A 55536-nucleotide genomic window follows, 5' to 3' on the forward strand; every position below is an offset into this window, starting at 1 on the left:
TCGGCGCTCAGCGTAACCGCCGCCAACCCCGCCGCGAAGCCCTCCAGGGCGTAGCGCAGCTGGAAGATATCCACCGGCGAGGCCTGGGCCGCGAACGGCCAGCCCGGCGCCGACTCGTTGCGCGGAGCCTCTACCGGAGCCTGCACGAATACTCCCTTGCCCGGCTGCACACTGATCATGCCCAGGGCACTCAGGGAGGACAGCGCTTCGCGCAACGACGCCCGGCTCACGCCCAGTTGCAGCGCCAGGTCCCGTTGCGACGGCAACGCATCGCCCGGGCCGAAGCCTTCATCGACGATCAGTTTGCGGATGGCTTGCAGGGCCACTTCAGGAACGGCACGAGCGATGGAATTCATGATTTTTCAGACGAACCGGGCCAGTGAGCGGCTAGTTGTAAAGCTATTCGTCGCGCCCGGCAAGTCGTGCCCCAGCAGGGTTCGGCGACAAATAGCGACGCCCGATAAAGGTGCGAAATGGGCCGTAACTGTTCAGACCAGTAAGACCGCTAAAAACCAGCAATTCCGCGGCTTTGGCTGAATAAAAGCTTGCTTGGCATGGCCTGTGCTCTGTCCGAACGCAGAAATCACATCACCGATTGCGGAGATTCGCCATGATTCAGCGTTGCAGCGCCCTGCTCACTGCCCTGTTTGCCAGCCTGATGCTCTGCCAGCTACCCGCCCATGCCGATGGCCTGGAAGACGTGGTCAAGCGTGGCACACTCAAGGTCGCCGTGCCCCAGGACTTTCCGCCATTCGGCTCGGTGGGCCCGGACATGAAACCCCGCGGCCTGGACATCGACACTGCGAAGCTGCTGGCCGACCAGCTCAAGGTCAAGCTCGAACTGACGCCGGTCAACAGCACCAACCGCATCCCGTTCCTGACCACCGGCAAGGTCGACCTGGTGATTTCCAGCCTGGGCAAGAACCCGGAGCGTGAGAAGGTCATCGACTTTTCCAGCGCCTATGCGCCGTTCTACCTGGCCGTGTTCGGTCCGCCCGACGCGGCGATCAATGGCCTGGATGACCTCAAGGGCAAGACCATCAGCGTCACCCGTGGCGCCATCGAAGACATCGAGCTGACCAAGGTCGCCCCCGAAGGCGTCACCATCAAGCGCTTCGAAGACAACAACTCGACCATCGCCGCCTACCTGGCCGGCCAGGTCGACCTGATCGCCAGCGGCAACGTGGTGATGGTCGCCATCAGCGAACGCAACCCCAAGCGTGTCCCGGCACTGAAGGTGAAACTCAAGGACTCGCCCGTGTATGTGGGCGTGAACAAGAACGAGCCGGCGCTGCTGGACAAGGTCAACCAGATCCTGGCCACCGCCAAGTCCGACGGCAGCCTGGAGAAAAACTCCCAGACCTGGCTCAAGCAGCCGCTGCCGGCCGATCTCTGACCGTCGCTTGAGAGGCTGAGCATGGCTTATCAGTTCGATTTTCTGCCGGTGGTGCAAAACACCGAGCTGCTGTTGCGCGGCGCGCTGTTCACCCTGGAACTGACGGCCATCGGCGCGTTGCTCGGGGTCGGCCTGGGCATCGTCGGGGCCGTGGTGCGGGCGTGGAATATTCGCCCGTTCGCGGCGATCTTCGGCGTCTACGTGGAATTGATCCGCAACACGCCGTTCCTGGTGCAGCTGTTTTTCATCTTCTTCGGCTTGCCGTCCCTGGGCCTGCAGATTTCCGAATGGCAGGCCGCAGTGCTGGCGATGGTGATCAACCTCGGCGCCTACTCCACCGAGATCATCCGCGCCGGTATCCAGGCCATTCCGCGCGGGCAACTGGAAGCCGCCGCGGCCCTGGCGATGAGCCGCTTCGAAGCCTTCCGCCACGTGGTGCTGCTGCCAGCGCTGGGCAAAGTCTGGCCAGCCCTGAGCAGCCAGATCATCATCGTGATGCTCGGCTCGGCGGTCTGTTCGCAGATCGCCACCGAAGAGTTGAGCTTCGCCGCCAACTTCATTCAGTCGCGCAACTTCCGCGCCTTTGAAACCTATGCGCTGACCACGTTGATCTATTTGTGCATGGCACTGTTGATCCGCCAGTTCCTGAACTGGGTGGGTCGCCGCTGCCTGTACAAGAGCAGCACCGGGAGCCGCCCATGAGCGATTTCACTTTCTGGGACGTGGTGCGCAACCTGCTCACCGGCCTGCAATGGACCCTGGCACTGTCGCTGGTGGCGTTTATCGGCGGCGGCGTGATCGGCCTGCTGATCATGGTGTTGCGCATTTCCAAGCGCGCCCTGCCCCGCAACATCGCCCGTACCTACATCGAGCTGTTCCAAGGCACGCCGTTGTTGATGCAACTGTTCCTGGTGTTCTTCGGCGTGGCCCTGGCCGGGGTGGAGATTTCCCCGTGGATGGCGGCGGCGATTGCCTTGACGCTGTTTACCAGCGCCTACCTGGCGGAGATCTGGCGCGGTTGTGTCGACTCGATTTCCAACGGCCAGTGGGAAGCTTCGGCGAGCCTGGCCCTCAATCCGCTGGAACAGTTGCGCTACGTGATCCTGCCCCAGGCCCTGCGCATCGCCGTGGCGCCGACCGTGGGCTTTTCGGTGCAAGTGGTCAAGGGCACCGCGGTGACCTCGATCATTGGCTTTACCGAACTGACCAAGACCGGCGGCATGCTCGCCAACGCCACGTTCGAGCCGTTCATGGTGTATGGCCTGGTCGCCCTGGGTTACTTCCTGCTCTGCTACCCCTTGTCCCTCAGTGCGCGCTACCTGGAAAGGAGACTGCATGCCTCTGCTTAGAATTACCGCCCTGCATAAATACTATGGCGATCACCACGTGCTCAAAGGCATCGACCTGAGTGTCGAGGAAGGCCAGGTGGTGGCGATCATCGGCCGCAGCGGCTCGGGCAAATCCACCTTGCTGCGCACCCTCAATGGCCTGGAATCGATCAACGACGGCGTGATCGAAGTCGACGGCGAATACCTCGATGCCGCCCGCGCCGACCTGCGCAGCCTGCGGCAGAAAGTCGGGATGGTGTTCCAGCAGTTCAACCTGTTCCCGCACCTGACCGTCGGCGAGAACGTGATGCTCGCGCCGCAGGTTGTACAAAAAGTGCCCAAGGCCAAGGCCGCCGAGCTGGCTCGGCAGATGCTGGAACGGGTCGGCCTCGGCGAAAAGTTCGATGCTTTCCCGGAGCGCTTGTCCGGCGGCCAGCAGCAACGGGTCGCGATTGCCCGCGCGCTGGCCATGTCGCCGAAAGTGCTGCTGTGCGACGAAATCACCTCGGCCCTGGACCCGGAACTGGTCAATGAGGTGCTCAGCGTGGTGCGGCAACTGGCCAAGGAAGGCATGACCCTGATCATGGTCACCCATGAAATGCGTTTCGCCCGGGAAGTGGGCGACAAACTGGTGTTCATGCACCAGGGCAAGGTGCATGAGGTGGGCGATCCCAAGGTGCTGTTCGCCAATCCGCAGACGGCGGAGCTGGCAAACTTTATCGGGACGGTTGAACACGCCTGATCTTCGCTGCCTAAAGAGGCTCCTGTGGCGAGGGAGCTTGCTCCCGCTCGATTGCGCAGCAATCGCAGGATCTGCCCGCCCATGTATTTCTGGTGTACCGGGTTGATTGGTTTTGGGCTGCTGCGCAGCCCAGCGGGAGCAAGCTCCCTCGCCACTAAGCCCCCCCTGCAAGCTGCTCTGGCTCAAGGGTTTGGATCAGGCGCGTTGGCGTAAGCGGTCGATCGTGGCAGGATGGCGAGGTTATCGACCGAGACTTTTTGCCCATGCCGCCATCCCAAGCCAAGAATCTGTCCCTGATCGCTGCCATAGACCTGGGCTCCAACAGCTTCCACATGGTCGTCGCCAAGGCCCAGAACGGGGAAATCCGCATTCTTGAGCGACTCGGCGAGAAGGTCCAACTGGCCGCCGGTATCGACGAAGAGCGCAAGCTGAGCGAAGAATCCATCCAGCGCGGGCTCGATTGTCTCAAGCGGTTCGCCCAACTGATCAACGGTATGCCCCTGGGCGCGGTGCGGATCGTGGGCACCAACGCTCTGCGCGAGGCGCGCAACCGTGGCGAGTTCATCCGTCGCGCCGAAGAAATCCTTGGCCATCCGGTGGAAGTCATCTCCGGTCGTGAAGAAGCCCGCCTGATCTACCTCGGCGTTTCCCACACCCTGGCCGACACCCCCGGCAAGCGCCTGGTGGCGGACATCGGCGGCGGCAGTACCGAATTCATCATCGGCCAGCGCTTCGAGCCGCTGCTGCGCGAAAGCTTGCAGATGGGCTGCGTCAGCTACACCCAGCGCTATTTCCGCGACGGCAAGATCACTCCGGCTCGCTATGCCCAGGCCTATACGGCGGCGCGCCTGGAAATCATGAGCATCGAACACGCCCTGCACCGCCTGACCTGGGATGAGGCCATCGGCTCCTCGGGGACCATTCGCGCCATTGGCCTGGCACTCAAGGCCGGCGGACATGGCAGCGGCGAAGTCAATGCCGAGGGCCTGGCCTGGCTCAAGCGCCGACTGTTCAAGCTCGGCGATGTGGACAAGATCGATTTCGAAGGCATCAAGCCCGACCGCCGGGCGATTTTCCCGGCGGGCCTGGCGATTCTGGAAGCGATTTTCGACGCCCTCGAACTGCAACGCATGGACCACTGTGAGGGTGCCCTGCGCGAAGGCGTGCTGTATGACCTACTGGGGCGTCATCACCACGAAGACGTCCGTGAGCGCACCCTGGGTTCGCTCATGGAACGCTATCACGTCGATCAGGAACAGGCGGTACGGGTCGAGCGCAAGGCGTTGCATGCCTTCGACCAGGTGGCCGATGACTGGGATCTGAACGACGGAGTCTGGCGCGAACTGCTGGGCTGGGCCGCCAAAGTGCATGAAGTGGGCCTGGACATCGCTCACTATCACTACCACAAGCACGGCGCCTACCTGATCGAGCACTCGGACCTGGCCGGTTTCTCCCGGGAAGACCAGCAAATGCTCGCGCTGCTGGTACGCGGCCATCGACGCAACATTCCCAAGGATAAATTTGCCGAGTTCGGCGATGACGGCATCAAGCTGATTCGCCTGTGCGTGCTGCTGCGCTTCGCGATCCTGTTCCACCACATTCGTGGCACCCAGGAAATGCCGCAGGTTGTCTTGCGGGCCGATGGCGATGAGTTGGATGTGCTGTTTCCTGAAGGCTGGCTGGAAGAAAACCAACTGACCCAGGCCGACTTCGCCCAGGAAGCCGACTGGCTGACCCGGGTTGGGATTGTGCTGAACATCCACTGAATCCAGCAACAACACAGATCTCTTGTGGCGAGGGGATTTATCCCCGCTGGGCTGCGAAGCAGCCCTAAAGCCTGCCTACCCGTTTTGTCAGGCTAATTACCTTCAACTCTTTGGGGCCGCTTCGCGACCCAGCGGGGATAAATCCCCTCGCCACAGCAAGCTCCCTCGCCACAAAAGCTGAGCCTGCCCCCCTTCCACCGTTTTTTAACGAACCGCCAACACCGGGCTGCTCAAGCGCTCCAGCAAGGTCGCCTGGGCACTGCGCGGGTTCTGGTTGCCGGTCGGCGTGTTGCGGATGTAACGACCATCCGACTGCAAACTCCAGCTGTGGGTGTTGTCAGTGAGGTAGCTTTCCAGCTCTTTCTTGACCCGCAGGATCAGCTTCTTGCCTTCCACCGGGAAGCAGGTCTCGACCCGCTTGTCGAGGTTGCGTTCCATCCAGTCGGCGCTGGACAGGAACATCTGTTCCTCGCCGCCATTGAGGAAGTAGAACACCCGGGTATGTTCCAGGAAGCGGCCGATGATCGAGCGCACATGGATGTTATGGGAAACCCCCGGGATGCCCGGCCGCAGGCAGCACATGCCACGCACCACCAGGTCGATGCGTACGCCCGACTGGCTGGCCTTGTACAACGCACGGATGATCTTCGGATCGGTCAGCGAGTTGAACTTGGCAATGATGTGGGCCGGCTTGCCGTCCAGGGCGAACTGCGTCTCCCGGGCGATCATGTCGAGCATGCCCTTTTTCAGGGTGAATGGCGCATGCAGGAGTTTCTTCATGCGCAGGGTCTTGCCCATGCCGATCAACTGGCTGAACAGCTTGCCGACGTCTTCGCACAAGGCATCGTCAGAAGTCAGCAGGCTGTAGTCGGTATACAGGCGGGCGTTGGCGGCGTGGTAGTTACCGGTGCCCAAGTGGGCGTAACGCACGATTTCACCGGCTTCACGGCGCAGGATGAGCATCATCTTGGCGTGGGTCTTGAAGCCGACCACACCGTAGATCACCACCGCGCCGGCCGCTTGCAGGCGGCTGGCCAGTTGCAGGTTGGACTCTTCATCGAAGCGCGCGCGCAATTCGATCACCGCGGTGACTTCCTTGCCGTTTCGTGCCGCGTCCACCAGGGCGTCGACGATTTCCGAGTTGGCACCGCTGCGGTACAGGGTCTGGCGCACCGCCAGGACGTGTGGATCCTTGGCGGCCTGGCGCAGCAGGTCGACCACCGGCGTGAACGACTCGAACGGGTGCAGCAGCAGGATGTCCTGCTTGCTGATCACGCTGAAAATGTTCTCGCTGTTTTGCAACAGTTTCGGGATCTGCGGCGTGAACGGCAGGTATTGCAGTTCAGGATGGCTGTCCAGGCCGGTGATGCTGAACAACCGGGTCAGGTTGACCGGGCCATTGACCTGATACAGCTCGGTCTCATGCAGGTTGAACTGCTTGAGCAGGTAGTCGGACAGGTGTTTCGGGCAGGTGTCGGCCACCTCCAGGCGCACCGCGTCACCGTAGCGACGGGAGAACAGCTCGCCACGCAGGGCACGGGCCAGGTCTTCGACGTCCTCGGTGTCCACCGACAGGTCGGCGTTACGGGTCAGGCGGAACTGGTAGCAACCCTTGACCTTCATGCCCTGGAACAGGTCATCGGCGTGGGCGTGGATCATCGACGACAGGAACACATAATTGTCGCCAGGACCGCCGACGTCTTCCGGCACGCGGATGATGCGCGGCAGCAGGCGTGGCGCCGGGATGATCGCCAAACCGGAATCGCGACCGAAGGCGTCGATACCTTCCAGCTCGACGATGAAGTTCAGGCTCTTGTTCACCAGCAGCGGGAACGGGTGCGTCGGGTCGAGGCCGATCGGCGTGATGATCGGCGCGATCTCGTCGCGGAAATAGCGGCGCACCCAGGTCTTGATCTTGGTGTTCCAGTTGCGGCGGCGGATGAAGCGCACCTGGTGCTTTTCCAGCTCCGGCAACAGAATGTCATTGAGGATCGCGTACTGACGGTCCACATGGCCGTGGACCAGTTCGCTGATGCGCGCCAGGGCCTGGTGCGGCTGCAAGCCGTCGGCGCCAGCCTGTTCACGAGCGAAGGTGATCTGCTTCTTCAGCCCGGCGACGCGGATCTCGAAAAACTCATCCAGGTTGCTGGAAAAGATCAGCAGGAATTTCAGCCGTTCCAGCAGCGGGTAGGACTCGTCCAGCGCCTGTTCCAGCACGCGGATGTTGAACTGCAGTTGCGACAGCTCGCGATGGATGTACAGGCTGCTGTCATCCAGGTTGGGAATGACAATCGCCGGGGCCGGGGCAGGCTCGATGACGGCCGGTGGAGCAGGCTCCATCTCCGGCGGCGTCTCGGCTATTTGCTCGACCACGGGTTGAGCGTCTTTTACGGCAACTTCGGAGAGTCCTTCGGTATTCATCGCAAGTTCCTGGGAGGCTATTTCTGCTCTCGTAACAATTGGGCGGCGCGCACGGCAAAGTAAGTCAGGATGCCATCAGCGCCTGCGCGTTTGAAAGCGGTCAAGGACTCCAGGATCACCCCTTCGCCCAACCAGCCGTTCTGGATCGCGGCCATGTGCATCGCGTACTCGCCGCTGACCTGATAAACAAAGGTCGGTACTTTGAATTCGTCTTTGACCCGGCAAAGAATGTCGAGGTAAGGCATGCCCGGCTTGACCATGACCATGTCTGCCCCTTCTGACAAGTCAGCCGCCACTTCGTGCAAGGCTTCCTGACTGTTGGCCGGGTCCATCTGATAAGAGGCCTTGTTGGCCTTGCCCAGGTTCAGGGCCGAGCCGACCGCGTCGCGGAACGGGCCGTAATAGGCGCTGGCGTACTTGGCCGAGTAGGCCATGATCCGCACGTTGACGTGACCGGCCACCTCGAGGGCTTCGCGGATCGCCTGGATGCGTCCGTCCATCATGTCCGACGGCGCTACCACCTGGGCACCGGCCTCGGCGTGGGACAGGGCCTGCCTGACCAATGCATCGACGGTAATGTCGTTCTGCACATAGCCTTCTTCATCGAGGATGCCGTCCTGCCCGTGGGTGGTGAACGGGTCCAGCGCCACATCGGTAATCACCCCCAGCTCGGGGAAGCGCGCGCGCAGGGCACGGGTCGCGCGTTGGGCGATGCCCTCGGGGTTCCAGGCCTCGGCGGCGTCCAGAGACTTGAGCGTCGGGGGCGTGACCGGGAACAGCGCCAGCGCCGGAATGCCCAGCTCGACCCAGTGGGCGGCTTCTTCGAGCAGCAGATCGATGGTCAGGCGCTCCACCCCCGGCATCGACGCCACCGCTTCGCGACGGTTCTCACCGTCCAGCACGAACACCGGCAGGATCAAGTCATTGGTCGTCAGCACGCTTTCACGTACCAGCCGACGAGAGAACTCATCACGGCGGTTGCGACGCAGGCGGGTGGCAGGGAACAGACGATTGGCGGGGGTAAAGCTCACGGCAGACTCCTGAGCCCGTGCTGACGGGCGAGCGTGACAGTTATAAGCGCCCATTATGACGAAGACATTACAGTTATGTGCACCTGCGTCCTGTCGTCGCAGTTATTGTCTTTGTAGGAATTGTTCACGTCGAGACACATTTCGATACTTTCCTGAATGTGCCTGAAGGGTTAGGCTGCGCGTTCATTTCGCCAGCACCCAGACAATGCTCCAACAATTTCTGCACGACTTCGGCTACTTGGCCCTGTTTATCGGCACGTTCTTCGAAGGCGAAACCATCCTCGTGCTCGCAGGTTTCCTGGCGTTCCGTGGCTATATGGACATCAACCTGGTGGTGGTCGTGGCGTTCTGCGGCAGCTACGCGGGCGATCAGCTGTGGTATTTCCTGGGCCGCAAGCACGGCCGCAAACTCTTGGCGCGCAAGCCGCGCTGGCAGTTGATGGGCGATCGTGCGCTGGAGCATATCCGCCGACATCCGGACATCTGGGTCCTGAGCTTTCGCTTCGTCTATGGCCTGCGCACGGTGATGCCGGTGGCGATCGGCCTGTCAGGCTATCCGCCGGGCCGCTACCTGTTGCTCAACGGCATCGGTGCGGCGATCTGGGCCACGGCGTTGGCCGCTGCCGCGTACCATTTCGGCGCGGTGCTCGAAGGTATGCTGGGCAGCATCAAGAAGTATGAGTTGTGGGTACTCGGCGCGCTGCTGGTGCTGGGCCTGGTCCTGTGGCTGCGCCGACGCATCAAGAATGCCCGGCTGGCCAGGAAAGTCCTCGAAGCCGAACGCCTGGAACAAGCCCGGTCCGGCGAACCTACGACGCCCACCGAGTAAACCGGGCGCGGCAGCAATACAGCCCGATACCGCTGAGCAGGCTGTAGCTGAGCAGCCCGACCCACGCCACGGGGCTGGCCGGCCACAACCCGGCCAGTGGCGCCAGGCACACCAGCGGCAGGTTCGAGGCCAGCCGCAATAGCTCCAGCCTCAGCGCCCACGGGCGATTCTCCAGGGCCACGCCCAACACGAACAGACCGAACGCCACCGCGCCCCAACCCAACACCAGAGCGGCAACCGGCAGGCTGGTTTCAAGATTCATCAAATAACTGCCCAGGGCAATGTAGGCGCAGAACTGCAGCGCCACGTACCACTGCTGGCGTGCGTCCAATGGCACTTCGAATTTGCGGAACTGGCTCAGGTCCGGCTTGTTCAGCGGGTACTTGGCCGCGACGTCCGCCGGACGCCAACCGGTGGGCATGAACCAGATCCGCAGCTTGTCCCACCAACGCCCGGCCCGCCGCGCATCGGCCCACAGTTGCGCATAGAACTGCAGGTTGGCCCACAACGGGTTCCAACTGGCCAGCGGCGTGGTCACGCCAAAAACCACCGGCTCGTTGTCGTCTTCTTCCTGGAAGGTGCCAAACAGACGGTCCCAAATAATGAACACCCCGCCGTAATTGCGATCCATGTAGAGAGGGTTCTGTGCATGGTGGGCGCGATGATTGGACGGCGTAACGAAGCACCACTCCAACCAGCCGAGCTTGGGAATGTGCTGGGTGTGGACCCAGAACTGGTACAGCAGATTCAACGCCGCGACGCTGACGAAGACCATCAGCGGCACGCCCAGTACGGCAAGCGGGACGTAGAAGATCCAGCTCAGCAGGAAGCCGGTGCTGGTCTGGCGCAGCGCGGTGGAAAGGTTGTAGTCCTCGCTCTGGTGGTGCACCGAATGGGCGGCCCAGAGGATGTTGCGTTCGTGACCCATGCGGTGCAGCCAGTAATAGCAGAAGTCGTAGGAGACGAAAGCCATCACCCAGACCCAGGCCTGGTCGGCGGGCAATTCAATCACCGCCAAGTGTTCGAGCGCGAAGGCGTAGGTCACCAACCCCACACCCTTGGTCAGCAAACCGGTGGTGGTCGACAGCACGCCGGTGCTCAAGCTGTTGATCGCGTCTGCCACGCGGTAGTGGCTCACGCCCCGCCAGCGATCTGCCAGCAACTCGACGGCGATCAGCACGAAGAAGAACGGCACGGCATACAGGATGAAGTTCATGACGCAACCCGGGCATGCAAGACAGGGAGACAATCGGCAGATTAGGTGTAGCTGGCCGATCCCCCTATGGCAACGAGTGACAAATTAGTAGACATTTAACGCCATGAATCTGGAGAAAAGCCCATGAGCAAAAAAATTGCAGTGATCCTTTCCGGCTGTGGCGTGTATGACGGCGCCGAGATCCACGAAAGCGTGATCACCTTGCTGCGCCTCGATCAGCGCGGGGCACAGGTCCAGTGCTTCGCTCCAAACATTGCCCAATTGCATGTGATCAATCACCTGACCGGCGAGGAAATGCCCGAGAGCCGCAACGTGCTGGTGGAATCGGCACGGATCGCCCGTGGCAACGTCAAGGATTTGCGTGAAGCCCGGGTCGAGGACTTCGACGCCCTGATCGTACCCGGTGGTTTTGGCTCGGCGAAAAACCTCTCCAACTTTGCCGTCGAAGGCCCGGGCTGCACCGTCCAACCAGAGGTCCTGGCCTTGACCGAGGCCTTTGCCGAGGCGGGCAAACCGGTCGGGCTGATCTGCATCTCCCCGGCCCTGGCGGCAAAGATCTACGGCCCGGGGGTGACCTGCACCATCGGCAACGACCCGGACACGGCGGCAGCCGTGGGCAAAATGGGCGGCACTCATGAAGACTGCGCGGTGACCGACATCGTCGAAGACCGCGCGCGCAAACTGGTCAGCACCCCGGCCTACATGCTGGCGCAGAACATCAGCGAAGCGGCCTCGGGCATCAACAAGCTGGTGGACCGGGTGCTGGAACTGACGCACGAGAACGACGCCTGACACCGCCGACTCTTTCCTGTGGGAGCGAGCCTGTTCGCGATAGCGCCGGCACAGGCAACATGTTGATTGGCTGATCCACCGCCATCGCGAGCAGGCTCGCTCCCACAGGGGGTTATGCGCAGGGTTTATGGCATTCGGGCCAAACGCGTCAGGATCCGATCCAGCGCATTGGCAAACCCCTGCTTGTCCCGCTCGCTGTACGCTGCCGGGCCGCCCCCCACGTGGCCCTGTTCACGTAAATCGGTGAACAGGTTGCGCACCGCCAGCCGCTCGCCCATGTTCTGGGCATCGAACTCCTTGCCTCGCGGATCCAGGGCCGCGACGCCCTTCTTCACCAACCGATCGGCCAAGGGCACATCACTGCAGATCACCAGTTCACCCGGCTCGGCATGCTCCACCAGGTAATCGTCCGCCGCGTCAGGGCCGCAGGGCACCACGATCAGTTTCACACAGGCCAGGGCCGGCTTGATCTGCGGTTGACCGGCCACCAGCACCACGTCGAACCGGCGCTTGAGGGCGAACTTGACCACCAATTCCTTCGCGGCCTTGGGGCAGGCGTCGGCGTCGATCCATACGCGCATTGAATGGTTTCCTCTAAATTGAAAAGAAAAGCATCGCGGGCAAGCCTTGCTCCCACACAAGCCTTGCTCCCACAAGCCTTGCTCCCACAAGCCTTGCTCCCATAGCCTGCGGGAGAAAAGCTTGTGTGGGAGCAAGGCTTGCCCGCGATTATGAGCGCAGCGAATGCTTTTCAGGAGACCTGGACCCGACGCTTCTCCGCCACCCAACTGCGCCCATACAGCACCACGATCGCCAGGATCGCCACCACTTGAGCGGTCAGCGAATAGGCATCGGCATGAATGCCCAGCCAGTCGAAGTCGAAGAACGCCACCGGATGGGTGCCGAAGATCCCGGCTTCCTGCAACGCCTTCACGCCATGCCCGGCGAATACCACCGACAGTGCACACAACAGTGCCGCGTTGATGCTGAAGAACAGCGCCAGTGGCAGTTTCGCCGAGCCGCGCAGGATCACCCAGGCCAGCCCCACCAGCAACACCAGCGCTGTCGCGCCACCGGCCAACACCGCGTTGTGCCCGGCGGGGCCTGCCTGCAACCACAGGGTTTCGTAGAACAGGATCACTTCGAACAGTTCACGATAGACCGAGAAGAACGCCAGGATCGCAAAGCCAAAGCGACCACCACCGCCTACCAGGCTGCTTTTGATGTAATCCTGCCAGGCCGCTGCGTGGCGCCGGTCGTGCATCCACACCCCTAGCCACAGCACCATCACACTGGCGAACAACGCCGTCGCGCCTTCGAGCAATTCACGCTGGGCACCGCTGACGTCGATCACATACGCCGCCAGCCCCCAGGTCGCCAGGCCGGCCAACAGCGCCAAGCCCCAACCGATGTTGACGCTGCGCACGGCCGACTGCTGGCCGGTGTTGCGCAGGAACGCCAGGATCGCCGCCAATACCAGGATCGCTTCCAGCCCTTCGCGCAACAGAATCAGCAACCCGGAGATGTAGCTCAGCGACCAGCTCAAGCCATCGCCGCCCAGCAGGTCGGCGGACGCCTTCAACTTGGCCTTGGCCGCGTCCAGACGCTGTACGGCCTCTTCCACCGGCAAACCGTCCTGCAAGGATTGTCGGTAGGCCATCAGGGACTTTTCGGTGTCCTTGCGCACGTTGGCATCGACGTTATCCAGCGAACTTTCCACCAGCTCGAAACCTTCCAGGTAAGCCGCTACCGACAGGTCATAGGCCTGGTCGTGATCGCCGGCACGATACGCCGCGATGCTTTTGTCCAGGGTGGCGGCGGTGTAGTCGAGCAACTGCGCCGGGCCGCGCTGCACCTGTGGCGGCTGGGCACGCTGGGCACGGAAGGTGGCCGCTGCCGCCGGACCTTGCGCAGCCAGGACTTCCAGCGGGGTCTGACGTGCAAGGTCAGCAAGATTGTAGGTCTGTTCACTCTTCGCGGCCGCCGGGTCGGCGCTGAAGCTGGCGATGTAGGTCGCCAGGTCCCAGCGCTGACGGTCGTCGAGCTGATCGGCGAAGGCCGGCATGTCGGTGCCTTCGATGCCCATGCCGAGGGTGTTGTAGATCGCATAGAGACTCAGGCGATCCAGACGCTGGACGTCGCGCAAGTTGGCGGGCGGCGGCTCCAGGCCGACACCGGCGGGACCGTCGCCGGCACCGTTGGCTCCGTGGCACACCGAGCAATTCTGCGCGTATAGCGGCGCGCCGCGGGAAGGATCCGGGGTGATGACCGGCGCCTGGCTGACTTCATACGCCACCGCCAGCCTGGCACCCAGTTGCCGTGCCAGGCGGGCGACATCACCGCCGTCCTGGCGCTGGGTGATCGCACCGCGCAAGGCGCCGATGCCTTGGACCAGCTCAATCTTCTCCGGCTTGGCTGGCAGCCCGGCGATCAACCCTTCCAGCACCTGGATGAATTCCAGCTGCTCGCGGTATTCCCCGTTTTCGATGACCTTGCCCGCTTCGACTGTCGCCGGGTAATCCGCCCCGATGTAATCCAGTAAATGCAGGGCCTGGGGAGCACCCTCGACGGTGTCGGCCAGCAGCGGAGTGCTGCACAGCGCAAGCAATGGCAGTGCAAGCCAGGCCAGGAAACGGAACGGCGCAGTCATGAATGACTCTCAGTTGGAAATAAGAAGTAACACATTGTTCACTTCCAATGGCTTTGGCTCAAGAGCTGATGTGTTTTGGCGGCACATTTTCATCGGATATTCATGCTTTGTAAGTGATGTCACAAAAACAGCATTTAGAGATTGAAAAGCCATTACATAGCCAAGCGCCATGTTTATAATCGCCCGCCTTCTTATTATTCGACGGCATAAAAGCTCCTCCTTTTATGAGGAACTGACAGCGTCCCGACGCTTGTCCGTGGGATCGCTCCAGCCCGACCCGCACACCCCGGCTGTTACTCAGGGAAGAAATGTTCATGGCATCCCGTGCCGTTTTTTCGGTCGCCCTCGGTGCGATCACCTTGTTGTCCGGCTGCTCGGCCTTTCGCAACTACGACAGCGAATTGGCCCAGACCAACCAGCAACTGGCGTCCGGCAACGTCGACGCGGCATTGACCCTGCTGGAAAAGAACAACAGCAGCCAGGACAAGGACCTGCTGTATTACTTCGAGAAGGGCGAGCTGCTGCGTGCCAAGGGCGACTTGTCCGGCAGCCAGGTGGCCTGGACCAGCGCCGATCAGCAGGTTGGCCAGTGGGAGGATGCGGTCAAACTCGACACGGCCAAGTACCTGGCCCAGTTCGGCAGCTTCCTGGTCAACGATAAAGTCCGCCGCTACGAAGGCTACGACTACGAAAAGGTCATGCTGACCACGCAGATGGCGCTGAACCTGTTGGCCGTGAATGACTTCGACGGCGCGCGGACCCAGATCAAGAAGACCCACGAACGCGAAGCGGTGATCGCCGACCTGCGGGACAAGGAATACCTCAAGCGCGAGGAAGACGCCGAGAAGCAAGGGGTCAAGACCGAATACAAGGACCTCAAGGGTTATCCGGTGGCCAGCCTCGACGCCCCGGAAGTGGTCAGCCTGAAAAACAGTTACCAGAGCGCGTTCAGCCATTACCTGGCCGGCTTCGTCTATGAAGCCCTCGGTGAAAAAGACCTGGCCGCGCCGGGTTATCGCAAGGCCGCCGAACTGCGCCCCAACACGCCGCTGCTGGAGCAAGCCCTGCTCAACCTCGACAAGCCTGCCGCCAAGAACGATGACAGCGACATCCTGATCGTGGTGCAGAGTGGCCTGGCACCGTCCCGGGATTCGATCCGCATTCCCCTGCCCTTGCCGATCAGCGGCAACCTGGTCATCACGCCTTTGTCGTTCCCTGTGATCAAGCCTGATACCTCCACTGCCCCCGTCGGCCAGATCGGTGTCGACGGTCGTCAGCTGGACCTGACCCAACTCAACAGCACCACCGCCATGTCCCGCCGCGCGCTGCGCGACGACATGCCGGGCATCATCCTGCGCACCACCGTGCGCGCCATCACCCGTGGCGTGGCGCAGAAGCAGATCAACGATACCAACCCACTGGCCGGCCTGGCCGTCGGCCTCACTTCGGCGGTACTCGAAGGCGCTGACACCCGGACCTGGCGCACCCTGCCCGACTACACCCAGGTGGTGCGCCTGCGCCTGAAGAAAGGCGAACACCAGGTCACCTTGCCAAGTTCGGTGGGCGGCTCGGTGGTCAAGGTCACCGTCGACCAGCGCTACCAGGTCATCAGCCTGCGAGCAGTGGGGAACCAGGTGTTCGCCGGTGGCCTGGCTGCCCAGGTAATGCCCAGCGCCAACCCGACCGCCATTGCCCTCAAGCAACCTTAAGAACGGAGTCTTGTTCACATGCGTTTAAAACTGATCGCCGTCGGCGCCCTGGTCTTGCTGGCCGGTTGCGCCACCCCGCCGCCACCGGAGCCGGGCAGCGCCGCCAGCAAGGTCGTGGCGATGGGCAAGACCAAGAACATCGTGGTTGGCGCCATGCGCGTAGCCCGGGAAAACGGCTACCTGACCGTCAATGTCCAGCTGAGCAACACCAGCTACAACAACAAGACGATGTACTACCGCTTTGCCTGGCTGGGGCCGGAAGGCTTCCCGATCGCCGAGGAAGAAACCTGGAAAAGCCTGACGCTGTACGGCGAACAGACCAGCTTCCTGCCGGCCATCGCACCGACGCCCAAGGCGGTGGATTTCCGTTTGGAAATCAATACCCCATAAGACAGATGCACATTCCTGTGGCGAGGGGATTCATCCCCGCTGGGCTGCGTAGCAGCCCCAATTTTCAGCGAGCGCTGCGCACTCGAACGGGGATAAATCCCCTCGCCACAGACCTTTTATCCAGTTTTCGAGAGACCCCACATGTTCGTACGCATTTCGTCCATCGCCCTCGCCGTCCTGCTGGTCAGCGGCTGCGCCAACAACTCGCCGGTCCTGGGCAACAAGAACATCAGCTACGGCGATACCAAGGCCGTGGAAACCGTGACCAACGAGTTCGGCTCCACCGACCTGCAAATGATCGCCGAATCCATGACCCGCTCCCTGGCCCAGTCCGGCATCCTGCAGGGGCGTCCGGTGGTCCAGGTCTATGACGTGAAGAACAAGACCAGCGAATACATCGACACCCGCGAAATCACCACCAGCATCAAGACCCAGCTGATGAAAACCGGCGCTGCCCGTTTCGCCAGCGACAACACCGCCATGGACAGCCAGGTCGACCAGCTCAAACTGCAGAACCAGAGCGGCTTGTACAAGAAAAGCACCGTGGCCAAGACCGGCAACATGATCGCCGCCAAGTACCGTCTCGAGGGTTCTATCAGCTCGATCGTCAAGCGCAGCAGCGACTACAAGGACGTCTTCTACAAATTCAGCCTGCAATTGATCGACGTCGAGAGCGGTCTGGCCGAGTGGATGGACGAAAAAGAAATCCGCAAGACCACGGAGCGCTAAGCCATGCGCACATGGATAGGCATCATGGCCCTGGCCTGCGCATTTGGCGCGCAGGCGGCCCCCAAAGTCGCGGTGACCGACCTTGCGTACCAGGAGCGAGTGGAGGAATACATCCACACCGTTTCAGCGCAGAGCAACTTCCAGGCGAACCCTTACAGCGCCAGCGCTTCCTCGAGCTACGACGAGATGGAAGCCACCAGCAGCTACATCGAGCAGGGCGAGCTGCGCAAGTTCACTGGCGACATCAAGGGCGAGATCCTGCGCAGCGGGATGTTCCAGCTGACCCAGGGCACGCCCCACACGGCGGCGTCCAACGGCGACGTCTATGACGTGATCAAGCGCATCAAGGCCGGGAACTTCAAGGGTGCCGACTACGTGCTGTTCGGCACGGTGTCGGACATCGACTTCACCCGCGACATCAACGAACTGGCCAATACCGACAGCTACTCGGCCGTACTTGCGCTGACCCTGGTGGCGGACTTCAGCCTGATCAACACCAAGACCTACGAAATCACCTCGGCCTTCACGGCCATGGGCGAAGGCCAGGACACCAAACTGTTGAACCACCGGGACGTGCACATCAGCCTCAACCGGCCACGGGTGGTGCGCGATGTGTCCAAGGCCTTGGGTGAAGACGTGGCACGGCAGTTGAGCGAACAGTTGGGTGGGCCGAGCTACGAACAACCCCGCGAGCCTGCACAACGCCACAACCTGCCACGCGATAGCGCGCCGGTGATTTTGCGCTGAAGGATTCAGCGGATTTGTGGTGAGGGGATTTATCCCCTCGCCACAGGTTTCGTTCGGTGTTAAACCGCAGCCCTGCGAATCGTCGCCAAAAAACCCGCCGCACCGATGAACAGGCCAGCGAAGACGCGGTTCATCCGCCGTTGCTGCTTGGGTGTGCGCAACAGACGCAGGACTTTGGACGCCAGCCCGGTGTATCCGGCCATGACGATGAGGTCGACGCAAATCATGGTCACGCCCAGGATCAGGTATTGCTTGAGCAAGGGGGCATGGGGATCGATGAACTGCGGCAGCACCGCCAGCATGAACACCAGGGCCTTGGGGTTGCTGATGTTGACCAGGAAGCCTCGAAACACCAGCGCCAGAGGATTGCCGATCGGCCGCACAACGGCCTCATCGCTGATATCGCCGGGGATGGCGCGCCACTGCTTGATACCCAGGTAAACCAGATAGGCCACGCCGAACCACTTGATCGCATAGAACGCGGTGGCCGACGCAGTGAGGATCGCGCCAACACCGGCGGCGACGATCACGATTTGCAATGCCAGGCCCAGTTGCAGGCCCAGGGCATTCCAGTAGCCACGCCAAAAACCGTAGCGCAAGCCACTGGACATCGATGCAATGGCACCGGCGCCCGGGGAAAGACTGATCACCCAGCATGCGGCGAAAAACGCCAGCCATGTTTCCAGCACCATCGCACACCTCGGCTCAGACTCGTCGAAAACGACTAAGCTAATGCGCCGCCGCGCGCTTGACTACCGCTTTTTTGCAAGGACAACCCATCGGGCCAAGGCCGAATTACTCGACGAAGCCGCCGACCGGAAACGCCTCGCTGCCACGCCAGCGGCGCACCGAGCGCTGGAAGAACAAGCTGTTGGGTACTTGCACCATGGCGCTGCCGGTGCCGAGCTCCTCGGCTTCGATCAGCGTGGTGTAGAGCAGGTTGATCGCCACCACGCGTCCCTTGATGCCGGGTTTGTCGGTGGTGTCCACCAGCTCGACCACATCGCCCAGGCGAAACGGTCCGACGGTGTAGATCAACACGGCGCAGAACAGGTTCGACAACACGCTCCAGATGGCGAAGAACGCCACCGCTGCCACCGCGACAAAACCCGACAATGCAGTCCACAGTACCGTCGCCGAGACGCCCAGGCGTTCGAGCACCACCAGCACTGCGCTACCCATGATCAACCAGCGCAGCACACCTCGCAGGATGATCACCAACTGCGGCGGAAATGGGTAACGCTCACCCAGGCCTGTAAGGGCCCGCGCCACGACACGCTGCGCGACATAACCGGCCAGCAGAATCAGCAGGATTTGCACACCGAGCCAGATCGGCTCGATCCACATGACAGGTACAGGCAACGCCAACGCTTCCATCAGGACAACGCCTCCAGCTCCGCTTGCAGGTTTTCCAGCAGTTCCAGCGCTTGCATCCACGCCTCCTCGAGCTCCGCTTCCCGAACCTTCAGCTTGGCTTGCTCCGCCAGCAGGTCACGCAATTCATCCTTGCGAGCCGCCTCGTAAAGACCGCTATCGCCGAGGCTGGTTTCGATCTTTTGCAGTTTTTCATGCAGCTTGCCCAACTCGGTTTCGAGCTTGTCGGCCTCGCGCTTGTGCGGCGCCAGTTGCTGGCGCAATGCGGCGGCGGCCTGGCGCTGGGCTTTCTTGTCGGTCTTGTCCGGGTTGACCGGTGTGCTGCTGACCGGCGCGTTGCGCTGGCGGTACTCCACCAGCCAACGGGCGTAGTCCTCCAGATCGCCGTCGAACTCCTCGACCTTGCCGTCGGCCACCAGGAAGAAATTATCCGTGGTGCTCTTGAGCAAATGCCGATCGTGGGACACCACCAGCACCGCACCACTGAACTCCTGCAAGGCCATGGTCAGGGCCAGGCGCATCTCCAGGTCCAGGTGGTTGGTCGGTTCGTCGAGCAGCAACAGGTTCGGCCGCCCCCAGGCGATCAACGCCAGCGCCAGGCGCGCCTTTTCGCCGCCAGAGAAATTCAGCACCGGCTCGTCGATACGTGCGCCGCGGAAGTCGAAACCGCCGAGGAAGTCACGCAGGGTCTGCTCACGCTCGGTGGGCGCCAGGCGTTGTAAGTGCAGCAGTGGGCTGGCCTTGGAATCCAGGGAGTCAAGCTGATGCTGGGCGAAGTAGCCGACCACAGTGTTCTCGCCACGGGTCAGGCGCCCGGCCAGCGGCTCGAGTTCGCCGGAAAGGTTTTTGATCAGGGTCGACTTACCGGCACCGTTGGGGCCCAGCAGACCGATCCGCGCACCCGGGGTCAGTTGCAGCTTGACCTTCTCCAGCACGGTCTTGTCGCCATAGCCCAGGCGCGCGTCGGACAGGTCGATCAACGGGCTGGAGATCTTGGTCGATTCGCGAAAGACAAAATCGAACGGCGAATCGACATGGGCCGCAGACAGCTCTTCCATCCGCTCCAGCGCCTTGATCCGGCTCTGGGCCTGGCGGGCCTTGGTGGCCTGGGCCTTGAAGCGGGCGATGTAGCTTTCCATGTGCGCACGCTGTGCCTGTTGCTTCTCGTAGGCCTGCTGTTGCTGGGCCAGGCGTTCGGCACGAGCGCGCTCGAAGGCGCTGTAGCCACCGCGGTACAAGGTCAGCTTGCGCTGATCGACATGGGCGACGTGATCGACCACGGCGTCGAGGAAGTCACGGTCGTGGGAAATCAGCAGCAGCGTGCCCGGGTAGCTCTTGAGCCAGTCTTCGAGCCAGATGATGGCGTCGAGGTCCAAGTGGTTGGTCGGCTCATCGAGCAACAGCAGATCCGAAGGGCACATCAAGGCCTGCGCCAGGTTCAGGCGCATCCGCCAGCCACCGGAGAAGTCTCCGACCTGGCGATCCATCTGCTCATTGGTAAAGCCCAGGCCGGCGAGCAATTTGCGCGCGCGGGCATCGGCGGTGTAGCCGTCGGCACTGTCGAGTTCCGCGTGCAGGCGGGCCTGTGCGGCACCGTCGTGGGCCGTTTCGGCGGCAGCCAGGTCACGTTGCACCTGGCGCAGGCGCAAGTCGCCATCGAGCACGTAGTCCACTGCCAGGCGCTCGAGGGTGTCGACCTCCTGGCGCATGTGGGCGATACGCCAATCGGCCGGCAGCAGGCAATCTCCCGAGTCTGGGTGCAACTCGCCGCGCAGCAAGGCGAACAGGCTCGATTTGCCGGCGCCGTTGGCGCCGATGAGGCCGGCTTTGTGGCCGGCGTGCAGGGTCAGCTCGGCGTCTTCTAGCAGACGTTGCGGGCCACGCTGTAAAGTCAGGTTCTGAAGTCGGATCATAATGGCGGCGGAGTCTACCAGCTTCGCTCGCAACTGGCGCGAGTAGCACGATGTCCCCTGACCTGTGGAGTTTTTCCCTCGACCTCTATGCCAAGCCTGGCGTAGAGCCTGCCTGCCTGGCGTCGCAGGACGCCGGCGCCAACGTCTGCCTGCTGCTTTGCGGCCTGTGGCTGGCGCAGCGCGGCGTGGCCTGCAATGAGCAAAGGCTGCGCCAGCTTCGACAATTGGCCGAACCGTGGGATGCCGAGGTGGTGCGGCCCCTGCGCACGCTTCGCAGCCAATGGAAAACCGGCGCCCTCCAGGACACGGCACTCAATGACCTGCGCGAACAGGTCAAGCAACTGGAGTTGGCAGCCGAACGGCAATTGCTGGAACGATTGGAAGCGCTGGCCAAGGATTGGCCTGGAGCACAACAGAACGATTCAGCGCAATGGCTGCAAGGGCTGGCGGCGAATGCCGGACCAGCGAGCCGCGACGCGCTGCATCAGCTGCGCGTCGCGGTGTCCGGCACTTAGGAAGCGCTGGTTGGGGTGCTGCTGGTGCTCGGCGCAACGGCGGCGGATGGGCTGGGCGCCGCGGCCGGAGTGCTGGCGGTTGGAGCAGGTGCCGCAGTCGGAGCCGGCGTCGCTGGCTTGGCTGCTGGTGCAGTCGAGGGTTTTGCAGCGGCTGGTTTTTTCACGGCAGGTTTCGCCGCTGGTTTGGCCGCTGGTTTGGCGGCAGGTTTGGCAGCGGTCGGCTTCGCGGCAGCTGGTTTGGCAGGCGCTTTAGCAGCAGCCGGTTTGGCAGCGGGTTTGGCCGCCACTTTGGCGGGGGCTTTGGCAGCGACTGGCTTGGCGGCCGTTTTCGCAGCAGGCTTGGCAGCAGCCGTTTTGGTTGCCGCAGGCTTGGCAGCTGGCTTGGCGGCGGCAGGTTTGGCAGTGGATTTCACAGCCGCTTTTGCAGCGGGTTTAGCGGCAGCGGTTTTCGTCGCGGCAGGTTTGGCGGCGGCGGTTTTAGCGACAGGTTTGGCTACAGCTTTTGCCGCAGGTTTAGCAGCAGGTTTAGCAGCAGCTTTTACAGCGGGCTTGGCGGCAGCAGGTTTAGCGGCCGCGGTTTTTGCGGCAGGCTTGGCAGCCGCCTTGACGACTGGTTTTTTGGCCGCAGGTTTTGCAGCACTGGCAGCGACGGGTTTGGCGGCAGGCTTGCTGGCAGCTTTGGCCGGTGCCTTGGCGGCAGGCTTGGCAGCGACTTTGGCCGGTGCTTTTGCCGCAACGGGTTTAGCCACCGGCTTCTTGGCCGATACAGCGGCAGGCTTGGCAGCACGAAGTGTCAGCGCCTTGCCTGCGGCTTCTTGCACACGACCGACACCCTGGGCCAGTTTCAGGCTTTCCTGGGCATCGCGTTTGAGTTGCAGAATGTAGGCACGGGTTTCGGACTGACGATCCTTCAAGGCATCAAGCAGGTCTTCGAGTTCTTTCACGACATCTTTGGCCTTGGCTTGCGCCTTGGCCTTGCCAGCGGTGGCTGCGTCTTGCAGTTTGGTGCGCGACTTGTGCAGTTTTTCCTGCGCTTTGCCGCGTTGTTTTTCCAGCTTGGCGAGCAGTTTCTCAGCATCAGCCAGAGCTTGGGAGCAGGCATTTTCCAAATGTTCGAGCAAGCTGCCCGAGAGTTGTTGGAGCAAGTGCAACGGAGTGTTTACAGGCTTCTTGGTGGCCGACATGGTTTACCTCCTGACTGACGTAAGTGCGGCTCATACTAGACCTCTGCTACAACCGCCGCTAGGGCATGTTGACACTACATAAGACGTTGCGTTGCAAGAGACGAAAAATCTTCTGCGTCAGCGTCCAGGCAATCCACCTTTATAGAGATCGGCACTGGCATAATTCCTCGATTCGAGGCCGGAGAGCACACATGTCGCGTCACCTGTTTTTATTCCTGTGCATGGTTTGCTCCACGGTCCAGGCCGTTGAAAAAACCAGCGCAAACGATGCTCACGATCTGGCTTATAGCCTGGGCGCCAGCCTCGGTGAACGCCTGCGCCAGGACGTGCCGGACCTGCAGATCAAAGCCTTGGTCGAGGGTTTGCAACAGGCCTACCTGGGCAAGCCGCTGGCCCTGGAAGATGAACGCATCGAACAGATCCTGGCCGAGCACCAGGCGCAATTGAATGCACCATCGACCACGCCGCAGATTGAAGCCGCGCTGAAAACGGAGCAGAAATTTCTCAACGAAGAAAAGAGCCGACCCGGTGTCCAGCAACTCGCCGACGGCATTCTGTTGACCGAAATCAAGCCAGGCCACGGCGCGAAGGCCGGCCCTCACGGCAAAGTCCAGGTGCTTTACACCGGTCGATTGCCGGACGGCACCGTATTCGACTCCAACCGCCAGGCGCAGTGGTTCAACCTCGACAGCGTGATTGACGGCTGGCGCACTGCACTGCCGCAAATGCCGGTAGGTGCGAAATGGCGCTTGGTGATCCCTTCGTCCTTGGCCTATGGCGCCGAAGGGGCAGGAGATGTGATCCCGCCGTTCACGCCACTGGTGTTTGAAATCGAGTTGCTGGGCGCGACCATCTGACCCTGGCCCAACGAAAAACGGCGCGCAATGCGCACCGTTTTTTCATGACCGCGAAACCCTCTCAGGCCTGGACCGCAGCTTCTTCCTTGTGGGCGTTGTGCAGCACTTCGATCAGGCAGTCTTCCAACTCGAAACGTTCGTGCAGCAAGCCGCCCAGCTCCTTGAATTTTTCCGCGACGCACTTGCCTTCATCGCACAGGTCGTTGAACGCCAGCAGCTTTTCGGTGATGACATCGATGCGCGGGTAGATCTGCTCGGCGAGCTCCAGGCCACGCTTGTCGTTGAAAGCCTTGGCCTCGCCCGTCAGTTGTTCGTAGATCTCGAAATGACCGGCAGACACATAGTCGACCAGCACACCGCAGAACTCCTGCAAGGGTTTGCGGCTTTCGCTCAGCGCTTCAGGCTTATCGCCGAGGGCATCATAGGCCCGAACCAATTCGTGGCGCTCCTGCAACCAGCGATCGATCAGCAGATGCACTCCACCCCAGCGTTCCTGCGCATTCTGACAACTTTCGAGCATGGTGATTTCTTCCCTTGTGAGTCATGCCACTCGCAGCCTGTGCACGCCTGATGATCAGGGACAAGCCAGACACAACATGATCGAGCGGCACAATTCCAATAACACGTGCGGGCCAGATTATGCCCGCACGACAATGGCTTCAAGGTACGCAGGAGATAAAGTTCATACAAGTGTTTAATCCAGGGCCCGGACCAACTGCGACGTATCGTCGCGAAGCGGTCGTACCAGAGCACTCCAGACAAGGCGCAGCAGCAGATAGGTCATCGCGCTGGATACCGCGAGGAAAAACAACAGGCTCCATTCGGGGATGCTCAGGTCAAACAGCGTCCAGGTGATATTGGCGCAATCGACAGCGCCATCAAGGACGCGGTGCAACGCGCACCACCAGGAATCCGTCGGCTTGAGCTGGGCAATACAGTCGGGCAACGGTTCGAACGAACGGCTCTGTATCAGAACCTGGCGCCATGCCAGGGTCATCCCCCCCGCCACAAAAACCAACCCCGCCGCCCCATACAGGAGACTGCCTCGTTGCCCTGGACCGTGTACGCATGCCACGAGGTTGTTCGCCAGGAACAGCATCAGGCACAACCGCTGCAAGACACACAGGCTGCAAGGCATCAGGCCGACCGAATACTCCAGATAAGTGGCGATGCCCAAAGCCAGGGCCGCGGCGATGGAAGCCATGAGAAACAAGAAGCGTGAGCTGGCCAAAGACATGGCGGTTCCGTAACAGAAGAGACAAGTAGTTACGGTAGAGGAAAGCCCTCGGGCCTTTCAAGGCAGGCCCGCGCAGACACTTCACCAGGGATGTAGGGAATTCCCGACAGGTCGAAGAGGATTCAGCGCACCCAGCTGTAGGACTTTGCTGAAGGCATGGCCAAAGCCCCAGAAACAAACAGATATCACCTATGGGAGCAAGGCTTGCCCGCGATGAAGACGACACAGTCTTTCAGAAACCGAGGCACCGGTTTCGCGAGCAGGCTTTGCTTCCAACCATGGGGGCACCGCAATGTCTCATCTCAAGTGGACATGACCTTAGCCGGGATCGGAACCGGCAACGGTGCGGCCAACAGACGCTCATCCAACAGCCCCAGCCCCTCCTGGAACAACTGATTGCTGCGCTCGGCGTCCCCCAGTTGCGCCAGTAACCGCGCCAGTTCGGCACAGGCTTCGGGATTACGTTGGACGCGCAAACTGTTTTCCAGGTAATCCCGCGCCTTGCCCCACAAGCTGTTTTGCAGGCATAGACGCCCCAGGGTCAGCAGCAGGCTTGGATCGGCCGGATGGTCCTTGAGCCAACCTTCGGCCGCTTGCAACTGGCGGCTCGGATCACTGCCACGAACCAACCCGTACAGGCGCGCCAGATGGCTGTCATAGTGACGCTTGAGCGCACCTCGCAGCACCTCTTCGGCCTCGACCTGCGCGCCCAACTGGCGCAGTTGCTCGGCATAGGCCAGCACCAGCGCCGGCTCCTGGCGCTGGGCCGAGGTCAGTTGTTGCCAGGCGCGATTGAGCGACTGCAAACCGACGCTGCCGTCCTCCTCGCGGTGGGCTGCCAGGGTGAGGTTTTCGCCCCAGGCGCGACGTTCCAGTTCAGCCAATTCAGCCGGCGGCAGGACCTTGTCCTTGCGCAACTCCGGTAACAGCCGGATCACCGCCGACCAATCGCCGCGCTGCTGATGCAGGCGTTGCAGTTGGCGCAGGGCCTGGACGTTATGGGGATGGCGCTCGTGCATGGCCTGCAGTGTGCTCAAGGCGCCGTCCGTGTCACCGCGATCGGTCTGCAGTTGCGCGTGCGTCAGGGCAATGGCCAGTTCCGCCTGGGGCTGACGCTCCAGGGCGCGCTCCAGCAAACTGTCGCTCTGTTCGTAAAGACCTTGTTCGTTGGCCGCGCGGGCGGCACCGAGGTAATACAGCAGCGGCTGGCGCTCGGCTTCGGCGGCGCGATGCAGGTGTCGCTGAGCACTGGCCCAGCGACCTTCGGCCAGATCCAACTGACCGTGCTCGATCGCCACTTGCACCCGCCGGCTGCGGTTGCGCCGCGACCACGGGTTGACCACGCCACTGGACGTGGTCACCAGGCCGATCAACGCCCTCAGGCCTCGCCACACCAGCCAGAGCACTGCCACCAAGGCCAGGGTGACCCACAGGCCCGCTTCATAACGGAAGTTCTTGTACGCCACCAGCACGTAACCCGAATGCTCGGCAATCGCCACGCCCAGCAAAGCAGCGGCAGCGATGACCACGAACAGAATCACGTAGAGACGCTTCATGGCGTGGCCTCCTGCGCGCCAGGCGCGGGCAGCGGCTTGACCGATTCCTGGGCATTGAGGTTGCGACGCTCGAGGTAAGCCTGGACGCTGCTCAGCGTGCCTGTCAGGTCCGGGGTGACCACCGTCACCGGTTGCTTGGACAGTTCACCTACGCGTTCAAGCATGATTTTGCTTTGCGGGTTGTCCTGGTTGAAGTTGTTCTTCAACACGTCCCGTGCCTCGGTCAGCGCCTGGGTGTATACCGGCGCCTGACCATTGAGGGCGGCCCATTGCGCCTGCTCCAGCGCCAGGCTCAAGGCCAGGCGCACTTGCACAAGGCTTTGCCCGGCCAGCAGCGGACGAACATTCTCATCCGCGTTGAAGTCGATACGGATATAGCGCGAGATCTGGTCCCACCACTGCGCCCAACGACTGGCGCCATCGCCATCGGCGGTCAGGCCCAGCAGGGATTCACCACGGTCCTTGTACTCGGGGGCCAGTTCGGTCAGTTGCAGCACCTGGTCGCGCAGCGCACCCAGTTGCAGGAACAGGCCGGTGCGATCCGGTTGTTCGGTACTGCGCAACGCGGCGAGGGTCTTGGCCAGTTGCTCGCGGGCGGCGAACGAACCGGGGTCGTTCTGCTCGCGCAGGATTTCGTCAGCACCCTGGACCAGCGCCTGGGCACTGTTGATGTCTTGCAGGGCCGAAAGACGCAGGCTGGCCAGGCGCAACAGGTGCTCGGCCTCGGCCAGGCGCCAATCCTTGCGGCTGGCACCGAGCACGGTTTCCAGGCGCTGGTTCAGGCGCTGCTGGTCACCTTGCAACTGGGCCACCAGGCGCCGCCGCTCCTCCAGCTCTTCGGCCGGGGGCAATTGCGCCAGACGCTCGCTCAAGCGTTGCTCGTTGAGCTTGAGGGTCTGGGCCTGATCGTTCAGCGCCTGGACCTGGGCGGACTGCTGCTGGTTATTGGTTTGCAGGTGACGCACCTGCCACACGCCCCAACCGCCTACGGCTACGCCGGCGGCCCCGAGCAGCAAGGCAACAATGGCCAGCCCGTTGCCGCGCCGCGGCGCCATCGGGGGCGGGGGCGGGGTTTCAACCGGCGCATCGATCGCTGGCTGGTCTAGATCTTCTTTTGGCAAGGCTGTTTCGCTCACGTATCCATCCTTTGCATTAGAAAACGGCACGGAGTGTTCCCGTAGCGCCGCCAGCAAAGCCGCGGCATTGGCGCCACGGCAATCCACAACTGTTCGGGCCCCGGCGGCACGCGCCATCTCGGCAACCCTTGGGCTTGGAACAAACAACGGTAACCGCGCCAGGGCCGGCCACGCATCGCCGGCCAGCCGCTGCAGATGCTCGAAGCCCTGCCCACTGCTGACCACCAGTGCGTTCAAGCGTTCCGCTTCAACTTTCGCCGGCAACGCCCCTTCGCCGTAATTGGGCAAGTGGCGGCGGTACAACTCCAGATAATCGACACTAGCACCTTGCTCGCGCAAACGCTCTGCCAGCAAGCCACGCCCGCCTTCGCCCCGCACAATCAAAACCTTGGGTTCAGGCCGCGCAATAGCCTGGCGCAAGACCAAGTGCTCCAGCAAGGCTTCGCTGTCGTCGCCGTTATCGGGATAAAAAACCGTGAGGCCGGCCTCGATGAGGATCTGTCCGGTGGCGGCGCCCACACTGAACCATGGTTGGTCTGGAGGCTGGGGCCAGTACTGGCGCAGCAGCTCGACGCACAGGCGTGCGGCAGGTTTGCTGACCACGATCACGGCACAGTATTGGTCCAGCGCCTGGAGTATCGCTCGCCCGGCCTCGGACAGCGGGACCGGCTCGATATCCAGCAAGGGCAGGCTGCTGCTGTAGACTCCCGCTTCGGCCAGGACAGCCGCCAGCGCCGACGACTCGTCCGCCGGCCGGGTGAGCAGCAGCCGCCAGCCCGTCACGTGTGGCCGGCCTCGCCGTAGACCGCCTTGAGGATGTCGCCTGCGCCCTGGCCCAGCAGGTCTTGCGCCACCCGCACGCCCAACGCCTCGGCATCGTGGCGCGGCGCCCGGGCTTCGGCGCTGAGCAGCCGGCCACCGTTGGGATCTCCTACCAGGCCGCGCAACCAGACTTGTTCGCCTTCCAGCACGGCGTAACAGGCGATCGGCACCTGGCAACCGCCATTGAGATGTTTGTTGAGGGCACGCTCGGCGAACACTCGCGTGGCGGTGTCTGCATGGTGCAGCGGTGCCAGCAGGGCGTGGATTTCGCTGTCGGCGCTGCGGCACTCGATGCCCACCGCCCCTTGTCCACCGGCCGGCAGACTGTCATCGACGCTGATGGCCGAGGTGATGCGATCTTCAAAGCCCAGGCGAATCAGGCCGGCGGCGGCGAGGATGATCGCGTCGTACTCACCGGCATCGAGCTTGGCCAGGCGCGTGTTGACGTTACCGCGCAGGAAACGGATTTGCAGGTCCGGACGGCGAGTCAGCAACTGTGCCTGGCGACGCAGGCTGGAAGTGCCGACCACACTTCCGGCAGGCAACGCTTCAAGGCTGGGAAACGTGTTGGAGACGAACGCATCGCGGGGGTCTTCCCGTTCGCAGATGCAAAAAAGGCCCAGGCCTTCGGGGAAGTCCATGGGCACGTCCTTCATCGAGTGCACGGCGATGTCGGCTTCGTTGTCCAGCAACGCGGTTTCCAGCTCTTTGACGAACAGGCCCTTGCCACCGATCTTCGACAGCGGCGAGTCCAGCAGCTTGTCACCGCGACTGACCATGGGCACCAGGGTCACGATCAGGCCGGGATGGGCCGTTTCCAGGCGGGCTTTGACGTATTCGGCCTGCCACAGGGCCAAGGCGCTTTTACGGGTGGCGATGCGGATCTCGCGAGGGGACATGGATCAATCCGTACTTAAAAGATACGGCAGATAATAACAGCTCAGTCAAAACCGCTTTGATTTGAATCACGACCCCAAGGCCTCCCTGGCCGCCAAATCCTGGAAATGAAACGCGTTGAACGCCTTGGACCGCCGCGCTAAAGCTGCTGCATCATCTTGCGAACCCCGGCCACGTGCCGCCGGCTGACAATCAGCGCATCGCCATTGAGGCCCTTGAGGAACAGCTGGAAGTGCCCAAGGGGGGTGCGTTGCAAACGCTCGATACGCTCGCGGGCCACGAGGGCGTTGCGGTGGATGCGTACGAAACGCTCGCCGAACTCGTCTTCGAGGGCCTTGAGTGGCTCATCCAGCAACACCTCGCCACTCTCATGGCGCAAGGTCACGTATTTATGGTCGGCAATGAAGTAGACGACCTGGTTCAACGGGATCAGCTCGATGCCTTTGCGGGTGCGCGCACTGATATGGCTGCGCGGGCCGCTGCCGCTTTCGGCGGCGGGACGGGTCAGCGCCGCCAGTTGCACGCGGTTGGGCCGCTCGGCCTTGCGCAAGGCCTCGAGCAACGCCTCGGACGCCACCGGCTTGACCAGGTACCCCACGGCACCGGCTTGCAGCACCTCGGGCGGAAAATCGTCCCGGGTGGTACAGAACACCACGGCGGGCGGCGACTCTCGTTCGCACAACTTCGCCGCGACCTGCAGGCCGTCCAGGCCAGGCATGCGAATGTCGAGCAGCACGATATCCGGCTTGTGGCTGTCAATAAGGGCCAATGCCTCTTCGCCATTGGTGGCGCTCGGCTCCAGGACACTGTAACCCTCGAGCTCGCCAACCATTCGGCTCAGGCGCTCGCGGGCCAGTGGTTCGTCATCAACGATCAGGACATTCATATTGCGCTGGATTCCTGCGTGAGTCTCGCACAAGGATAGCGTAGACAGGGGAAGTGACATCCGTCACCGCGATCCACGCTAAGACTCGCTCGAGGGCCAAAAAGTGCCGCGAGGCGGTTGCCTATCTTTACCAGCGCTTGACGACCGATGCCCGAGGCCCGTTGTCGCACGGCGTCGCCGTAGGGATTGTTAACTGTCGATCTGACCAATATGAGCCCCCCTTCTTAATCTATCGCCCGCTGCGCCATGGATGGAAAAGCAAAAGTCCTACAGTCCACTGTAGACGGTTGCCACGACGATATTGCTCAATCGAAAAATATCGTTGTGCCAAACCCCTGTTGGATCCCAGGGTTCTATCGAAAAACCTGCCGACCAGTGCCAGCGCCAGTCCCGGCAACCCTGCTATCATCCGCCGCAGCCTTTAACCGCTAATTTCTCCACAGCCGATCACGAGCGAATTCATGAGCACTGACAAGACCAATCAGTCCTGGGGCGGCCGCTTCAGTGAACCCGTCGACGCCTTCGTCGCCCGCTTCACCGCCTCCGTCAACTTTGACCAGCGCCTGTATCGCCACGACATCATGGGTTCGATCGCCCACGCCACCATGCTGGCCAAGGTCGGCGTGCTGACCGATGCCGAGCGCGACAGCATCATCGACGGCCTGAAGACCATCCAGGCGGAAATCGAGGCCGGCCAGTTCGACTGGCGTGTCGACCTTGAAGACGTGCACATGAACATCGAAGCGCGCCTGACCGACCGCATCGGCGTGACGGGCAAGAAACTGCACACCGGCCGCAGCCGCAACGACCAGGTCGCCACCGACATCCGCCTGTGGCTGCGCGACGAGATCGACCTGATCCTGGCCGAAATCACCCGCCTGCAAAAAGGCCTGCTGGAGCAAGCCGAGCGCGAGGCCGAGAGCATCATGCCGGGCTTCACGCACCTGCAGACCGCCCAACCTGTAACATTTGGGCATCACATGCTGGCCTGGTTCGAAATGCTCAGCCGCGACTACGAGCGCCTGGTGGACTGCCGCAAGCGCACCAACCGCATGCCCCTGGGCAGCGCCGCGCTGGCCGGCACCACGTACCCGATCGATCGTGAATACACCGCGCAGTTGCTGGGCTTCGACGCCGTCGGCGGCAACTCGCTGGATAACGTCTCGGACCGCGATTTCGCCATCGAATTCTGTGCCGCCGCGAGCATCGCGATGATGCACCTGTCGCGCTTCTCCGAAGAGCTGGTGCTGTGGACCAGTGCGCAATTCCAGTTCATTGACCTGCCCGACCGCTTCTGCACCGGCAGCTCGATCATGCCGCAAAAGAAAAACCCCGACGTGCCAGAGCTGGTGCGTGGCAAGAGTGGCCGGGTGTTCGGTGCTCTGATGGGCCTGCTGACCCTGATGAAAGGCCAGCCGCTGGCCTACAACAAGGACAACCAGGAAGACAAGGAACCGCTGTTCGACGCCGCCGACACCTTGCGCGACTCGCTGCGCGCCTTCGCCGACATGATCCCGGCCATCAAGCCCAAGCACGCAGTGATGCGCGAAGCGGCTCTGCGCGGCTTCTCCACCGCCACGGACCTGGCCGATTACCTGGTGCGCCGTGGCCTGCCGTTCCGCGACTGCCACGAAATCGTTGGTCATGCCGTGAAGTACGGCGTGGACAGTGGCAAAGACCTGGCGGAAATGAGCCTGGACGAGCTGCGCAAGTTCAGTGACCAGATCGAACAGGACGTGTTTGCCGTGCTGACCCTCGAAGGCTCGGTCAATGCCCGTGACCACATCGGTGGCACCGCGCCGGCGCAGGTCAAGGCAGCGGTGGTACGCGGCCAGGCGTTGCTCGCCAGCCGCTAAAAGCCAAAAGCATCGCGAGCAGGCTCGCTCCCACAGAGGAACTTCAGTGAACACATGATTTGTGAACATGGAGATCAAATGTGGGAGATTCTATGTTGCAGGGGAACCCTGCAACCGTGAATTTGGTTGGTATTCGCTCTGATTTTTCATCAGGGCGAATGCTACCCGACACAACTTGCGGGCGAGGATAACCAAGGCCTGAGTTCTGGCCAGGCCTCGTGCCAAGAAGGCCTCATAGTAAGGTTTCCAGGCAGGAGACCGACAGGCCGCCATCGCGGCGTTGTGCGCCAGGCGTCGTAGCTCCCCGTCCCCTTTTTTGCTCAAGTGACGAGGACTGTGCTTCTTCCCTGAATCTTTTGGACGCAAATCCATCCCCAAGAAAGCAATGAATGCATCGCCACTGACAAAGTGACCGCGCATGAATGCGGTCGCCAAGCCAATGGCCGTCAGTTCACCAATCCCTTCGATGGCTTTGCAGCGGTTGATGTTTTCAGTGATCCCTGCCGCTTGGCTGGCCTCACGCATTAGTTTCTGAATGGCCTGATCGGACTCTTTGAAGACCTCCAACTGCCGGGCCAAGATGTCCTTCAGACACGGTTCGTTCGAAAAACTCAGCACGATACTGACGCGGGCCTTGATGAGTGCCGCACGTTTTCTAAGCAGGTTTTTTAACACTTTGTAGGCTTCTGGAGGTGGGCTCCAGATACGCAGCCTTGCTTGCTCGTTCGTTAGATACCGAGCCAGCAAACGCGCATCACAAGGATCAGTTTTAGCCCGCAGCCCAATACTTTCACGGTAATGGGCCACCCGATAAGGATCCACAACGTAAACATGAAACCCCATTCCATGGGCCAGCTCAGCTGTGTCCAGGTGATAAAAGCTGGTAGCTTCCAGCGCAATCGAGCTTTGGGCTGGTAGCGTTTTGAGCCACCGGCCAAGAGCTTCGCGGTGGTTGGCGATGGCTTGAGTGATTTTCAGGTCTTCGCGGTAAACGACGATTTCGGCCTTCGCTACATCGATACCAATAACCGTTGGTGAGTTAAGGATTGTCATGACGAATCCTCGGAGCTAGGGTTTAGGTGCTTGTCGGGGTCTACCTTTGCGCTGGCTTGCCTCTATCGTCGGTTTTACCGATGAATTCCTTATCGGCGCTTTAGGTAGAAAGGGCGGAACGAGAAGTCTCCCACGGTCCGTACTGGCTAGAGTCGGAATCGAGCTTTTAGTCCCGCCCACCCCTTCAAGTCTAAACATACAAGCGAGCCTGCTCGCGATAACTCACTTCAAAACAGCACAAAACTCACTTCTTGGCAGCGATCTTCGCCAAAAAATCCGGCATCGCTGCCTCTCTATCCGCAGCGATCCGCTGCACGTTCGGGTTCCGCTCCAAACGCTCCATCAGTGCCTTGGCCGCCGGCATGTCCGCGAGCAAATCGATATCGAAGAGTTTCTTGCCCACCTGCAGGGCCAGCGAAAGACTGTAGAAGAAATACAGATCGGCAATGCTCAGACTATCCCCTGCCACATAAGGCGAGAATTTGCCGTGGCGGCCGAGCGAGGCGAACCCCAGCAGCAATTCGGCCCTGGACTTTTCCTTGATGGCGTCGGCGACCGACATGCCGAAAAACGCCTCGCCATAACAGGCTCGTCCCGGCAGCTCGATGTACAACTCGATTTCCCGGCACAAGGCCAATACCTGGGCGCGCTCGAACGGGTCGGCTGGCAGCAGGGCCTTACCCGGTTGGGTTTGCTCGATGTATTCGAGGATGACGCTGGTCTCGTTGATAAAGCCCTGCTCGGTCTTCAGCACTGGCACCTTGCCGCGGGGGCTGATGGCCAGGGCTTCAGGGGTCTGGCTACCGTAGAACTGCACTTCTTCGAAGGGCACGCCCTTCTCCAACAGCGCCAGCTTGACCATGTTGTAGTAGTTACTGACAGAGAAACCATAAAGCTTGAGCATTACAAAGCCTCCAGGCCGTGCGGGGTTGGCAGCCTTGCGTTATAGACCGCCGGGGCATTTCTTGCCAGGCGCATCACGCCGCTGAATGCAGGTAAACTGGCGGCCTTTCTCAAAGGAGCCTGCCATGAGCGAGCCAACCGACATCGACAGCGACGAAGAAGAATTCGTCGAGAACACGCTGATCCAGGCCATCGAAAACCAGATCGAAAGTGAAAACCCGCCAGCGGCCAAGGCCACTTTCAATAAGTTGACCCTGGTGGGTTATGAGCGCGAAGACATCCTCAACCTGATGGCCCATGTGCTGGCGGTGGAGATCGATGCGATCCTGGAAGAGGATCGTGCGTTTAATACCGAGTGGTACGAAGCCGCCTTGCGCGCCTTGCCTGAGTTGCCGCCGGAAAAGAACTGAACGACAGGCAAACACACCCTGTGGCGAGGGGATTTATCCCCGCTGGGGCGCGAAGCGGCCCTAAAAAATTGGCCTCATTACGATTTTGGGCCTGCTGCGCAGTCCAGCGGGGATAAATCCCCTCGCCACGGGTGTATTTGCCTGACAGAACACTGCCCCCCCTCACCCCAAACAAAAAAAGCATGCCTCTGAGACTGGACAGCTCGGCCGAGTGCGCTCACCTTAGTAACGCTGTCGACCAAATTCCTAGAAAGTCTGGAGTCCTTATGTCGCTTACCCCTGAGTTGGTTGCCGAACTGGAAATCCTTGCACTCTTCAACCTGGACAGTTCCCAGGAAGGCCTGAAAATTCATCAGACCGCTGCCCCTAAAGCGATTGCCGCTGCCCAACGCCTGTTCGAGAAAGAACTGATCACCCAGCCCGATGGTGGCTACCTGACAAGCCTGGGGCGAGATGCCGCCCAAAATGTACAAACCGTCCTGACGATACTCAGCGTCCAAGAAGCCGCCTGACCCCCTGCCGCCCACGGAAATCTCCTTTGCCGGGATTTCCGCAGGCGCACGGGTGCCCTGCGTAAAAAAACTGGCATCCGAATCCTGTTTTCACCTTAAGTATTCCCAAGACCGGGCGCTAACCTGCCATCACCCCACGTTCGACGCCGCGAGCCGGTTTGAGCAGACATGACCCGCAATCACGAAATACGCCCCGATCTGGACGAGGGAATCGACCGCAAGGTCTTGAGCCAGTTGCGCGCACGTTTTCTCAAGCTCAACACCGTACGGATGGAGCGCGCCCTCGAAGGCTTGTCGCCCCGCCAGCAAGGCGTGCTGACGTTGCTGCCGCTGTTTTTTCACGTCAACCACCCACTGCTACCTGGCTACGTTTCCGGCAGTACCCCTGCCGGGCTGTCGAACTACGAGCCTGACGCCAATGTCCTTGCCGAAGCCCAGCGGCTGACCCGCTCGTTTTCCTACAAGCCCCGGCACGGCAGCAACCCGCCGCGACCGATCCTTGGCCTGTTCCTGATGGGCAGCCTCGGCACCCTGGCCCAGGCCGACCAGAGCGACATGGATGTGTGGGTGTGCCACGGGCCAGACCTGAGCGACGATGAACTGGCCGAGCTGCGCAAGAAATGTCAGTTGCTGGAGATCTGGGCCGCGACCCAGGGCGCCGAAGCCCACTTTTTCCTGATCGACCCGGCGCGCTTCGTGCGGGGCGAGCGGGACAACCAGCTCAGCTCCGACGATTGCGGCACCACCCAGCATTACCTGCTGCTGGACGAGTTCTACCGCACCGCGATCTGGCTGGCCGGGCGCACGCCGATCTGGTGGCTGGTGCCGGTCTATGAAGAAGAGAATTACGAGCAGTACACCCATACGCTGATGTCCAAGCGTTTCATTCGCGCGGATGAGACATTGGACTTGGGGCACCTGGCCTACATTCCGCCGGGTGAATTCGTCGGTGCCGGGCTCTGGCAGCTCTTCAAAGGTATCGAGTCGCCCTACAAGTCCGTGCTCAAGCTGCTGCTGACCGAGGTCTATGCCAGCGAACACCCTAACGTGCGCTGCCTGAGCCTGCGCTTCAAGCAAGCCGTGTTTGCCAATCGCCTGGACCTGGAGGAGCTGGACCCGTACATGCTGGTTTACCGTCGCATCGAGGAATACCTCAATGCCCGTGGCGAACCCGAACGCCTGGAGTTGATCCGCCGCGCGCTGTACCTGAAGGTCAATCGCAAGCTCACCGGCCAGGCGCGCAGCAGCGGCTGGCAGCGGGTACTGCTCGAACGACTGGCCCGGGAATGGGGCTGGGACCAACGGCAACTGGCGCTGCTGGACAGCCGCAGCCAATGGAAAGTCCGTCAGGTCAGCCACGAGCGGCGGGCACTGGTCAACGAACTCACCCACAGCTACCGCTTCCTGACCCAGTTCGCCCGCACCGAAAAAACCGTCAGCCTGATCAACAAGCGCGATCTCAATGTGCTTGGCCGGCGGTTGTATGCCGCCTTCGAGCGCAAGGCCGACAAGGTCGAGTTCATCAACCCCGGCATTGCGCCGGACTTGGCCGAAGATACCCTGACACTGGTGCAGTCGCCGAACAAGAAAGAACCGGGGCAGAACCAGTGGGGCTTGTACAACGGCAGCCTCAACGCCCTGGAGTGGGAGAACTTCGCGCCGATCAAGCGCTGCCGCGAGTTGCTGGAACTGCTGACCTGGTGCCATCGCAACGGCGTGATCGACAGCAGCACACGCCTGGCGCTGCACCCCGGCGACAGCGACCTGAGCGAGTTCGAACTATTCAACCTGCTGGGCAGCCTGCAACAGACCATCGCCCTGCCCCTGACCACGGTGGACGAAGCACAACTGCTGCGCGCCAGCGTGCCCAGCGAAGTGCTGATCCTGGTGAACGTCGGCGTCGATCCGCTCAAGCACCACCGCGACCTGAATATCCTGATGACTACCGAGCGCACCGACTCCCTGAGCTATGCCGGGGTCCGCGAGAACCTGGTGCTGACCCTCGACCAGGTCACGCTCAACAGTTGGAATGAGGTGCTGGTCAACCGTTTCGACGGCGAACACGCCCTGCTCGACTGCCTGCGCGATTACCTCAACGACCTGCCCGTCACCCAGCGCCAGCCACGCTTGCAGGTGCGCTGCTTCTGCCACAATCGCGCCCAATTCATTGCCCGGCGCGTCGAAGAAGTCATCGAAACGGCGCAGACCCTGCTGTTGAGCAGGCTCAATCACCGCTACCTGCTTCAGGTCCAGCAGCACTATCACGTGCTGGAGCTGGTGCCCGGCCAGGTCAATCACGTGGCACTGGGCAGCTTGTCGGCGCTGATGGATTACCTGGGCGAGGAACTGACGGCCTACAGCCCCTTGCAGCTGGACCCGATGGCCCTGGAAGACCATGACCTGGCGCTGATCCTGCCCATGGGGCAGCCCGAGTGCATCCAGGTGTTCTACCGCGTCAGCGAGGACGAAGCCGATCTGTACGTGCTCGATGAATTCAACGCGCTGTGGCAGCAACATGTGCCTTATCACGACGAACAAAGCCTGCTGGTGCCTTTGCAGCGTTTCTTGCAATCGGTGCTGTACCGTCGCGACGCCCTGCTGCCGCTGGACGCCGCCCAACCGCTGACCCTGGAAACCCTGTATTACCAGTTACTGCCCTCAGGCAACGGCCGGGCGCGGCGGATCGAAGCGCGGCAAGCGCCCCAGACACCGGTCAACAAGCCGTTCTATGACGTCCAGGCGATCATCGGCAAAGCGGCGCACGGGCAGGTGCATGTCACTCTGTACTGCGATCAGCAGGAGTTTTCCGAACTGGAACATGGCGACCAACTGTTCCGCGTGGTCGCCAGGGAGATCGTTGAACAGCGCCGCGAAGCCCAGCGCTATCGCTGCTACATCACCGACCTGGACCTCTCGGGCCTGGTGGGCGACGGGTCCTGCTCAAGCAATTTGTACCTGCGCTACAAGGCCGACCTGGAACGCGCGCTGAACGAGGCGCTGGCCTTGGTCTGAAGCACCGGCGCTCAGAGATGGAAATCACCGCCGGCTTCAGGCTGGTACTCGACCTCCAGCAACGTCAGCTTCAGCGTCTTGCCACCCGGAGCCGGCCAGTCGATGTGCTGGCCGACCTTCAGGCCCAGCAATGCACTGCCCACCGGTGCCAGGATCGAGATCCGGCCTTCGTCGGCATTGGCGTCCTGTGGATAGACCAAGGTCAGGTGATAATCCTTGCCGTTGCTTTCTTCGCGACAGTGCACACGCGAGTTCATGGTCACGACATCGGCAGGTACTTCTTCGTGGCCCACCACGTTCTCGGCGCGATCCAGTTCAGCTTGCAACGCAATCACGCCCGGCAGCGTTTCATCAAGACTGTCGATCAGGCGTTCCAGACGCTGTACGTCCAGGCGGGTAAGGGTGATGGAAGGTGCGGTCATGATCCAGGCAGACTCCTTTCTTCTGCACAAAAAAAGCAAAACCCCGCCACAAAAAGACGGGGTTTTCACGGGCCTCGATGGGTTGAGGCGTAGCCGGACACTATCACAGCTCAATAAATAAACAAGTCAGGCAGGATCTGCCCATTGTCATGAGGGGGCAGAGTTACTGTGGCGAGGGGAGTGTGGGAGCAAAGCTTGCTCGCGAAACAGGCGCCTCGACTTCTGAAAGACCGCGTCGCCTCCATCGCGGGCAAGCCTTGCTCCCACACAGCGGGGCGATGCGACACTTCCCGTCCCTCGCCACAATGATCACACCAGGGATTTGCGTTTAGCCGCCTCGGCACAGATCACCCGCCGCCGCTCGTCGTCGGCCGAGCGCCATTCGCGGATATGTTCCACGTGGCGCAAACAACCGAGGCAGAACTTCTGTTCATCCAGCTTGCACACGCCGGTACACGGCGAAGGCACCGCGGGGCTGACATTACTGTAGAGCGGCTTGGCTGGGCGCGCCTGGGCTGTCTGGCTCACGCCGTCACAGGCCTTCGAAATCGAGTTTCACGCCAGCCTGCTGATCGACGATGCGCTCGAGCATCTCGCCCAATTGTTCTTCGCTCTTGTCGCACATCCAGCGCTCGCTTTCCTCGTCGTAGTCGAAATGGAAGCCACCGGACACCGCCGCCAGCCACAACTGCCGCAACGGCTCCTGGCGACTGAAGATCAATTGGCTGCCGTTTTCGAACTTGACGGTGAGTACACCGGCGGAGATTTCCAGGTCAATGTCCAGGCCACTGTCATCGAACACATCCTCCAGCGTTTGCTGGGTCGCATCGACCAGGTCGTGGAAACGGGCTTCAGTCAAACTCATTGCGGCAACCTCGAAAATGTCTGCTCATGCTCAAGCGCCGCAAGATACGGACGCCGCCCGGCGAATGCAAAGGATATACCGATCAGCGACCACAGTGCCGCCGGACGGGCGGCCCGTTGCATAGGCAAGCTGCCGGGTGGCCGGTATACTCCGGCGCAATTAAAGCATTTTCAAGGATTTCGCCATGAAGCGCCTGATCTCTTCCCTTGCTGCGCTCGTCGCGGTTGCCTGCCTCGTGACAGCCTGTGGTCAAAAAGGTCCGCTGTACCTGCCTGATGACAGCAAGTCCCCTGAAGAGCAGGCCAAGTCGTCGCAAGCCAAATCCCACGCGCACGACACCCACACCACTTACTAAGGGAACGCCATGGACGCTTTTAACTACCGTGGCGGGGAGCTGTTCGCGGAAGGGGTTGCCCTGTCCGCGATCGCCGAACGTTTCGGCACGCCGACCTACGTCTATTCCCGTGCCCACATCGAGGCCCAGTACCGGACGTTCGCCGATGCCCTCGACGGCATGCCGCACCTGGTGTGTTTCGCCGTCAAGGCCAACTCCAACCTGGGCGTGCTCAATGTCCTGGCGCGCCTGGGTGCCGGTTTCGACATCGTCTCCGGTGGCGAGCTCGAGCGTGTGCTGGCCGCTGGCGGTAGCGCCGACAAGATCGTGTTCTCCGGTGTCGGCAAGACCCGCGAAGACATGCGCCGCGCCCTGGAAGTGGGCGTGCACTGCTTTAACATCGAATCCACCGATGAGCTCGAGCGCCTGCAAATCGTCGCCGCCGAGCTGGGTGTTCGCGCACCGGTCTCCCTGCGCGTGAACCCGGACGTCGATGCTGGCACCCACCCGTACATTTCCACCGGTCTCAAGGAAAACAAGTTCGGTATCGCCATCGCCGACGCCGAAGACGTGTACGTGCGCGCCGCTCAACTGCCGAATCTGGAAGTACTGGGCGTCGATTGCCACATCGGTTCGCAACTGACCACCCTGGAACCGTTCATCGACGCCCTCGACCGCCTGCTGGCGCTGGTCGACCGCCTCGGCGATTGCGGCATCTACCTGCGTCACATCGACCTGGGCGGCGGTGTCGGCGTGCGCTATCGCGATGAAGAGCCGCCACTGGTGGCCGACTACATCAAGGCCGTGCGCGAGCGTCTGGAAGGCCGTGACCTGGCGCTGATGTTCGAACCGGGCCGCTACATCGTGGCCAACGCCGGCGTGCTGCTGACCCAGGTCGAGTACCTCAAGCACACCGAGCACAAGGATTTCGCCATCGTCGATGCGGCGATGAACGACCTGATCCGCCCAGCGCTGTACCAGGCCTGGATGGACGTCACCGCCGTGCGCCCTCGCGACACCGCGACCCGCAGCTATGACATCGTCGGGCCGATCTGCGAAACCGGCGACTTCCTGGCCAAGGGCCGGGAGCTGGCACTGGAAGAAGGCGATCTGCTGGCCGTGCATTCGGCCGGTGCCTACGGGTTTGTCATGAGTTCCAACTACAACACCCGCGGCCGCTGCGCCGAGGTGCTGGTGGACGGTGATCAGGCATTCGAAGTGCGTCGCCGCGAGACGGTAGCCGAGTTGTTTGCCGGCGAAAGCCTGCTGCCGGAGTAAAACCATGCTGCTGCGTTTTACCAAGATGCACGGCCTGGGCAATGACTTCATGGTCCTCGACCTGGTCAGCCAGCACGCGCACATCCTGCCCAAGCATGCCAAGCAATGGGGTGACCGGCACACCGGCATCGGTTTCGACCAGTTGCTGATCGTCGAGGCGCCCAACAACCCGGACGTGGATTTCCGTTATCGGATCTTCAATGCCGACGGCTCGGAAGTGGAACAATGCGGCAACGGCGCGCGCTGCTTCGCCCGCTTCGTGCTGGACAAGCGCCTGACCGCCAAGCGACATATCCGCGTCGAGACCAAGAGCGGCATCATCGAGCTGGATGTGCGCAGCGACGGCCAGATCGGCGTCAACATGGGCGCTCCGCGCCTGGTGCCAGCAGACATCCCCTTCCAGGCACCGGCCCAAGCGTTGAGCTATCAGGTGGACGTCGACGGCACCCCGGTGGAACTGGCGGCGATCTCCATGGGCAACCCCCACGCCGTGCTGCGAGTGGCCGATATCAACAGTGCCCCGGTGCATGAGCTGGGGCCGAAAATCGAGCATCATCCGCGCTTCCCCGCACGGGTGAACGTCGGTTTTCTGCAAGTCATCGACCGCCATCGTGCACAATTGCGCGTCTGGGAACGCGGCGCCGGGGAAACCCAGGCCTGCGGTACCGGCGCCTGTGCCGCTGCAGTCGCTGCGATCAGTCAGGGGTGGATGGATTCGCCATTGTTGATCGACCTGCCCGGCGGGCGCCTGTCCATCGAATGGGCGGGCCCTGGCCAACCGGTGATGATGACCGGCCCGGCAGTGCGCGTATACGAAGGACAAGTTCGTCTTTGAGTGAGCCAAACCCATGACCGACCAGCCACAGGTTCCAGCCCCACAGCCCGACGAATCCCCCAGCCTTCCAGAAGCCGCGGCCGTGGCGGCCTATCTGGAGGCTCATCCGGATTTCTTCGTCGAGCACGAAGAACTGCTTGCGACGATGCGCATCCCCCACCGGCGCGGCGATACCGTGTCGCTGGTGGAACACCAGATGAAAATCCTGCGCGAGCGCAACATCGAAATGCGCCATCGTCTTTCGCACCTGATGGACGTGGCCCGGGACAACGACCGGCTTTTCGACAAGACCCGTCGGCTGATCCTGGCCCTGATGGACGCCAGCACCCTCGAAGACCTGGTCATGAGTGTCGAAGACAGCCTGCGCCAGGATTTCCAGGTGCCCTTCGTCAGCCTGATCCTGTTTGGCGACAACGCCATGCCGGTGGGCCGCTGGGTAACCCACGCCGAAGCGCAGACAGCCATCGGCGGCCTGCTCACGGAAAACAAAAGCGTCAGCGGTAGCCTGCGCGAGCATGAGCTGGACTTCCTGTTCGGCGAAGAACAACGCAAGCAGATCGGCTCCACCGCCGTCGTCGCCATCGCCCACCAGGGCGTGCACGGCGTGCTGGCCATCGCCAGCCGCGATCCGCAGCACTACAAGAGTTCGGTGGGCACGCTGTTCTTGAGCTACATCGCCGAAGTCACCGGCCGGGTGCTGCCAAGGGTCGCTGGTTCGCTGCGCTCGGTACGCTGAAGATGGAACGGCAACTGGACGCCTACTGCGAACACCTGCGCAGTGAGCGCCAGGTGTCGCCCCACACGCTGTCGGCTTATCGCCGCGACCTGGAAAAAGTCCTGGGCTGGTGCCAGAAGCAGAACATCGGCAGCTGGGCGGCCCTGGACATCCAGCGCTTGCGCAGCCTGGTCGCCCGCCTGCATCAACAGGGGCAATCCTCCCGCAGCCTGGCGCGGCTGTTGTCGGCGGTGCGTGGCCTGTATCACTACCTCAACCGCGAAGGCTTGTGCGATCACGACCCGGCCACCGGCCTGGCGCCGCCCAAGGGCGAACGCCGGCTGCCCAAGACCCTCGATACCGACCGCGCCCTGCAATTGCTTGAAGGCGCCGTCGAGGATGACTTCCTGGCACGACGCGACCAGGCGATTCTCGAGCTGTTCTATTCTTCCGGCCTGCGGCTTTCGGAACTGACGGGGCTTAACCTGGATCAACTGGACCTGGCCGATGGCATGGTCCAAGTGCTCGGCAAGGGCAGCAAGACACGCCTGCTGCCCGTCGGCCGCAAGGCCCGCGAAGCCCTGGAGCAGTGGCTGGCGCTGCGGGCGCTGACCAACCCCGCCGACGACGCGGTCTTCGTCAGCCAACAAGGGCGGCGCCTGGGCCCGCGGGCGATTCAGTTGCGGGTCAAGGCCGCCGGTGAACGCGAGCTGGGACAGAACCTGCACCCACACATGCTCAGGCACTCCTTCGCCAGCCATCTTTTGGAATCGTCCCAGGACCTGCGCGCCGTCCAGGAGTTGCTCGGCCACTCGGACATCAAGACCACACAGATCTATACCCATCTGGACTTCCAGCACCTGGCGACGGTCTATGACAGTGCCCACCCCAGGGCCAAACGCATCAAGGGCGACGAATCATGACCATCGAGCTCATCACTTTCGACCTGGACGACACCCTGTGGGATACCGCCCCGGTGATCGCCAGCGCCGAAGCCGTACTCCGCCAATGGCTGACCGACAACGCACCGAACCTGGGCGGCGTACCGGTGGAGCATCTTTTTTCGATTCGCGAGCAAGTCTTGCGCGAAGAGCCCGGCCTGAAGCATCGCATCAGTGCATTGCGCCGACGGGTGCTGTTCCGCGCACTGCAAGAGGCCGGCTACGATCAGTGGCAAGCGTCTGAGCTGGCGGACGAGGCATTCGAGACGTTCCTGCATGCCCGTCATCAACTGGAGGTTTTCCCCGAGGTGCAGCCCACCCTGGAGATCCTGGCCAATCATTTCGCCCTTGGCGTGGTCACCAATGGCAATGCCGACGTGCGGCGCCTGGGGCTGGCGGACTATTTCAAGTTCGCCTTGTGCGCCGAAGACATCGGCATCGCCAAGCCTGACGCCCGGCTGTTCCACGAAGCCCTGCAACGCGGCGGTGCCACGGCGCAGACCGCCGTGCACATTGGCGATCACCCGGGCGATGACATCGCCGGCGCCCAACAGGCCGGCCTGCGCGCGGTGTGGTTCAACCCGACGGGCAAGGCCTGGGAGGCCGACCATGCGCCAGATGCGGAGATTCGCAGCCTGACCGAACTGCCGGGGTTGCTGACAGGTTGGCATAGCCAACCCTGAACCCACTGCTCTGTAGCCGCCAACACCCCTTTGCGGGAGCGAGCCTGCTCGCGATGGCGGCGGCACATCCAACATCAATACCAGCAGACCCACCGCTATCGCGAGCAGGCTCGCTCCCACCCTGGATCCGCTGTGTCCTGCGGCTCCGCGCCCGGCACAAAACCCTGTGGGAACGAGCCTGCTCGCGATGGCGGCGGCACATCCAACATCAATACCAGCAGACCTACCGCTATCGCGAGCAGGCTCGCTCCCACAGGTCCGGGACTTTATCTGGCCCATGAAAAAGCCCGCAGCGACGGCGGGCTTTTTCAGCAAGCAAGAAGCAGAAGCTCAGATAGGGCGGCTGCCGTACTTGTTGTCCGGCTTCTTGGGCGGATCAGCGACCACGTTGGCCTCCACTTCCTGCACCTTACCGCCCCTGGCCAGGAATTCCTCCATGGCCTTGGCGAGCGCATCACGCTCCTTGTTCTTGGCCTCTACGCTCGGCAACTCGTCGACCGACACCGCGGCCTTGGCCTTGCCTTTGGCGGTAGGAACCGGAACATCGGCCCCATCATCGTCGGCTACGTCTTCAGCCGCCGCTTCAAGGCCTTCTTCGGTCTCGTCTTCGTCGCCCACTTCGAGGTCGTCGTTTTCCAGATCATCGTCGCTCATGTTCTACCTCATGACTTGCGAAAAGCAGATTAGTTATAGCCCAGCTTCGCCATCTGTTCGAAGGCTGCCAGAAAAAATTCAACATCCGCCGGCAATCAGCGGTTATGCCCCTTCACCGTACAAGGTGGCGAGGACTTTACGAGCACCACCGTGATCACGGTGCTCGCCCAGATAAACACCTTGCCAGGTACCCAATGCCAACCGTCCTGCCGTGACCGGCAGGCTGAGCTGGCAACCGAGCACACTGGCCTTGAAGTGCGCCGGGAGGTCGTCCAGGCCTTCGTCGTTGTGCTCATAGTCGGCGGTTCCTTGTGGGATCAGCCGATTGAAAAATCGTTCGAAGTCTCGACGTACCGCCGAATCGGCGTTCTCGTTGATGGTCAACGAAGCCGAGGTATGCTGCAGCCACAGATGCAACAGACCGACACGACACGCCTGGAGTTCAGGCAGGCCGGCAAGCAATTCGTCCGTCACCAGATGAAAGCCCCGGGGCCTTGCCCGCAGGGTTATCAGCGTCTGTTGCCACATACAGATCTCCGCACGTTCGGCGCGCATTCTAGCGCGCTCTGGGAAAAAACAAAGGGCCTAATATTCTTGCTTCGGTGTAAGCCTTTGGCGGTACAAAACCCCATGTCGCATCCACAACAAAAGGCGTCGGAAAAACCGCCGCGTCCTGTGAGCAGTGACAAATTCCAGACAAAAAAATGCCCGGCGAACCGGGCATTTTTTATTGCGTGTGCTTACAGGTTGTAGCCACGTTCGTTGTGTTGGGCCAGGTCCAGGCCCACGGCCTCTTCTTCCTCGGAGACACGCAGACCCATGACGGCGTCCAGCACTTTGAGAATGATGAAGGTGACGATCGCGGTGTAGACCACGGTGAAAGCCACGCCCTTGAATTGAATCCACACTTGCGCACCGATATCGGTCACGGTGCCGAAGCCACCCAGTGCCGGTGCCGCGAACACACCGGTCAGGATCGCGCCGAGGATACCGCCGATGCCGTGCACGCCGAAGGCGTCCAGGGAGTCGTCGTAGCCGAGTTTGCGCTTGAGGGTGGTGGCGCAGAAGAAGCACACCACGCCCGCCGCCAGGCCGATGACCAGGGCGCCCATCGGGCCCACGGTGCCGGCAGCCGGGGTGATTGCAACCAGGCCGGCCACCACGCCCGAGGCGATGCCCAGTGCGCTTGGCTTGCCGTGGGTGATCCACTCGGCAAACATCCAGCCCAGCGCCGCGGCGGCGGTAGCGATCTGGGTCACCAGCATCGCCATGCCGGCGGTGCCGTTGGCAGCAACTGCGGAACCGGCGTTGAAGCCGAACCAGCCAACCCACAGCATCGCCGCGCCCATCAGGGTATAGCCCAGGTTATGCGGCGCCATCGGCGTGGTCGGGAAGCCTTTGCGCTTGCCCAGTACCAGGCACGCCACCAGGCCGGCGATACCGGCGTTGATGTGCACCACGGTGCCGCCAGCGAAGTCCAGCACGCCCCAGTCCCACAGCAGGCCGCCGTTACCGGACCAGACCATGTGGGCGATCGGTGCATACACCAGGGTGAACCATACGCCCATGAAAACCAGCATGGCGGAGAACTTCATCCGCTCGGCAAACGCACCGACGATCAGCGCTGGAGTGATGATGGCGAAAGTCATCTGGAAGGTAATGAACACTGCTTCAGGGAACAGCGCCGCCGGGCCGGTCAGGCTGGACGGGGTGACGCCTGCCAGGAACGCTTTGCCCAGGCCGCCGACAAAGGAGTTGAAGTTGACGACGCCCTGCTCCATGCCGGTGGTGTCGAACGCGATGCTGTAGCCATAGATGACCCACAGGACGCTGATCAGACCGGTAATGGCAAAGCACTGCATCATCACGGAAAGAAGGTTTTTCGACCGGACCATGCCACCGTAGAACAGTGCCAGGCCGGGAATGGTCATGAACAGTACAAGAATCGTGGCCGTGAGCATCCAAGCGGTGTCGCCGGAGTTCAGGACTGGGGCTGCCGCTTCTTCTGCCATGGCCAGGCCTGGCATTGCGAAGGACAACAGGGCTCCTAGCCCTGCGAATTTACGCAGAGTCATATTGTTTTCTCCTGGGGCGTTGGGTTTGGCGGCTTAGATGGCGTCGGTATCGGTTTCGCCGGTACGGATGCGGATAGCCTGTTCCAGATTGACCACAAAGATCTTCCCGTCACCGATCTTGCCGGTGTTGGCGGCCTTGGTGATTGCCTCGATCACCCGGTCAAGATCCTTGTCGTCAATGGCGACATCGATCTTCACCTTGGGCAGGAAATCGACCACGTATTCCGCGCCGCGATACAGCTCGGTGTGACCTTTCTGCCGACCGAAGCCTTTGACCTCAGTAACGGTAATGCCCTGCACGCCGATCTCGGACAACGACTCGCGCACGTCGTCCAACTTGAACGGCTTGATGATGGCAGTGACTAGCTTCATGAAACTTTCTCCCGAATTGGTGGACTTGCCCCAGGAAAACAAACCCGACTCAAGTCTAAGCGCAGTGCCTGGCTTTGTAACGCATCGTCGGCCCAAGTTGCCCGACAGGTGCCAGTTAACCGATCCTGACGAAACTCCCCGTTCCGCCTGCTGCACTGCATTCGTCACAGCGACTGCATCAGTGCATGGGTCATCAGCCTCTAAGCAGAAACCTTGCCATCTGTACCCAAACCCTCTGATTTCAGTCTCTTACCCACCGTGCCCGCTTGCTCCGCCCCACGAACCGCAGCGATACGCACAACAACAGTGCGACGATGCCCGGCCTCGTGCGCGAAAAGCGTGCATCCTTGCTTGCAAATTGACTATAGACACTGCGTGGTACACTGCCCGCCATTGTTTCCAGGACACCTGCCCATGCTTGCGCCCAAAGACCTCCTCGACGCCCTGAGCGGCCATGCCTCCCGTATCTTGAGTGGTGACACGCCGCTGCCCAAGAGCGAAATCGAAAGCCAGTTCAAGGCGCTGCTGCAAAGCGGGTTCAGCAAACTGGACCTGGTGAGCCGGGAAGAATTCGACAGCCAGATGGTCGTGCTGGCCCGGACCCGGGCGCGGCTCGAAAGCCTGGAGGCCAAGGTCGCGGAGTTGGAAGCGCGACTGGCCCAGGAATAGGCACCTTCGGGCCATACGCCCGGCATCAGCCCAGGCGTATTCAACCCAAGGGTCAGAGGCGGAAACGACCGACCAGGGTATTGAATGACAGGGCCAGGTTGGACAGCTCCTGGCTCGACGCACTGGTCTGGTTTGCCCCAGCGGCGGTCTGGGTAGAGAGATCCTGGATATTCACCAGGTTGCGATCGACCTCACGGGCCACATGGGCCTGCTCCTCCGACGCCGTGGCAATCACCAGGTTACGGTCATTGATCTGCGCAATACCGTCGGCGATCTGCTCCAGTGCCTCGCCCGTGGCCCGGGCCAGGCTCTGGGTCTCGGTCACCAGCGCCTGGCTCTTGCCCATGGCATCGACCGCGCTGTCGGCACGGTCCTGCACCGCGTGGATCATGCTCTCGATTTCACCGGTTGACGCCTGGGTGCGTGCCGCCAGGGCACGAACCTCATCGGCCACCACGGCAAAACCACGTCCCTGCTCCCCGGCGCGGGCCGCCTCGATGGCCGCGTTGAGCGCCAACAGGTTGGTTTGTTCAGCGATCCCGCGGATCACATCCAGCACCTTGCCAATATCGCGTACCTGAACGGCAAGATCCCTGACCAGCCCGGTGGACGAGGTGATTTCCTGGGTCGCAGTGTCGATCGCCTGCACCGCGCTACGGGCCTGATCACGTCCCTCGCTGGCCTGTGTGCTGGTCGATTGCGAAGCCTGTGAAGTGGAGACCGCGTTGCGGGCCACCTCCTCGACCGCCGAAGTCATTTCGGTCACGGCGGTGGCGGCCTGCTGGATTTCGTCATTCTGCCGGATCAAGGCACGACTGCCATCATCGGTGACCGCCGTCAGCTCCTCGGCGGCAGACGCCAATTGGTCCGAAGCGTTGGCAATCTGCTGGATGGTGGCCTTCAAACTCGTCTGCATATCGCCCAAGGCCTTGAGCAACTGGCCGGCCTCGTCGCGACTGTTGCTGGTGATGTGCTGAGTGAGGTCGCCCTGGGCGATGCGTTGCGCGCAATCGACCGCCGTGGCAATCGGTCGACTGATCAGGCGACTGATAAACATGCCCAACAGCAGCGCGGCGATAAACGCCACGACAATGCCGCTGTACAGCACGGTCTTGGCCGTCGCCTCCTGCTGCGTGGCGGCCTTGGCGTCTTCGCTGATCTGACGGTCATTGGAGTCGATCATGATGGTCAACTGGTCCATCACCTTGCGATAAGTCTTCTGCAGGTCACCCAGCAACAGGGTGCGACCGTTCTCCAGGTCGCCAGCCGCCATCATCGCCACGTACTGCTGCACCATGGCCTGGTAGACCGGCCAATCCCGGGCCATCTGGTCGCCAGCGATGCGCTCGTCTTCAGCCAGATTGCCTTTGCGGTAATCGGCGAAAGCCTTTTCGCTGGCCAACTGATTGGCTTTCATCGAAGCGAGAAACTCATCCTTCATGCTCTGCGGAGCATTGCCGGCGGTAGCGACATACAGTCGGTACATGTCGCGCGTCTGGCCGACCGCCTTGGTCTTGGTCTGCGACGTATTGGCGACCGAGACCAGGTTGTTGTTGAACACCCCCTGCAAACGTGTCGACAGTGCGGAAACCCCACTGACGCCAAGCATGCCCACGGCGAGCGTGATCAGGGCGCAGAGGAAAAACGAGGTGATCAGTTTGGTTGATAATTTTGCGTCATTGAGCCAGTTCATCGGTGGATCCTCACGGGATGCTGGTCCAGCAGCCCTGCTATGTGTGCATTTCCCTGCCCCGCGTAACGCCAGGTAAAGGGCCTGTGTCCAGACTCCATCGCCGCTGATATGAACCTCGAGCAAGACGTCGTACAACATCACAAACGTACAAGCTAAATTCCCTGCTCGCCTTCAAACTTGATGGAGCGACCTCCTCGCTTTTTTGCCCATTGCGCTCACAACGCCATAGGCCAATATCTTCTGAAATACTTGAGATAGAGACATTTAATGAAAAAATTAAATGATGGCTTATAGCCATATTTCTTGAGAAATGTTACATCATGTGACACGTTGATCACAACATAAGACATCGTATGACTTAGACCATTTCTATGAAATGAACCTAAGAACGTGCATCGAAGCCCCACCGTGAGGAGTTACACATGCATCCGCAGAGGATGGGTCAGCCATTGCCCGGTGTGCGCAAGGCCAAACCCGTGAGGAAGAAGCTCGCAGAGTGCCTGGCCCTGATAACGATCAGCCTGGCAGCCCATGGCGAAACGCTCGATACCAGCGCCTCGCCCGGCAAGCGACTGGCAGTGGCCGCCGATTGCGTGGCCTGCCATAGCACCCTCGGCGGCAAGCCCTTTGCCGGCGGTTATCCACTCAACTCGCCAATGGGCGTCATCTACTCAACGAACATCACCCCTTCCAAGACCGCCGGCATCGGCCAATACACTCAGGCAGACTTCGCCCGCGCCGTGCGCGACGGCGTGACCCCGGACGGCACCCACCTGTACCCGGCGATGCCCTACACCTCCTACGCAAAGATGACCGACAGCGACGTCGCCGCCCTGTACCAGTACTTCATGGATGAAGTCACGCCGGTGGATACGCCCAGTCCCAAGACCGAACTCGACTTTCCGTTCAATATCCGCGCCTCGATGCTCGGCTGGAACGCCCTGTTCCATAGCCAGAAACGCTTCGAGGCGGATCCGGGCAAGTCCGCTCAGGTCAATCGCGGTGACTATCTGGTCAATGCACTGGCCCATTGCGACACCTGCCATACCCCGCGCAATGCCCTGATGGCAGCGGATAACGCCAAGGCGCTTTCCGGCGGTTCACTGGGAGCCTGGTATGCACCCAACATCACCTCGGACAAGACCAGCGGGATCGGTGCCTGGTCGAGCGATGAGCTCGTTGCCTACCTGCGCAGCGGCCATGTAGAGGGCAAGGCGCAAGCTGCCGGGCCCATGGCCGAAGCGGTCGAGCACAGCCTGCAGTACCTTGGCGAAGATGACCTCAAGGCCATCGCGGCCTATCTGCTGCAGACCCCACCGATCGCTACCGGCGAGCAACAGGCCCGCCATACCTTCGGTCAGGCCTCGAACGACGAACTCAGCCTGCGTGGCGGCAAGCCGCAGGACAATCCGGGCTGGCACATCTTCAGCGGCACCTGCGCCAACTGTCACCAGGCCAACGGCGAGGGCACCCGTGAATATCCGTCACTGTTCCACAACACCGCGACCAGCCGCCGCGACAACCTGATCGCGACCATCATCTACGGCGTGCATCGCGAAGTCGACGGCGTGGCAATCGACATGCCGGCCTTCGGCCCAGATGCGCTGTTCACCGATCGTCTCGACGACCAGCAGATCGCCGACGTCAGCAACTACGTCCTGTCCCACTACGGCAACGCCGGATTGAACGTGACTGCCGCCGATGTGGCGCAGGTGCGCGAAGGCGGCCCCAAGGCCCCCATCGCAGTGCTGGCACGCTACAGCGTACCGGCACTGGTTGTGCTCGGCCTGCTGATCCTCCTGGGGCTTTACAGGCTCAAGGCTCGTCGCCGGCTGCAGGAGGCCTGAACAATGGACACTTCAATGACCGACAAACACATGCCCGTTTCATCTACCCCCACCAACCACCTATCCCGCCGCGGCCTGCTGCGCGGGTCGGTCACCCTGGGCCTGGTGGCCTTGGTCGGAGGCCTCGGCCCCTGGCAATCGGTGATGGCCGAGGGCGACCAGGACTTTATCGCCCTGTCGCAATTCCTGGTCAGCCGTCCGGTCAACCCGGTCCTGGCGGCGCGCTACTACCGCGCCCTGAGCCGGCGCGCACCGAACTTCAGTGGCAATGTCGGCGCCCTCAGGCAACTGGTCGACGGGCAGGGCTTCAAGCATGTGGATGAATACCTGGCCCAGGCCAACCCGGACCCATCGTTGAAAGCGACGGCCACCAGCATCATTTCGGCCTGGTACCTGGGCATCGTCGGCGAGCTCGCCGATGCCGAACTGATCAGTTACTCCGAGGCGCTGATGTATCGCCCGACCCACGGCATTCTCATCATTCCAACCTACGGTGGCGGCCCCGACTCCTGGGGCGCCAAGCCAGCCGATACGCAGGATTTCAAACTATGAGCAGCGTTGTTTACGACGCCGATGTGGTCGTCATCGGCTCCGGCGTGATGGGTGGCTTGATTGCCAGCGAGCTGGCCAAGTCGAACAAGTCCGTGATCGTTCTCGAAGCGGGCCCGCGGGTGAACCGCCGCGACATCGTCGAAACCTTCCGCAATGCGCCGGTCAAGCTCTCACTGGCCAATGCCAAGCTGCAAGGCGCCGGTTCGCCCTATCCAAGCTTGCCCCACGCACCTTCCACCTATGGCGACTACCTGCAGCAGGTCGGCCCGGTGAAGTACAACACCTCCTACCTGCGGGTGGTCGGCGGCACCACCTGGCACTTCGGTTCCTCGCTGTGGCGCATGCTGCCCAACGACTTCCGCCTCAACGCCCTCTACGGGCGCGGGCGCGACTGGCCGATCAGCTACGACGAACTGGAACCTTTCTACGCCCGCGCCGAGACCGAGCTGGGCGTGTCCGGGGTCGATGGCCAGGATGAAAGCGGCCAGGGCGGGGCAGCCTATCCACCACGCTCGATCCCCTACCCGATGGAAGGCCTCAAGCCCAGCTACATGTTCAAGCGCCTCTCGAGCCTGTTGAGCAGGGGCGGCTACAACCCGATCCTCGAACCCAACGGTCGCGCCACCCGCCCCTATGGCAAGCGTCCGCCGTGCGCGGGCAACAATAACTGCAACCCGGTCTGCCCGATTGCCGCCAAATACGACGGCTCGATGCATATCGACGAGGCCGAGCGCCATGGCGCCAAGGTCCTGGACAACTCGGTGGTGTACCGGATCGAGGCCGGCGACGACGGCAAGATCACCGCGATCTGGTACATGCGCCCGGACAAGACCCAGCATCGCCTGACCGCCCGCTACTTCGTGCTGGCGGCCTATGGCATCGAATCGCCGAAGCTGTTGCTGATGTCCACGTCCGAGCGATACCCCAACGGCATCGCCAACACCTCCGACCAGGTCGGCCGCAACCTGATGGACCACACCGGCGTGAGCATGAACGTGATGACCAAGGAGGACATGTGGCCCGGCGAGGGACCGACCCAGTTGCTGGTCTACCTGAACAGCCGCGACGGCGCCTTCCGCAAGGATTACCCGAGCTACAAGATCAAGGTGCGCAACACGGTGCCCACCTCGCAGATCACCACCAACCTGATCGCCAAGGGCGTGCTGGGCTCCAAGCTCGACGAACAGATCCGCCTGCAGTCGGCGCGCTCCTTGAACTGGGCAGTGGACTTCGAAACCCTGCCGCTGCCGGAAAACCGCGTCACTCCGAGCAAGACCCGCTTCGACGCGATTGGCCTGCCGGTGCCGGAGATCTACTACAGCGTTCCCGACTACTGGCACGCGGGCAAGGAAAAGGCCTTGGAGGACCTCAAGCAGTTCGCCCACCTGCTCGACGCCGACATCCTCAGCACCGACGTCAACTTCCAGAACCGTCAGCACATCATGGGCACCACCATCATGGGTAACGATCCGAAAAACTCGGTGGTCGACCGCGACTGCCGCAGCCACGACCACGCCAATCTGTTTATCGCCGGGACCAGCGTGATGCCGTCATCATCCTGCGTGAACCCCACACTGACAGGGGCCGCACTGAGCATACGGATCGCCGATCAATTGCTGAGGGAGGTGTAAAGCCTGTTCAACCCTCCGCCGCCCGCTGAGAGGGGGCCGGGGTCAGCGGCAGCTCCAGGCTAAACAGCGCGCCGCTGCCCGGCCCGGCACTCTGCGCGGTCAGATCGCCCCCCATCTCGTGCGCCGCCAGAATGCAGCTGTGCAAACCAAAGCCGTGGCCGTCGACACGCGTGGTGAAGCCGTGCTCGAACACCCGCGCCAGGTTGTCCTGCGCAATCCCCTCGCCGTTGTCCTCGACCTCGACCCGCACGCGCCCATCGTCAACGACCTTCAGGCGCAGGATGATCTGCGGCGGCCGATTCGTACCCGCGTCCAGCGCCTGCTTGGCGTTGTTGATCAGATTGACCAGGATCTGCAGCACTCGGTGCTTGTCCAGCGGCATTTGCGGGATATCGATGAATTCCTTGATCAGCGTGATGTGGTGGCGGGTCAGGGATACATCGCAAATGCGTACGACATCCTCGACCAACTCTCGCAGCGAGCCCGGCTCCAATACGCTGGAGTTGCCGGCGTAGGACTGCTGGGTGGCGACGATTTCCTTGATATGGTCGATTCTGCGGGTCAACTGCGCCAACTCGGCGATCATCGCCTGCTGTTCGATGGCCAGCGCATCGGCCAGTTTGTCGAGATAGTCGGGTAGCGCGCGACCTTTAGGGTCGCTGCTGATGAAATCGCCGAGGTCATCGGGATGCTCCCTCATCAGTTGGACGACCTTGGCTACTCCTGGGCCCTTGGATGTATGCACCTTCTCGTACAGGACCTGGGCTGACACGTTGACGCTATTGAGCACATTGCCCACGTTGTGCAGCACGTTGGTGGCGATCTCCGCCATGCCGGCCCGGCGGGCGGTGGTGACCAGTTCGGCCTGCGCCTCGCGCAACTCGTCGTTGACCTTGGCCAATTGCTGCGGGCTGGGAATCTTCAGCGCCGCCGGCACCAACCGGACCAGCAGGATGGCGGTAATCACGGAGGCAATCGCGGTGATCACCTTGACCAGCGCCGACAGCCAGTAATAGGGCTGCCAGATAGTCAGGATCTCCATCACATGGCTGGTGCCGCAGGCCAGGATAAACACGCCAAAGGCCGCCAGCATCCAATCGAACGGCACATCCTTGCGCTTGTGGATAAAGTACAGGAGGGTGAAGGGAATGGTGACGTAGGACAAAGTGATCAAGCCGTCGGCGATCACATTGGTCCACAGCAGGTCCGGACGCCACATATAGCAATGCCCGTGGGGCATGAAACGCTTGTCGGTTAACAGAGCCAGCAGATCGTTCATGGCCACTTCCTCCCTGTGCCGTTGATACAGCCAAGTGCCGACTAGGCAAATCGGAGTCTAGGCCGGTCCCGGGCATTTCGCTTGGGCGGGTGAAGGATGGCATTTGCTGAATCGTATCGCGCTTGCCGCCCCTCGACTGTCACTGACTGTCGCAACATCCTGCCAAATTTTCCTCCCTCAATTTCCGCGCCCACGTTCATCCCCACGACTAACCTTCGAGAGCCGCAGGACGCGGCGCCCTCTTCACTCAAGGAACGATTCATGTCGCTCGCCATTGTCCACAGCCGCGCCCAAGTCGGGGTCGAGGCTCCTGCCGTTACCGTTGAAGTTCACTTGGCCAACGGCTTGCCATCGCTGACGATGGTGGGTCTGCCAGAGGCGGCGGTAAAGGAAAGCAAGGATCGGGTGCGCAGCGCGATCATCAATTCGGGGCTGAATTTCCCGGCGCGGCGCATCACCCTGAACCTGGCTCCGGCAGATCTGCCAAAGGACGGCGGGCGCTTTGACCTGGCCATTGCCTTGGGGATCCTGTCGGCCAGCGTGCAGGTGCCAACCCTGACGCTTGACGATGTGGAATGCCTCGGTGAGCTGGCATTGTCCGGCGCGGTGCGTCCGGTGCGCGGGGTGTTACCCGCGGCACTGGCGGCGCGCAAGGCCGGGCGCATGCTGGTGGTGCCACGGGCCAATGCCGAGGAAGCCTGCCTGGCCTCCGGGCTGAAGGTGATCGCCGTGGATCATCTGCTCGAAGCGGTGGCGCATTTCAACGGTCACACGCCGGTCGAGCCTTTCGTTTCCAATGGACTGCTCTCGGCCAGCAAACCC

General features: G+C 61.7%; 55 protein-coding genes and 2 pseudogenes (2 of these 57 running past the window's edge). 28 read left to right on the forward strand and 29 right to left on the reverse strand.

Annotation, left to right across the window (positions count from 1 at the left end; all coding sequences use genetic code 11):
- Positions 1–356, reverse strand: partial view of a FadR/GntR family transcriptional regulator gene (locus PBDP_RS28705; protein ID WP_109752596.1) — the 5' portion only. It extends 352 nt beyond the left edge of the window; only the first 356 of its 708 coding nucleotides appear in the window; the start codon lies at positions 354–356; the stop codon falls past the left edge of the window.
- A gap of 254 nt (positions 357–610) precedes the next feature.
- On the opposite strand from PBDP_RS28705, the gene PBDP_RS28710 reads away from it, so the two are divergent.
- The 5 genes from PBDP_RS28710 to ppx all read left to right on the forward strand — a co-directional run bounded on the left by PBDP_RS28710 (position 611) and on the right by ppx (position 5232).
- On the forward strand, positions 611–1396 hold the full coding sequence (locus PBDP_RS28710; protein ID WP_109752597.1) for a transporter substrate-binding domain-containing protein: 786 nt from the start codon (positions 611–613) through the stop codon (positions 1394–1396).
- Between the two features lie 21 nt (positions 1397–1417).
- The gene (locus tag PBDP_RS28715) at positions 1418–2098 is read left to right on the forward strand and encodes an amino acid ABC transporter permease (RefSeq protein WP_109752599.1); all 681 of its coding nucleotides are present in this window, start codon (positions 1418–1420) and stop codon (positions 2096–2098) included.
- Positions 2095–2745: an amino acid ABC transporter permease gene (locus tag PBDP_RS28720; protein ID WP_109752601.1), complete on the forward strand. Its 651-nt coding sequence runs from the start codon at positions 2095–2097 to the stop codon at positions 2743–2745. Before PBDP_RS28715 ends, PBDP_RS28720 begins: the two co-directional genes overlap by 4 nt.
- Positions 2732–3466 (forward strand): amino acid ABC transporter ATP-binding protein, encoded by a 735-nt coding sequence (locus PBDP_RS28725; protein WP_109752602.1) that lies wholly within the window; start codon positions 2732–2734, stop codon positions 3464–3466. Before PBDP_RS28720 ends, PBDP_RS28725 begins: the two co-directional genes overlap by 14 nt.
- A 263-nt stretch (positions 3467–3729) precedes the next feature.
- Complete coding sequence (gene ppx / locus PBDP_RS28730) at positions 3730–5232, forward strand: exopolyphosphatase (protein ID WP_109752604.1); 1503 nt, start codon at positions 3730–3732, stop codon at positions 5230–5232.
- 204 nt (positions 5233–5436) lie between these two features.
- On the opposite strand, the gene ppk1 is transcribed toward ppx, so the two are convergent.
- Together ppk1 and hemB are read right to left on the reverse strand one after the other, a co-directional pair.
- Positions 5437–7653, reverse strand: a complete 2217-nt coding sequence (gene ppk1, locus PBDP_RS28735) for a polyphosphate kinase 1 (protein ID WP_109752606.1) — start codon at positions 7651–7653, stop codon at positions 5437–5439.
- Between the two features lie 17 nt (positions 7654–7670).
- Positions 7671–8684, reverse strand: coding sequence for a porphobilinogen synthase (gene hemB, locus PBDP_RS28740; protein ID WP_116833721.1), 1014 nt, complete (start codon positions 8682–8684; stop codon positions 7671–7673).
- A gap of 205 nt (positions 8685–8889) precedes the next feature.
- On the opposite strand from hemB, the gene PBDP_RS28745 reads away from it, so the two are divergent.
- On the forward strand, positions 8890–9513 hold the full coding sequence (locus PBDP_RS28745) for a DedA family protein (protein WP_003206742.1): 624 nt from the start codon (positions 8890–8892) through the stop codon (positions 9511–9513).
- Here the strand turns inward: PBDP_RS28745 and PBDP_RS28750 are convergent.
- Entirely contained in the window at positions 9494–10729 is a 1236-nt protein-coding gene (locus PBDP_RS28750; RefSeq protein WP_163856214.1) for a sterol desaturase family protein, read from the reverse strand. The two genes, PBDP_RS28745 and PBDP_RS28750, sit on opposite strands and share 20 nt — an antisense overlap.
- Positions 10730–10852: 123 nt before the next feature.
- On the opposite strand from PBDP_RS28750, the gene elbB reads away from it, so the two are divergent.
- Entirely contained in the window at positions 10853–11521 is a 669-nt protein-coding gene (elbB, locus tag PBDP_RS28755; RefSeq protein ID WP_109752611.1) for an isoprenoid biosynthesis glyoxalase ElbB, read from the forward strand.
- 125 nt (positions 11522–11646) lie between these two features.
- On the opposite strand, the gene PBDP_RS28760 is transcribed toward elbB, so the two are convergent.
- On the reverse strand, positions 11647–12102 hold the full coding sequence (locus PBDP_RS28760) for a YaiI/YqxD family protein (RefSeq protein WP_212801608.1): 456 nt from the start codon (positions 12100–12102) through the stop codon (positions 11647–11649).
- A 170-nt stretch (positions 12103–12272) separates the two neighbouring features.
- Positions 12273–14171 (reverse strand): cytochrome c/FTR1 family iron permease, encoded by a 1899-nt coding sequence (locus tag PBDP_RS28765; protein ID WP_109752615.1) that lies wholly within the window; start codon positions 14169–14171, stop codon positions 12273–12275.
- A 314-nt stretch (positions 14172–14485) separates the two neighbouring features.
- On the opposite strand from PBDP_RS28765, the gene PBDP_RS28770 reads away from it, so the two are divergent.
- The 4 genes from PBDP_RS28770 (at position 14486) to PBDP_RS28785 (ending at position 17746) form a co-directional block, all read left to right on the forward strand.
- Complete coding sequence (locus PBDP_RS28770) at positions 14486–15880, forward strand: COG3014 family protein (RefSeq protein ID WP_109752955.1); 1395 nt, start codon at positions 14486–14488, stop codon at positions 15878–15880.
- An 18-nt stretch (positions 15881–15898) separates the two neighbouring features.
- Complete coding sequence (locus PBDP_RS28775) at positions 15899–16270, forward strand: YcfL family putative periplasmic lipoprotein (protein ID WP_109752617.1); 372 nt, start codon at positions 15899–15901, stop codon at positions 16268–16270.
- Between the two features lie 141 nt (positions 16271–16411).
- Positions 16412–16999, forward strand: a complete 588-nt coding sequence (gene lpoB, locus PBDP_RS28780; protein ID WP_109752619.1) for a penicillin-binding protein activator LpoB — start codon at positions 16412–16414, stop codon at positions 16997–16999.
- A gap of 3 nt (positions 17000–17002) precedes the next feature.
- Entirely contained in the window at positions 17003–17746 is a 744-nt protein-coding gene (locus PBDP_RS28785; protein ID WP_212801609.1) for a penicillin-binding protein activator LpoB, read from the forward strand.
- A gap of 59 nt (positions 17747–17805) precedes the next feature.
- Here the strand turns inward: PBDP_RS28785 and rhtB are convergent, their stop codons facing one another.
- From rhtB to PBDP_RS28800, 3 genes are all read right to left on the reverse strand, one after another.
- Positions 17806–18438 (reverse strand): homoserine/homoserine lactone efflux protein, encoded by a 633-nt coding sequence (gene rhtB, locus PBDP_RS28790; RefSeq protein ID WP_109752621.1) that lies wholly within the window; start codon positions 18436–18438, stop codon positions 17806–17808.
- A gap of 103 nt (positions 18439–18541) precedes the next feature.
- Complete coding sequence (locus PBDP_RS28795; RefSeq protein WP_109752622.1) at positions 18542–19123, reverse strand: mechanosensitive ion channel family protein; 582 nt, start codon at positions 19121–19123, stop codon at positions 18542–18544.
- Positions 19123–21033, reverse strand: a complete 1911-nt coding sequence (locus tag PBDP_RS28800; protein WP_109752623.1) for an ATP-binding cassette domain-containing protein — start codon at positions 21031–21033, stop codon at positions 19123–19125. Before PBDP_RS28800 ends, PBDP_RS28795 begins: the two co-directional genes overlap by 1 nt.
- Before the next feature lie 50 nt (positions 21034–21083).
- Between PBDP_RS28800 and PBDP_RS28805 the strand changes: the two genes are divergently transcribed.
- Positions 21084–21548 (forward strand): TIGR02444 family protein, encoded by a 465-nt coding sequence (locus tag PBDP_RS28805; protein WP_109752624.1) that lies wholly within the window; start codon positions 21084–21086, stop codon positions 21546–21548.
- Here the strand turns inward: PBDP_RS28805 and PBDP_RS28810 are convergent.
- Positions 21545–22732: an AlgP family protein gene (locus PBDP_RS28810; RefSeq protein WP_212801610.1), complete on the reverse strand. Its 1188-nt coding sequence runs from the start codon at positions 22730–22732 to the stop codon at positions 21545–21547. The genes PBDP_RS28805 and PBDP_RS28810 overlap by 4 nt on opposite strands.
- Positions 22733–22923: 191 nt before the next feature.
- Between PBDP_RS28810 and PBDP_RS28815 the strand changes: the two genes are divergently transcribed.
- Entirely contained in the window at positions 22924–23589 is a 666-nt protein-coding gene (locus tag PBDP_RS28815) for an FKBP-type peptidyl-prolyl cis-trans isomerase (protein WP_163856204.1), read from the forward strand.
- 61 nt (positions 23590–23650) lie between these two features.
- On the opposite strand, the gene PBDP_RS28820 is transcribed toward PBDP_RS28815, so the two are convergent.
- The 8 genes and pseudogenes from PBDP_RS28820 to PBDP_RS30445 all read right to left on the reverse strand — a co-directional run.
- Positions 23651–24109 carry an Rsd/AlgQ family anti-sigma factor gene (locus PBDP_RS28820; RefSeq protein ID WP_003206770.1) on the reverse strand — a complete coding sequence of 153 codons (459 nt, stop codon included), beginning with the start codon at positions 24107–24109 and terminating at the stop codon, positions 23651–23653.
- Positions 24110–24283: 174 nt separating this feature from the next.
- Entirely contained in the window at positions 24284–24826 is a 543-nt protein-coding gene (locus PBDP_RS28825; RefSeq protein WP_212801611.1) for a disulfide bond formation protein B, read from the reverse strand.
- A gap of 302 nt (positions 24827–25128) precedes the next feature.
- Positions 25129–26382, reverse strand: a complete 1254-nt coding sequence (locus PBDP_RS28830) for a heme biosynthesis protein HemY (RefSeq protein WP_109752631.1) — start codon at positions 26380–26382, stop codon at positions 25129–25131.
- Entirely contained in the window at positions 26379–27518 is a 1140-nt protein-coding gene (locus PBDP_RS30080; RefSeq protein WP_249411873.1) for a uroporphyrinogen-III C-methyltransferase, read from the reverse strand. Before PBDP_RS30080 ends, PBDP_RS28830 begins: the two co-directional genes overlap by 4 nt.
- A gap of 36 nt (positions 27519–27554) precedes the next feature.
- Positions 27555–28301 (reverse strand): annotated as a pseudogene (locus PBDP_RS30085) (uroporphyrinogen-III synthase); the annotation flags it as partial.
- Positions 28298–29239: a hydroxymethylbilane synthase gene (gene hemC, locus PBDP_RS28840; protein ID WP_116833730.1), complete on the reverse strand. Its 942-nt coding sequence runs from the start codon at positions 29237–29239 to the stop codon at positions 28298–28300. The pseudogene PBDP_RS30085 and the gene hemC, both read right to left, overlap by 4 nt.
- A 137-nt stretch (positions 29240–29376) precedes the next feature.
- The gene (locus PBDP_RS28845; RefSeq protein WP_109752637.1) at positions 29377–30123 is read right to left on the reverse strand and encodes a LytR/AlgR family response regulator transcription factor; all 747 of its coding nucleotides are present in this window, start codon (positions 30121–30123) and stop codon (positions 29377–29379) included.
- A pseudogene (locus PBDP_RS30445) lies at positions 30120–30269 on the reverse strand (sensor histidine kinase); the annotation flags it as partial. The gene PBDP_RS28845 and the pseudogene PBDP_RS30445, both read right to left, overlap by 4 nt.
- A 315-nt stretch (positions 30270–30584) precedes the next feature.
- On the opposite strand from PBDP_RS30445, the gene argH reads away from it, so the two are divergent.
- Positions 30585–31979, forward strand: a complete 1395-nt coding sequence (gene argH / locus PBDP_RS28850; RefSeq protein WP_109752639.1) for an argininosuccinate lyase — start codon at positions 30585–30587, stop codon at positions 31977–31979.
- A gap of 90 nt (positions 31980–32069) precedes the next feature.
- On the opposite strand, the gene PBDP_RS28855 is transcribed toward argH, so the two are convergent.
- On the reverse strand, positions 32070–33032 hold the full coding sequence (locus tag PBDP_RS28855) for an IS110 family RNA-guided transposase (protein ID WP_116832135.1): 963 nt from the start codon (positions 33030–33032) through the stop codon (positions 32070–32072).
- Between the two features lie 244 nt (positions 33033–33276).
- On the reverse strand, positions 33277–33936 hold the full coding sequence (locus PBDP_RS28860) for a glutathione S-transferase family protein (RefSeq protein WP_109752641.1): 660 nt from the start codon (positions 33934–33936) through the stop codon (positions 33277–33279).
- Between the two features lie 124 nt (positions 33937–34060).
- Between PBDP_RS28860 and PBDP_RS28865 the strand changes: the two genes are divergently transcribed.
- From PBDP_RS28865 to PBDP_RS28875, 3 genes are all read left to right on the forward strand, one after another.
- A complete protein-coding gene (locus PBDP_RS28865) occupies positions 34061–34345 on the forward strand; it encodes a hypothetical protein (RefSeq protein WP_109752643.1) in 285 nt (94 codons plus the stop codon).
- Between the two features lie 266 nt (positions 34346–34611).
- Positions 34612–34857: a TIGR02647 family protein gene (locus tag PBDP_RS28870; protein WP_003206789.1), complete on the forward strand. Its 246-nt coding sequence runs from the start codon at positions 34612–34614 to the stop codon at positions 34855–34857.
- A 168-nt stretch (positions 34858–35025) separates the two neighbouring features.
- Positions 35026–37869 (forward strand): class I adenylate cyclase, encoded by a 2844-nt coding sequence (locus tag PBDP_RS28875; protein ID WP_116833732.1) that lies wholly within the window; start codon positions 35026–35028, stop codon positions 37867–37869.
- Between the two features lie 11 nt (positions 37870–37880).
- Here PBDP_RS28875 and rnk read toward each other — a convergent pair whose 3' ends face one another.
- The 3 genes from rnk to cyaY form a co-directional block, all read right to left on the reverse strand.
- Positions 37881–38291: a nucleoside diphosphate kinase regulator gene (rnk, locus tag PBDP_RS28880; RefSeq protein WP_109752647.1), complete on the reverse strand. Its 411-nt coding sequence runs from the start codon at positions 38289–38291 to the stop codon at positions 37881–37883.
- A gap of 309 nt (positions 38292–38600) precedes the next feature.
- Positions 38601–38819: a DUF1289 domain-containing protein gene (locus PBDP_RS28885; protein WP_109752651.1), complete on the reverse strand. Its 219-nt coding sequence runs from the start codon at positions 38817–38819 to the stop codon at positions 38601–38603.
- A gap of 4 nt (positions 38820–38823) precedes the next feature.
- Entirely contained in the window at positions 38824–39156 is a 333-nt protein-coding gene (gene cyaY, locus PBDP_RS28890; protein ID WP_109752653.1) for an iron donor protein CyaY, read from the reverse strand.
- 184 nt (positions 39157–39340) lie between these two features.
- On the opposite strand from cyaY, the gene lptM reads away from it, so the two are divergent.
- Genes lptM through PBDP_RS28920 form a run of 6 tightly spaced genes read left to right on the forward strand, consistent with a single transcriptional unit; the run spans position 39341 to position 43942 of the window.
- Complete coding sequence (gene lptM, locus PBDP_RS28895; protein WP_109752655.1) at positions 39341–39511, forward strand: LPS translocon maturation chaperone LptM; 171 nt, start codon at positions 39341–39343, stop codon at positions 39509–39511.
- A gap of 9 nt (positions 39512–39520) precedes the next feature.
- Entirely contained in the window at positions 39521–40768 is a 1248-nt protein-coding gene (gene lysA, locus PBDP_RS28900; protein ID WP_109752657.1) for a diaminopimelate decarboxylase, read from the forward strand.
- Positions 40769–40772: 4 nt separating this feature from the next.
- The gene (gene dapF, locus PBDP_RS28905; protein WP_109752658.1) at positions 40773–41603 is read left to right on the forward strand and encodes a diaminopimelate epimerase; all 831 of its coding nucleotides are present in this window, start codon (positions 40773–40775) and stop codon (positions 41601–41603) included.
- 13 nt (positions 41604–41616) lie between these two features.
- On the forward strand, positions 41617–42339 hold the full coding sequence (locus PBDP_RS28910; protein ID WP_109752660.1) for a DUF484 family protein: 723 nt from the start codon (positions 41617–41619) through the stop codon (positions 42337–42339).
- 2 nt (positions 42340–42341) lie between these two features.
- The gene (gene xerC, locus PBDP_RS28915; RefSeq protein WP_109752662.1) at positions 42342–43241 is read left to right on the forward strand and encodes a tyrosine recombinase XerC; all 900 of its coding nucleotides are present in this window, start codon (positions 42342–42344) and stop codon (positions 43239–43241) included.
- Positions 43238–43942, forward strand: coding sequence for an HAD family hydrolase (locus tag PBDP_RS28920; RefSeq protein ID WP_212801613.1), 705 nt, complete (start codon positions 43238–43240; stop codon positions 43940–43942). The genes xerC and PBDP_RS28920 overlap by 4 nt, the downstream gene beginning before the upstream one ends.
- Before the next feature lie 330 nt (positions 43943–44272).
- Here PBDP_RS28920 and sutA read toward each other — a convergent pair whose 3' ends face one another.
- From sutA to glnK, 4 genes are all read right to left on the reverse strand, one after another.
- Positions 44273–44596 (reverse strand): dormancy-specific transcriptional regulator SutA, encoded by a 324-nt coding sequence (gene sutA, locus PBDP_RS28925; RefSeq protein ID WP_003206813.1) that lies wholly within the window; start codon positions 44594–44596, stop codon positions 44273–44275.
- Between the two features lie 102 nt (positions 44597–44698).
- Positions 44699–45124, reverse strand: coding sequence for a secondary thiamine-phosphate synthase enzyme YjbQ (locus PBDP_RS28930; protein ID WP_109752956.1), 426 nt, complete (start codon positions 45122–45124; stop codon positions 44699–44701).
- Positions 45125–45336: 212 nt separating this feature from the next.
- Positions 45337–46671: an ammonium transporter gene (locus PBDP_RS28935; protein WP_025216105.1), complete on the reverse strand. Its 1335-nt coding sequence runs from the start codon at positions 46669–46671 to the stop codon at positions 45337–45339.
- 33 nt (positions 46672–46704) lie between these two features.
- Complete coding sequence (gene glnK, locus PBDP_RS28940; RefSeq protein WP_002555808.1) at positions 46705–47043, reverse strand: P-II family nitrogen regulator; 339 nt, start codon at positions 47041–47043, stop codon at positions 46705–46707.
- A gap of 414 nt (positions 47044–47457) precedes the next feature.
- On the opposite strand from glnK, the gene PBDP_RS28945 reads away from it, so the two are divergent.
- Positions 47458–47712, forward strand: coding sequence for an accessory factor UbiK family protein (locus PBDP_RS28945; RefSeq protein ID WP_109752668.1), 255 nt, complete (start codon positions 47458–47460; stop codon positions 47710–47712).
- Between the two features lie 52 nt (positions 47713–47764).
- Here PBDP_RS28945 and PBDP_RS28950 read toward each other — a convergent pair whose 3' ends face one another.
- On the reverse strand, positions 47765–49405 hold the full coding sequence (locus tag PBDP_RS28950) for a methyl-accepting chemotaxis protein (protein ID WP_109752670.1): 1641 nt from the start codon (positions 49403–49405) through the stop codon (positions 47765–47767).
- A 422-nt stretch (positions 49406–49827) separates the two neighbouring features.
- On the opposite strand from PBDP_RS28950, the gene PBDP_RS28955 reads away from it, so the two are divergent.
- From PBDP_RS28955 to PBDP_RS28965, 3 genes are read left to right on the forward strand one after another with little or no spacing between them, the layout of a single operon-like run.
- Positions 49828–51252 carry a c-type cytochrome gene (locus tag PBDP_RS28955; protein WP_249411827.1) on the forward strand — a complete coding sequence of 475 codons (1425 nt, stop codon included), beginning with the start codon at positions 49828–49830 and terminating at the stop codon, positions 51250–51252.
- 3 nt (positions 51253–51255) lie between these two features.
- Positions 51256–51804, forward strand: a complete 549-nt coding sequence (locus PBDP_RS28960; RefSeq protein WP_109752672.1) for a sugar dehydrogenase complex small subunit — start codon at positions 51256–51258, stop codon at positions 51802–51804.
- Positions 51801–53435 (forward strand): GMC family oxidoreductase, encoded by a 1635-nt coding sequence (locus PBDP_RS28965; protein ID WP_212801614.1) that lies wholly within the window; start codon positions 51801–51803, stop codon positions 53433–53435. Before PBDP_RS28960 ends, PBDP_RS28965 begins: the two co-directional genes overlap by 4 nt.
- A 7-nt stretch (positions 53436–53442) precedes the next feature.
- Here the strand turns inward: PBDP_RS28965 and PBDP_RS28970 are convergent, their stop codons facing one another.
- Complete coding sequence (locus PBDP_RS28970) at positions 53443–54714, reverse strand: sensor histidine kinase (RefSeq protein WP_116833737.1); 1272 nt, start codon at positions 54712–54714, stop codon at positions 53443–53445.
- 261 nt (positions 54715–54975) lie between these two features.
- On the opposite strand from PBDP_RS28970, the gene PBDP_RS28975 reads away from it, so the two are divergent.
- Positions 54976–55536, forward strand: the 5' end (the start) of a protein-coding gene (locus PBDP_RS28975; protein ID WP_212801615.1) for a YifB family Mg chelatase-like AAA ATPase. 933 nt of this gene lie beyond the right edge of the window; only the first 561 of its 1494 coding nucleotides appear in the window; the start codon lies at positions 54976–54978; its stop codon lies beyond the right edge, outside the window.

This window comes from Pseudomonas sp. St290 (assembly GCF_018325805.1).
Lineage (GTDB): Bacteria > Pseudomonadota > Gammaproteobacteria > Pseudomonadales > Pseudomonadaceae > Aquipseudomonas > Aquipseudomonas bijieensis.

Excerpts from the sequence above, each read along its gene's own strand:
- PBDP_RS28710 (WP_109752597.1), top strand. The coding sequence starts at position 611 with ATGATTCAGCGTTGCAGCGCCCTGCTCACTGCCCTGTTTGCCAGCCTG.
- PBDP_RS28715 (WP_109752599.1), top strand. The coding sequence starts at position 1,418 with ATGGCTTATCAGTTCGATTTTCTGCCGGTGGTGCAAAACACCGAGCTG.
- PBDP_RS28720 (WP_109752601.1), top strand. The coding sequence starts at position 2,095 with ATGAGCGATTTCACTTTCTGGGACGTGGTGCGCAACCTGCTCACCGGC.
- PBDP_RS28725 (WP_109752602.1), top strand. The coding sequence starts at position 2,732 with ATGCCTCTGCTTAGAATTACCGCCCTGCATAAATACTATGGCGATCAC.
- ppx (WP_109752604.1), top strand. The coding sequence starts at position 3,730 with ATGCCGCCATCCCAAGCCAAGAATCTGTCCCTGATCGCTGCCATAGAC.
- ppk1 (WP_109752606.1), bottom strand. The coding sequence starts at position 7,653 with ATGAATACCGAAGGACTCTCCGAAGTTGCCGTAAAAGACGCTCAACCC.
- PBDP_RS28745 (WP_003206742.1), top strand. The coding sequence starts at position 8,890 with ATGCTCCAACAATTTCTGCACGACTTCGGCTACTTGGCCCTGTTTATC.
- PBDP_RS28750 (WP_163856214.1), bottom strand. The coding sequence starts at position 10,729 with ATGAACTTCATCCTGTATGCCGTGCCGTTCTTCTTCGTGCTGATCGCC.
- elbB (WP_109752611.1), top strand. The coding sequence starts at position 10,853 with ATGAGCAAAAAAATTGCAGTGATCCTTTCCGGCTGTGGCGTGTATGAC.
- PBDP_RS28760 (WP_212801608.1), bottom strand. The coding sequence starts at position 12,102 with ATGCGCGTATGGATCGACGCCGACGCCTGCCCCAAGGCCGCGAAGGAA.
- PBDP_RS28765 (WP_109752615.1), bottom strand. The coding sequence starts at position 14,171 with ATGACTGCGCCGTTCCGTTTCCTGGCCTGGCTTGCACTGCCATTGCTT.
- PBDP_RS28770 (WP_109752955.1), top strand. The coding sequence starts at position 14,486 with ATGGCATCCCGTGCCGTTTTTTCGGTCGCCCTCGGTGCGATCACCTTG.
- PBDP_RS28775 (WP_109752617.1), top strand. The coding sequence starts at position 15,899 with ATGCGTTTAAAACTGATCGCCGTCGGCGCCCTGGTCTTGCTGGCCGGT.
- lpoB (WP_109752619.1), top strand. The coding sequence starts at position 16,412 with ATGTTCGTACGCATTTCGTCCATCGCCCTCGCCGTCCTGCTGGTCAGC.
- PBDP_RS28785 (WP_212801609.1), top strand. The coding sequence starts at position 17,003 with ATGCGCACATGGATAGGCATCATGGCCCTGGCCTGCGCATTTGGCGCG.
- rhtB (WP_109752621.1), bottom strand. The coding sequence starts at position 18,438 with ATGGTGCTGGAAACATGGCTGGCGTTTTTCGCCGCATGCTGGGTGATC.
- PBDP_RS28795 (WP_109752622.1), bottom strand. The coding sequence starts at position 19,123 with ATGGAAGCGTTGGCGTTGCCTGTACCTGTCATGTGGATCGAGCCGATC.
- PBDP_RS28800 (WP_109752623.1), bottom strand. The coding sequence starts at position 21,033 with ATGATCCGACTTCAGAACCTGACTTTACAGCGTGGCCCGCAACGTCTG.
- PBDP_RS28805 (WP_109752624.1), top strand. The coding sequence starts at position 21,084 with ATGTCCCCTGACCTGTGGAGTTTTTCCCTCGACCTCTATGCCAAGCCT.
- PBDP_RS28810 (WP_212801610.1), bottom strand. The coding sequence starts at position 22,732 with ATGTCGGCCACCAAGAAGCCTGTAAACACTCCGTTGCACTTGCTCCAA.
- PBDP_RS28815 (WP_163856204.1), top strand. The coding sequence starts at position 22,924 with ATGTCGCGTCACCTGTTTTTATTCCTGTGCATGGTTTGCTCCACGGTC.
- PBDP_RS28820 (WP_003206770.1), bottom strand. The coding sequence starts at position 24,109 with ATGCTCGAAAGTTGTCAGAATGCGCAGGAACGCTGGGGTGGAGTGCAT.
- PBDP_RS28825 (WP_212801611.1), bottom strand. The coding sequence starts at position 24,826 with ATGTCTTTGGCCAGCTCACGCTTCTTGTTTCTCATGGCTTCCATCGCC.
- PBDP_RS28830 (WP_109752631.1), bottom strand. The coding sequence starts at position 26,382 with ATGAAGCGTCTCTACGTGATTCTGTTCGTGGTCATCGCTGCCGCTGCT.
- hemC (WP_116833730.1), bottom strand. The coding sequence starts at position 29,239 with ATGTCCCCTCGCGAGATCCGCATCGCCACCCGTAAAAGCGCCTTGGCC.
- PBDP_RS28845 (WP_109752637.1), bottom strand. The coding sequence starts at position 30,123 with ATGAATGTCCTGATCGTTGATGACGAACCACTGGCCCGCGAGCGCCTG.
- argH (WP_109752639.1), top strand. The coding sequence starts at position 30,585 with ATGAGCACTGACAAGACCAATCAGTCCTGGGGCGGCCGCTTCAGTGAA.
- PBDP_RS28855 (WP_116832135.1), bottom strand. The coding sequence starts at position 33,032 with ATGACAATCCTTAACTCACCAACGGTTATTGGTATCGATGTAGCGAAG.
- PBDP_RS28860 (WP_109752641.1), bottom strand. The coding sequence starts at position 33,936 with ATGCTCAAGCTTTATGGTTTCTCTGTCAGTAACTACTACAACATGGTC.
- PBDP_RS28865 (WP_109752643.1), top strand. The coding sequence starts at position 34,061 with ATGAGCGAGCCAACCGACATCGACAGCGACGAAGAAGAATTCGTCGAG.
- PBDP_RS28870 (WP_003206789.1), top strand. The coding sequence starts at position 34,612 with ATGTCGCTTACCCCTGAGTTGGTTGCCGAACTGGAAATCCTTGCACTC.
- PBDP_RS28875 (WP_116833732.1), top strand. The coding sequence starts at position 35,026 with ATGACCCGCAATCACGAAATACGCCCCGATCTGGACGAGGGAATCGAC.
- rnk (WP_109752647.1), bottom strand. The coding sequence starts at position 38,291 with ATGACCGCACCTTCCATCACCCTTACCCGCCTGGACGTACAGCGTCTG.
- cyaY (WP_109752653.1), bottom strand. The coding sequence starts at position 39,156 with ATGAGTTTGACTGAAGCCCGTTTCCACGACCTGGTCGATGCGACCCAG.
- lptM (WP_109752655.1), top strand. The coding sequence starts at position 39,341 with ATGAAGCGCCTGATCTCTTCCCTTGCTGCGCTCGTCGCGGTTGCCTGC.
- lysA (WP_109752657.1), top strand. The coding sequence starts at position 39,521 with ATGGACGCTTTTAACTACCGTGGCGGGGAGCTGTTCGCGGAAGGGGTT.
- dapF (WP_109752658.1), top strand. The coding sequence starts at position 40,773 with ATGCTGCTGCGTTTTACCAAGATGCACGGCCTGGGCAATGACTTCATG.
- PBDP_RS28910 (WP_109752660.1), top strand. The coding sequence starts at position 41,617 with ATGACCGACCAGCCACAGGTTCCAGCCCCACAGCCCGACGAATCCCCC.
- xerC (WP_109752662.1), top strand. The coding sequence starts at position 42,342 with ATGGAACGGCAACTGGACGCCTACTGCGAACACCTGCGCAGTGAGCGC.
- PBDP_RS28920 (WP_212801613.1), top strand. The coding sequence starts at position 43,238 with ATGACCATCGAGCTCATCACTTTCGACCTGGACGACACCCTGTGGGAT.
- sutA (WP_003206813.1), bottom strand. The coding sequence starts at position 44,596 with ATGAGCGACGATGATCTGGAAAACGACGACCTCGAAGTGGGCGACGAA.
- PBDP_RS28930 (WP_109752956.1), bottom strand. The coding sequence starts at position 45,124 with ATGTGGCAACAGACGCTGATAACCCTGCGGGCAAGGCCCCGGGGCTTT.
- PBDP_RS28935 (WP_025216105.1), bottom strand. The coding sequence starts at position 46,671 with ATGACTCTGCGTAAATTCGCAGGGCTAGGAGCCCTGTTGTCCTTCGCA.
- glnK (WP_002555808.1), bottom strand. The coding sequence starts at position 47,043 with ATGAAGCTAGTCACTGCCATCATCAAGCCGTTCAAGTTGGACGACGTG.
- PBDP_RS28945 (WP_109752668.1), top strand. The coding sequence starts at position 47,458 with ATGCTTGCGCCCAAAGACCTCCTCGACGCCCTGAGCGGCCATGCCTCC.
- PBDP_RS28950 (WP_109752670.1), bottom strand. The coding sequence starts at position 49,405 with ATGAACTGGCTCAATGACGCAAAATTATCAACCAAACTGATCACCTCG.
- PBDP_RS28955 (WP_249411827.1), top strand. The coding sequence starts at position 49,828 with ATGCATCCGCAGAGGATGGGTCAGCCATTGCCCGGTGTGCGCAAGGCC.
- PBDP_RS28960 (WP_109752672.1), top strand. The coding sequence starts at position 51,256 with ATGGACACTTCAATGACCGACAAACACATGCCCGTTTCATCTACCCCC.
- PBDP_RS28965 (WP_212801614.1), top strand. The coding sequence starts at position 51,801 with ATGAGCAGCGTTGTTTACGACGCCGATGTGGTCGTCATCGGCTCCGGC.
- PBDP_RS28970 (WP_116833737.1), bottom strand. The coding sequence starts at position 54,714 with ATGAACGATCTGCTGGCTCTGTTAACCGACAAGCGTTTCATGCCCCAC.